The sequence below is a fragment of the Flavobacterium profundi genome (assembly GCF_006491645.1).
Classification (GTDB): domain Bacteria; phylum Bacteroidota; class Bacteroidia; order Flavobacteriales; family Flavobacteriaceae; genus Flavobacterium; species Flavobacterium profundi.
This window is the reverse complement of the sequence record NZ_VDCZ01000006.1, coordinates 115,343-173,013: the sequence shown is the minus strand read 5'-3', so window position 1 is coordinate 173,013 and position 57,671 is coordinate 115,343. Positions and strand designations below refer to the sequence as shown.

The window sequence follows — 57,671 nt, the reverse complement described above, 5'->3', positions numbered from 1 at the left end:
TTTATAACCAATTATAAGAACTAAATTCAAACCAACATGAAAAAAACAATTACTTTATTATTCCTATTTTTAAGTTTTCATTCTCTTCGTGCACAAGAGAATACTAATGAAAATCAAGAAAATCAAGAAACAACAGCAAATAGTTTACAAGCTGCTGAATTAACATTAAGTCAATATAAAAAATTAAAAGAAAAGTTAGAAGATTTAAAAGAAACATTTGAAAAAAGTGACCAAGAGACTATAGGCTATTTAGTTTTCAAATTAAATAATGCTACCTTACATTCAGAAAACGGTACAGATACTGTAGTTGATATTAATAGTATTTATATTTCTTTAAAGGATGGTTATATTAATGATTTGACTGTTTATTATAACAATCAGATATATACTAATAAAAATGCACCCATACCAGTAACTCATTCAAGGTTTACAAAAATTACAGATAAGATTAGTGCTTTAAACGGAACTGATTTTTTTGTTTTTCAAGAAATAATTGAACCTAAAAGATTAAATCAATTTGTTCCAGATGATGTAGACTACTCAACTGAAACCGATCTATCAGAATTAGAGTTAAAAAAAGGAGTTGGTATTAATAATATTTTTGATATTCGTTTGTATTCAGATGCTTTAGCTCTTTTCGGAAATGAAGAAAACGGATTAGTTCAAACCGATTTAAGGTACAAAAACATCTTACATAGAAGAACCTTAATAAATAGTGTTTTTTATCTGCAATATTTTAAAGTAAATATAAATGCTAGTAAATTTGACAGCAAAGATAAATATATCGAGTTTGATAATTTCAATAATTCTGACATACTAAGAAAATCATATTTAAATGCAGAGGTTGCTGTCAATTTATTAAATAGTTGGATAGAATTCAAATCACAAAGTAGAGCTTATTTAGACACTGGTTTTGGAGTAGGTGCTACAAAATTAAGAACAGCTACAGACACCTTAAATGTAAATAACACTAACTTTTTTATTGAAGGAGGGTTAAATTTAAAATCTAGTAGCAATATTGGTTTAGATGTGTATGGCAGAATGACACGATTGTTTAGTCCTGGAACTCAAACATATGCTGAATATTTAAATGGACAATATTTTAATTTCTTAAAGTTTGGATTAGATTTTTATTGGCATCCCTTTGATGATAAGGCTAACCGATTATTTGCAAGAGTAAATTATATAACGCCTACGCAAGATATCGATAAAACAAACGATTTTTTTCAATTTCAAATTGGCTACTCTGTAATGTTATCTGATTTGATTAAATAGTAGTGTTAATTTTTATTTCAAAATCATAAAAACCGGAAAGCAAAAGTTTTTCGGTTTTTTTGTACTACCTATGATTTGACTTTTCTCAAAAGTAATAACACGCTATTTATCTTTATCTGTGGCTCATGTATAAACTTGTTTGTACAAAACAAACAAGTTTGTTTTTTTTATTATATCTGTATCATAAACAACTTTCAACTTTATGACTTTCGACATTATGACTTTCAACTTTATGTCTTTCAACTTTATGACTTTCAACTTTCGATTTTATGACTTTCGATTTTATGACTTTCGACTTTATGACTTTATGACTTTAGACCAACCCCTAAATACCCCCACAATTACCTTACCAAACACTTTAAAAACCTCTTACAAACCTCAATCTGACTGGTTTTGACTGGTTTTGACGTATAATGACTGGTTTTGAAGTATTTTGATGTGTTTAAACCCCTTAAATAGGGTCTTTGTTCGGAGATTGTTCGGAAAACCTTCGGTAAAGTACTATAAAACCGCTACTTTCTACGAACAAAGTCCGTAGAAAATGCGTAGCAAACTACCAAAAAGGATGGTTTTTTGTTGTTTTTAGTTACTTTCTGACTTTTCAGTTGCTAATTCCTAATCCCTATTTCCTAATTCCTAAAAATCAAAAAACAGGTAGAAATACGTATTGGCTATATCAATAATTTTTGCTAAGTTTGAAGGTTAAGATTATAGATGAATGAAATTCAACGAAGATTCGAGGGTAAAAATCCCAGCTTTATTACATTTAATGCGTTTGGGATATCAGTATATTCCTTTGAATGAACAAAATAGAATTGAAAGTAATAATATTTTTTCTTCTATTTTTATTCCTAAGATTTCCGCACTAAATGGAATAACGGAACAAGAAGCGCAACGAATTTTAGATGAAATCAATCTGGAGTTGGATTATGAAGACTTGGGGAAAAAGTTTTACGAGAGATTAACTTCGACTTCTGGAGTTAAATTGATTGATTTTGAAAATTTCAACAATAACGAATTTCATGTTACCACAGAATTAACTTGTAAATCGGGAGACGAGGAGTTTCGTCCTGATATTACGGTTTTAATTAATGGTATGCCTTTAGCTTTTATTGAAGTAAAAAAACCTCATAATCAAGAGGGTGTTATCAAAGAAAGAACTCGAATTAATGAGCGTTTCAAAAATAAACATTTTAGGCGTTTTGCTAATATTACGCAGTTGTTGGTTTTCTCTAACAATATGGAATATGAAGATGGAATAGTAGAACCGATTTTTGGAGCTTTTTACGCTACGCCTGCTTATGAGAACGTTCAATTCAATTATTTTAGAGAAGATTTAGATTATCCAGTGCAACAAAAGTTGAAGGATGTTGACGAAAAAACAGAAAACGAACTTTTGAAAGATAACAACTTGATTGTTATTAAAAATAGTCCAGAATACATTACAAATAAACAACCTAATACACCAACGAATCGAATTTTGACTTCTTTGTTTAGTAAAGAGCGTTTGAAATTTGTTTTACAATACGCCATTGTCTATGTGGAAGAAGAAGTAACTGGAAAAGTTGCTTATCAAAAACATATCATGCGTTATCCTCAGTTGTTTGCCACACAAGCCATTGCAACAAAAATTGGTGCAGGACAAAAAAAAGGGATTATTTGGCACACACAAGGTTCAGGAAAAACGGCTTTAGCGTATTACAATGTTAAACACTTAACGGATTATTACGCTAAGAAACAAGTCATTCCAAAATTCTATTTTATAGTTGACCGATTGGATTTATTAATTCAAGCTTCAAGCGAATTTGCTAATAGAGGTTTGAAAGTAAAACAGGTAAATTCGAAGCAAGATTTTATTGCTGATTTAAAAGTAGTTGGTGCCATTCATAACGATAGCGGAGTTCCTGAAATTACGGTTGTGAATATTCAGAAGTTTTCGGAAGATGCTGTTGCAATTAAGGATATTAGTTATGATATTAACATTCAGCGTGTTTATTTCTTAGACGAAGCGCACAGAAGTTATAATCCTAAAGGTAATTATTTAGCTAATCTAATTAATTCAGACCGTTCTGCTATTATAATCGCTTTAACTGGAACGCCTTTATTAAAAGAAGTTGCTAAAGAATACGATTCTAAAATGTTGTTTGGTAATTATTTTCATAAGTATTACTACAACATGTCGATTGCTGATGGTTATACACTACGTTTGATTCGTGAACAAATTGAAGGCAACTTCAAAATGGAAATGAAAGAAATAATGGATCAAATTAAAGTGTTGCAAGGCGATATTAGCACACGACAGATTTATGCCCATTCAAAATTTGCGCAACCCTTACTAGATTATATTGTTACTGATTTAATTAAATTCAGATGGGAAAAACAAGATACATCTTTAGGTGGAATGATAGTATGTGATTCAGCGAATCAAGCGAAAGAATTGTTTCGATTGTTTGAGGAAAAATTTGGAAAACAAGAAACTGATGCTAGTATTTTAATGGCCGCCGAACCACCTGAAAAATATGGTAATCGCGAGGAACCAAAATTAACTGCTGCTTTAATCTTACATGATGAAAACGACAAAGCCATTCGTAAAGAATTAATATCCACCTATAAAAAAGGAAAGGTTGATTTGTTGTTTGTTTACAACATGTTGCTGACTGGTTTCGATGCCAAACGATTAAAGAAACTGTATTTAGCTCGTGTTATTCAAGACCACAATTTATTACAAACTTTAACTCGTGTTAATCGACCCTATAAAAAATACCAATACGGTTATGTAGTTGATTTTGCTGATATATCCAAAGCTTTTGACCGAACTAACAAAATGTATTTTGATGAATTGCAAGTGCAGTTAGGCGATGAAATGGAATTGTATTCGTATTTGTTTAAATCTGAAGAGGAAATCCAACAGGAAATTCAAGAGATAAAAGAAACGCTTTTCCATTACGATACACAAAACAGAGAATTATTTTCACAACAAATAGCCCAACTTACGGATAAAAATGAGTTGTTGCGCTTGGTTAAAGCTTTACGAACTGCTAAAGAATTGAAAAATATAATTGCAATTAATAATTATGAAGCTTTAGGTGGTATAGCTGATTTTGATATTTGGAATCGCTTGTTGTTAGAAGCACAAAGCCGATTAGATAACTTAAATTTTGTGGAAAGTATTGGTAATGAAGAAGCTTCAGCTAATTTATTAAACACCGCTTTGGAAGATGTGATTTTTCAATTTATCAAAATTGATGAAAGCGAGTTAGTATTAGCCGATGAGTTCAAAAATATATTACGCAAAACAAGGGAATCACTCCAAAATAATTTTGACCAAATCGACCCACAATTTGTAAGTTTGCGTGAAGAACTAGAACGTATTTTCAAAAAGAAAAATCTGAGTGAAGTTACGCAAGCCGACATGATTGAAAACATGCATTTACTTCAAAAAATATATGACCAAGCCAAAGAATTGAATCGTAAAAATGCATTGTTAAAAGCAAAGTATATTAATGACGAAAAATACACTCGTATTCATAAGCGTTTGAGTGAAAAAGGAACACTTAACGCTAAAGAAATGCAATTGCATAAGGCGTTAATGCAAGTAAAAGAGCAAGTAGATACCAAATTAGAAGGACAAGAAGATCTTATGAATAATGAACCTTACTTTAAACGTTATTTATTGCAATTGGTGATTCAGGAATTTAAGAAAAAGGAAAACATTCCGTTGGATTTTTCAACTACTGAAACCATAAATAATTTAATAGTGAACGAATATTTACAACAATACCAATATAGATAGAAAAAATGACGAAGGATATAAATTTTATAACCAAAACTAAATCACTGATTGATAATTTAAAAAATGTTTGTGCAAATTATGGTTTAGGAAATTCTGCTAGTGAATTTGACATAATAACACAGTGCTTTTTGTATAAAACATTAAACGATAAATTTCGTTATGAAGTAAAAAAAATTACACCCGAGCTAAAAAATGAAGAATCTGAAAAAATTATAGAATATTTAAAGACTTTAAATGAAGAAGATTATAAATTTTTATTAGCCTCATTAGATCCAAATGCTCCAAAATTGCAGATTCACCAGCTTATTGAAGTACTGTTTAACAGACAAACAGAAAGTGATTTTGCTTTATTATTCGATGATACATTAGCAGAAATTAGTAATCACAACGCAGAAATTTTTTCTGTAAAATCTTTTTCTGGTGCAAAAGATATATTATTTGATCGTTTGAGCCAAAATATTAAAGATGTATCTCAAAGAGATGCGTTTTGTACTGCTTTAGTTAATAAATTAATTGCAGTTTCATTTGAAGAAATGTTTGATCAGAAATACGATTTCTTTGCAACCATTTTTGAATACTTAATCAAAGATTACAATTCAGATTCAGGTGGAAAGTATGCTGAATATTATACGCCTCATGCGGTAGCTCGCATTATGGCACAAATTATGGTACAAACACCTGTAAAAGGAGTTAAAGTATATGATCCTAGTGCAGGTTCGGGGACACTTTTAATGAGTTTAGCGCACCAAATTGGAGAAGAAAATTGTACCATTTACTCGGAAGATATTTCGCAGAAATCGAGTAATATGTTGCGTTTGAATTTGGTGTTGAATAACTTAACACATTCAATACCGAATATAATTAAAACCAATACCTTAGCACAACCGACTTATTTAGATACTAAGTTTGATTATATAGTCTCGAATCCTCCATTTAAATTGAATTTTTCTGACTTTCATCCCGATTTAGATAAAGATGCATTCAAAAAACGATTCTTTGCAGGTATTCCAAAAATACCAAATAAAGACAAGGATAAAATGGCAATTTATTTATTGTTCATCCAACACATTATGTTTAGTTTGAGTGACACAGGAAAAGCGGCTATTGTGCTGCCTACAGGTTTTGTCACAGCTAAAAATGGTATTGAAAAGAAAATTAGAGAGCGTTTGATTACCAATGGTTGGTTACGAGGTGTGGTAAACATGCCGTCAAATATTTTTGCAACAACCGGAACTAACGTTTCAGTTCTGTTTTTAGATAAAGATGCGGATAGCGAACATATCGTTTTATTAGATGCTTCTAAATTAGGCGAAACAGTGACTGAAGGTAAAAATCAACGTACTGTTTTAAAACCAACGGAAGAACAACTCATCGTTGATACGCTTAATAACAAACTAGCGGTAGAAGATTTATCTGTTGTAGTAACCAAAAAGGAAATTGAGGCTAAAAATTATTCGTTTTCCGCAGGACAATATTTTGAAGTGAAAATTGAGTATGTAGATATAACCGCTGATGAATTTGCTACTAAAATGAAAACTTTTGAAAGTAATTTAGAAAGCTTGTTTGCAGACAGTGAAAAGTTAAAAACGGAAATTCAGAATAATTTGAAAGGGTTGAAGTATGAGTAATTGGCGAAGAGTTGATGAAATTATTACATATTATGGAAAAGGTGTTACTCCAAAATATGTAGATAATAGTTCAATAATTGTGTTGAATCAAAAATGTGTTAGAAATAATAAAATTGACTATTCTTTTGCTCAGTTTATAGATGACAGTAAAGTTTACAATGAAGATAAGATTTTAAAGATAGGTGATATATTAATAAACTCAACTGGTCAAGGTACAGCAGGTAGGGTTGCAATGGTAGAGTATATTCCTGTAGGATTTAGATTAATTGTTGACTCACATATTTTGGTTCTTAGAACAAATAATTTTTTTGAATCAAAATGTTTAAATTATAGCTTATTCTCCATTGAATCTACACTACAAACTTTTATGGATGGTAGTACTGGACAAGGTGAATTTGATAAAATAAGATTATTTAACGTTAATGTAGGTTATCCAAAAGATAATACCATCCAACAAAAAATTGCCAAAGTACTTTCTGATTTAGATGCTAAAATTGAGTTGAACAGCAAAATCAATGCAGAGTTAGAAGCTATGGCTAAGACTTTGTATGAGTATTGGTTTGTGCAGTTTGATTTTCCAGACACTAACGGTAAGCCATATAAGTCTTCCGGAGGTGAAATGGTTTGGAATGAGGAATTGAAAAGAGAGATTCCTGAGGGTTGGAAGGTTAAAGAGTTATCTAAACTGACAGATGTTAGTAATGATTCTTTAAATCCAATGTTAGATCCAACTAAAGAGTTTAGACACTATAGTATTCCAACTTTTGATTCAACAAAAAACTATGGTATTGAAAAAGGTAAAGATATTAGAAGTAATAAATTTAAAGTCACAGAAAGCGATATTTTGGTTTCAAAATTAAATCCTTGGTTCAAAAGAGTCATTTACCCAGAAAACAAAAGTGATTTAATTTGTTCAACAGAGTTTGTGGTTTGGAGAACTTCAAGTTCTGAATCAAAAAATTATTTGTTTATGATAGCGAATGATCCATCATTTACAACTTATTGTACAATATCCGCAACAGGAACATCTAATAGCCATAAGAGAGTAAATCCGACTGTTATGATGCGTTATAGAATTGCTCACAACAAGGATGTGGCAAATTTTTACGGTAAAAAAATAGATTCAATATTAAAAACTTTATTAGTCAAACAAAAAGAAAACCAAGAACTCGCTTCGTTACGAGATTGGTTGTTGCCTATGTTGATGAATGGGCAGGTTACAATGGGTGATGTTGAGGAGCAGTTGGGTATGGTTGAGGAGAGTGGTAATGAATATAAAAGAAATTAGTTATGGAGTTGTTATATTTAAGGATATTTAATACAAATACAGATCATAATTTATCGTTTACCAATAAGGATATAAACTTCAATGGACAGCATACTTTTTTTTTAAATGAAAAGAAAGGTAATTTTGAATATGCTGAAAACAAAACTTATGTGAAAGACTTACATGGGATTAATACTAATGCAACAGGTTTAATCGGAGGGAATGGAGTGGGTAAAACTACTTTTCTTAAATTTCTTCAATACTTAATTGCAAGATTAGAAGGTTTAGAAATAAATCATTCCTATAGCTTTGATACTTGGAATTGGGTTGCTGTAGTTAATAAAGAGGAAGGCTTAAATATTACCTATGGAGGTGAGGACGATAGTTATGATCAAAATAAATTAGTGTTTGATAAGTTTCCAGTAGATAACTTTACTGATAATGTAGATACCAAATTAACAACTTCTATATTTTATTCCCCACATTTAAATTTAGAAGAACCAAATTTTGATAAGCCAGACTATATTGATGTTAGCTCGGATTTTTTAATGTATTTGGAAAGTAGAGACAAAGAAGAAAATGATGACTCTCAAATTATCAATTTTAGAAAAAATGAAACCAAAAGACAAATTGCTTTTATAGAGTTTGCAGATTTGGAAGTGAATAAAAACATTCAATTTTATAATCACTTTAAAAGAGATACAATAAGCGTGACTTTTAACCAATTTGTAAAGAAGTTTGATACTGAACCGAGATATCTTGACATTGATAATTATGAAACATATAAGCAAATAGATAAGCAATTTTTAAGTTATAGTTCGGATTTGAATTATAATTTGAGAAGAAAAAGAAGTGGAACAGATGGCGAATTAGCAAAATTATGGTTTTACAAAAGACTTTTTGAGTTAATTTACTATAATGCGGAATACAGAGGTGAAAAACATATTGATGATAAAAGTTATAGATTAAGCATTATTAAAGATTTTAAAATAACAGAGGATAATATTATTCAAAATTTTGAAAATTTTTTCAGTAATCAATTGTTAATAAACCCTACAAAATTAGCTTTGTTACTTAGTAATCTTAATGATCTTTTAAGCGATGATTTAAAGTATGAAGAAAACGATAAAAGCTTTATATGCTCACTAGATGTCGCAAAAGAACTAATGAGTATTGAAACAGACATTTTTAAGCTTTTACCATATGATTTGCAAATTCCTTTATTCGTTTTTGATTGGAGCGGAATGAGTACTGGAGAAAAAGCATACCTCAATTTATTTTCAAGATTGCATTATGGACTAAATCAATTACATAAAAATTCAAATATTCAAGAATCCAGTAGGGTCTATTTTTTAATTGATGAACCATCTACAGGATTTCATCCACAATGGCAAAAAGAATATCTTGATAAATTATTAACTTTTTTAGAAGCTAGATTTGATGGAGAAAAACATTTAATAATTTCTTCTCACTCACCATTTTTAGCAAGTGATTTACAAAAAGAAGACGTAATTGCCCTTTCAATTAACAGTATTCAAAATAATTCTTTCATTGAAAATACTTTCGCAGCAAATATTCATGAATTGTTAGCTGATAGTTTCTTTTTGCAAGATGGATTCATTGGTGATTTTGCAAAGGAAAAAATCCAAGATTTAATAAGATATTTAACTTTTCATGAAGAATTAGAAGAGTCTGAAAATAACATTAAATTTTCAACTCCTTGGGATAAATATACTGCATACAAATTAATACAAATTATTGGAGAACCTGTTATTAAAGAACGATTACTGTCTTTATATGATTTAAAATTTCGAGAAGAGACCAAGGAGAGTTTAGAAAAACAAATGATAGAATTACAACTCAAACTTTCTAAATTTAAATGAGGAAAATATTAATTGATGATAGCTTAAAATTAAAAGCTAAGTTATATAGTAATAATTTATTCAAATCTAAAGGAACGAGTTTTATAACACCTATTTCAAGTTTAGAGAAATTAAGAGATGAATTAGGTATAAGAAAGCATAAGAATGAGCGCCTTTATGTTCAAAAAATAATTGATAAATATGATACAATTTTAAGAGCAACTCCTTCTGAAATTGAAGTTTTAATTAAGGAGTTTAATCTAATTTGCAATAGTGGAATTTTAAATAAAAAAATAAAACCAAATGACAAGCTCAAATTAAATGAGAAAATTGTTAAAGCAATGCGTTATGATGAAGTAAGAAATTCAGAATTTCATCATATTGTTAATGCTACTGGCATTAAGACTTGTGTATATTGTAATTCACAATTAACAGTTGTAACAAGCTTTTCTTTTTATGATAAAAAAGAAAAAAAAAGAAAGAAAAAGATAATGGCAAAATTTGAATTAGATCATTATTATCCAAAATCAAAATATCCATTTTTAAGTACTTCTTTTTTTAATCTTTATCCAGTATGTGGCAATTGCAATAGAGCAAAGCATGATAATCCTATTGCTTTTGAGCTTTATTCTTCAAACCCAAATGATTTAGAAGTTTTTAATTTTTGGATAGACGATAAATCAATATTAGATTATTGGTTAGACCCAGTTAAAAATCATTCAAATTTGAAAATTGGGCTTGAATGTATAAATGGTGATTATGATTATTTAAATAATTATAATTCGATGTTTGGAATACAGGGTATTTATGATACACAGACAGATTTAGCAGAGGAACTTGTGCATAAAGCTAAAGTGTATTCCAATTCATATAAAAAAAGTTTGGTAGAGAATTTTAAAGATTTGTTTCCTGATAAAATGATTTTAAATCGCATTATTATTGGGAATTATGCAGAATCTTCTGAAATTCATAAAAGACCTATGGCAAAATATACTCAAGATATAGCTAGACAATTAGGATTAATAAAATAGGTAAGTTACATGAAAAATCAAGACCATTATAAATTAAAAGAAAACTTTTTACAAGAATGGCCATTGTCACGTATAAAAAATATAACTCTAGAGGAGTATACTAATTTAGATAAAACCTCATTTTGTTATTGGTTAGAATCAAAGACATACATTTTAGGAAGTTTTTGGGGAGGTTCCTCATATAAGTTTGGAATTTATAAAAAAAAAAAATTACAAAGAGTTATTAAGGGTCAGTATCAGGATGATGGAGAATATGCTTGGTCAAAAAAGTACGGAAATACTAAGGATGAAGTTTTTCAAAAGATAAAGCCTTTAATAATTTCTGTAATTGAAAACGTTCAACGAGACGCTTTAGAAGAAATTGACGCTATTGATTTAGGAGATGCCTATAAGTGGAAAATAGCTTTTTTGTATAGTAATTATAATATAGTTAACATTTTTAAAAGAGAGTCATTACTTACTGCGGCTCAGTCTTTGGGGTATATTGGAAATGGTAAAATTTATTCTGAATTAAATCGATTTTTATTATCAAAGAAAATCAAGGAACAAGATTATTTTGATTACACTAGTGAACTTTGGACAATGTCCTTGATGAATATAGGTTTTAAAGAAATTATTGATAATTTCAAGGAATATCTAGAAAATGCCGAATCTAAAATAGGAGGTTTTATTATAAATTATAATAGAAAAGGAGAAAATTATATTTGGATCAGTGATAATGAAAATGTAATTGGTAGAAATGGATTTTGTCATTATGAATTTATTACGAGAAAAAAAGATAAAAAAATATGGGTTGAAATTCATTTTGAACATAAAAAAGCTAGTGAGAAACTTTTCAAACCTTTATTAGAAGATAAAATAAATAATAAATTTATTTGGAATAGTAAGCATATAAGAAAAGAACTAAGCATTGCTTATTATGAGCCTATTGCTTTTAATGATTTTGAGATAAATCAAAAATTAGAAGCAGCTTTACTTCAACTAGATGATACTTTTGGAGATATAATAAGAAATACAATCAATAATTCTGAATATCAAAATTTAAATTCAGTGAGAAAATCATTAAACCAAATCTTATACGGTCCTCCAGGAACAGGAAAGACCTATAATACCATAAATAAAGCCTTATCTATTATAGAAAACAAATCAGAAGAAGAACTTCAATTAGAAAGTAGAAAAAAAATTAAAGATCGTTTTGACGGTTATTTAAATACAGGACAAATTGTATTCTCTACTTTTCATCAAAGTATGTCTTATGAAGATTTTATTGAAGGAATTAAGCCAATAATTGATGAAGATGAAAATGAAAACAAACAGGTTTTATATGATATTGTAAATGGCATATTTAAACAAATTGTTGAAAGAGCAAAAAAAGAAAAAACAGAAACTAATGAAATAATTGAAGCTTATAGTTTTGATGACGCATGGAATGATTTAGTAGATGAATCAAAAAAACTATTGGAAGAAAATGCTCCTTTACAACTTTCTATACAAACACCACATCTTGGCTTAAAAGTAGTTGAAGTTACTGAAAAAGGGAACTTGAAATTAAAACCTATTTACTCTGAACAATCGAAAGAATATTTAGTTTCCTACGAAAGAACTAAAAAGTTGCAACATGCTTTTCCTGACCTATCTGTAATTAAAAATATAAACAAAGAATTTAGAGCAGTAGTAGGAGGTTTGAATTCTACAGCATATTGGTCTGCTCTTAATTATATCAATTCTAAAATTAGTAATCAATCAAAAGTTACTGATACAAAAATTAAAACTACTAAAGTTCCCCATGTTTTAATCATTGATGAAATAAACCGAGGTAATGTGTCTCAAATCTTTGGAGAGTTAATTACTCTAATTGAAGAGAGCAAACGCTTAGGTAACGACGAAGCTTTAGAAGTTACTTTACCTTATAGTAAAGAGAAGTTTGGGGTACCTCCTAATTTGTATATCATAGGTACTATGAACACTGCTGATAGAAGTGTCGAAGCTTTAGATACCGCATTGCGTCGACGTTTTTGTTTTGAAGAAATGATGCCAAAATCAGAATTATTAAGTCCTTCCGCTATGTATTGTAATCTATTATGGGAATACAAAGAAGTTCCTTGGGAAGATAAAGAGTTCCTAATTAAAGAAGCTGAATTATTTGACTTAATAGGTGTTACAAAGGAATTAAAAGATGAAAGAAAAAAAATATGGGATGAACAAATGGTTGGGCAACAAACAAATGATTTTACTCATTTTGATTTATTTTCTTTTACAGGAATTAATTTAAAAGCAGTATTAGAAACTATTAATAATAGAATCGAAGTACTTTTAGATCGTGACCACACCATAGGGCATTCCTATTTTATAAATGTGATTTCTTTAGAAGATTTAAAAAATACTTTTAAAAACAATATCATTCCCTTATTACAAGAATATTTTTATGGCGATTATGAAAAGATAGGTTTAGTATTAGGAAAAGGATTTTTTGAGAAAATAAAAAAATATGATACTAAAATATTTGCTTCTTTTGAATCACAAAACTATCCTGAAAGTGGAACTATTTTAAGATTGAAAACAATTGATACAGATTTTGATATAATTGAAGCGATAGAAATTCTTTTAAATAAAAAAAAGGAAGAAAAAGTAACTACTAATGAATAGTATTCAAGTTTTTGAGCATAGCTTTCTTCCTATTGAAAAAGGAAAATTGGAACAGCATCATTTTGTGGCTTTATCTAAACTAAATGCATTGCATAATGACAAATACTTTGACCTAAGGCATAATGGTATTAAATTTAAGCAGTATGTTGGTGTTATCCAAATAAACGGTTTAACCATTGAAATTTTACCCAAAATAGACAATGATGGGAAAGATGAAAGTGTTTGGCACAAAGCTTTGATTGAAATGCTTCGGGTAACTCGTAAACTAAAAGTACAACAAGTAGACGAAGCCCATGTTAAAAAACAACAAGTCCATTTGTTAGATATTTATTTTGAATGGTTTTTAAATGAAGTACAACTCCTACTCCATCAAGGATTAATCAAGAAGTACTATAAAGAAACTTCTAACGTAAAAGCTTTAAAAGGAAAATTAGAGTTTGCCAAACACATTAGTCATAATTTAGTTCATAAAGAACGATTTTATACTACGCATCAGGTATATGATAAAGACCATTTGATTCATCAAATTTTAAGACAGGCTTTGGAAATTATAGCTTCTCTTTCTAAAGGAAACTATTTATACAGCTCTTGCAAAACAGTACAATTGAATTTTCCAGAAGTGAAAACCATACAAGCGAATGAGCAGACATTTTCAAAAATACTCAACACAAGAAAAACAGCACCTTATACAACGGCTTTAAAAATTGCACGACTTATTATTTTAAATTATGCGCCTAATGTACAATATGGTAGTGAGAAAATGATAGCCTTACTTTTTGATATGAATGTGCTTTGGGAAGAATATATCTTAGTTCGTTTACAACAAACTAATAAAGGACTTCGTATTTTAGGACAAAGAAGAAAAGTATTTTGGGAAGGCATTGCTTTAAAACCCGATATAGTAATTCAGAAAGATGAAGAAACAACATATATTCTTGATACCAAATGGAAAAACATAGCTTATACTAAACCTTCTACACAAGATTTACGACAAATGTTTGTGTATAATGAGTATTGGAAATCTAAAAAAGCAATGTTATTATACCCGAGTACTGAATATGTTTTTAATGGTTTTAAAGAATTTAATGATAGAGCGCAAAAATGTGGATTGGGTCAGGTTTCAATTTTTAAAGATAATTCAACTGAATTAGACGATACTATTGGTACAACAATACTGGAATGGTTTGAGAAAGATTGAGATTCCTCCTGCGTCGGAATGACAAGATGGTGGATGATGTGTGCAGTTGTTGGTTGGTGGTTAATGGTTGATGGTTGATATTTGTTGGTTGTTGGTTTACAGAACTACTTATCCAATTCCGAAACTTCGTACTTCCAGTTTACTCAATTAGTGGGAATAATGAAATATTCCCGTCTAATTGTGCAAGAAGCAGCTATAAACTTTTCCTTATTTTTGGTAGAAAGTACTTTACTATCAAAAGCACTCCTTTACAACAATTCCTTTAGTTTAATCAGCAGTAGGAAACCCATGAATGCCAAGTCCACAGAAAAAGAAATAGAGCAACAAGCGATAGATAAAAAATTAGACGCTGCTTTACCTTCTGAAGAAGGGAATCCAAAATCGCATGGGGAAATTCTAAAACAGCAAATCATTGATGGGCAAGAAACTTATGATAAAAAACCTATCAGCATCCTTTTAAGTTCCTTAACCGCTGGACTGGAAATAGGTTTTAGTTATTTATTACTTTGCACGCTTTACAGTTTTCTTTTAGGCAAAGTACAAGAAGATACGATTTTTAAGGTCATGTCTTTTGTATATCCCATCGGTTTTATTATGGTCATCTTAGGACAATCGATTCTGTTTACTGAGCAAACTTCGTTATTGACTTTACCCGTATTAAACAAAAAACGAAGCGTTGGCAGTTTATTAAAACTTTGGTCATTGGTTATTCTAGGCAATCTTGTTGGAGGGTGTTTTATGGCTTTTATAATGGTTTGGATAGGGCCTAAACTTGGCATTTTCAATGTTCAGAGTATAGAAGCCATCGCGGTACATGTGAGCCACTACGCTACTTCGGTTATACTGGTAAGTGCTATACTGGCAGGTTGGTTAATGGGGTTACTTTCTTGGTTAATCGCAGCTTCCAGAGATACGTTAAGCCGTATTGCTATCATTTATATGATCACCACCGTATTAGCGTTTGCTGGCTTACACCATAGTATTGTGGGTAATGTGGAAGTGTTTGCAGGATTCATTAGTTCCCCAAAAATAACAGGGATGGATTATGTAGCCTTTGAAAGTGTATCTCTTGTAGGCAATGCATTAGGAGGTGCCGTTTTTGTAGCCTTACTAAAATATCGTGCTTTTGTATATGATGTAAAATAAGGGAGTGCATAAATTCTTAGAAATAAAATATAAAAAATTGAAATATGAAAGCAGTACTACTAGGCGCTACGGGAGCCACAGGAAAGGAAGTTTTAGAGCTTTTGTTACAGGATTCAAATTACGATAAAGTCGATATCTTTGTAAGACGTACAGTTGCGTTACAACACGATAAACTAAACGTGCATGTCATCGATTTTGATGCTCCCGAAACGTGGGGCCATTTGGTTACCGGTGATGTGTTGTATTCTTGTTTGGGGACTACCCTAAAAGCGGCTGGTAGTAAAGAGGCGCAATGGAAAATTGATTACGATTACCAATATGAATTTGCTAAAAGAGCGCAGGAAAATGGTATACCAAATTATGTACTTGTTTCGGCTTCCAATGCGTCGCCCGATTCTTTTTTCTTTTATTCCAAAATGAAAGGGAAACTAGAAGAAGCGGTAAAAGCACTTGGTTTTCCCAAAATAGTTATCATGAGACCGCCAATTTTAGTAAGAGAAAATAGCGAACGAACCATGGAAGTTATCGGAGTGAAAGTACTTCGTTTCTTCAATCGTCTCGGACTTTTACGCTCTCAAAAACCTATGGAAACCAAACGATTAGCGGAAGCTATGATAAAATCCGTACAAACCTTACCACAAGGAGAACATACTATTGAAGAACAGGCTATTTTGGAGGTGTAGGAATAGTGTGTTGGTGGTTGATGGTCAAAAGGGTTTAAGCATTAGGAATGCGAAATTACGAATTGGGAATTAGGAATTAGGAATTAGGAATCGGGAATTAGTCGAAAGTTAACAGTTAACATTTGCTTATGATAGAGATACAAAGTAAAAAAAAGAAACAACAAACAACAAATAACTTATAACCTACAACTTAGAACTTAAAACTGTAAACTTAAAACCTACAACTTACAACCGACAACTAAACTACCCCTTCTCTACTTTACACAAGACTTCAGTTTCAAGATATTTGGCAACAGCTTCTTCTTCATTGGTACCAATGACTTCTAAGTGGTGCAATTTGTCTTTAAGGGTTTGTTGGGCGTTTTGCATGATAAGACCTTTATGCGCTTGTAGTAGCATGCGTTCGTCATTGAAACCGTCACCAAAACAAATAGTTTCAGCAAAACTGCTGTTTTCTAATTCTAGGATTTTGGCAATTGCAAAAGACTTATCCACACGCTTGTCCATGATTTCCAAACAAATCGGTAGACTAAAACTCGTCTCAAATATGGAGCTGTGCAACGCTTTGATTTGGTGGTCCAATTGCAGGAGTTTGTCGTGGTCTTCATCTACAAAAAGGATTTTTATCGCACTGAGGTTGGTTAGCGTGGGGTAATCCACAATTTCATACGGGTAATGCATTTCCTTTTGAAAACTGTTGAGCTTTTGGTTCTCTTTATTGGTATACCAAAACTCCTCTTTGAACAAGACCGTCGTAATCGAAGGATCAATATCAAGAGCTAATAGTTGCGCGACCGCTTCACTAGCAATATCAAAAGTAAATAGTAATTCTTGATTGGGGCCGTGAATGCGTGCTCCATTAGAGGTCACTAAATACAAAGGAATTCCCAAAGCATTGGTCAACTGCATAGCATCGAGATGATGGCGCCCTGTAGCGACAATAAGGATATAGCCTTGTTGGTGTAATTCTTGAAAAATAGCTTGTGTATAAGGAGCAATAAGATGATTGGCATTGAGTAGCGTACCGTCTAAATCGGTTACGATTACTTTTAGATTGGGGTTTTTATTCATGGTGTTGGGTATTCGGGTGCAAAGATAGGGAATTTTGAAGGTAGAATTTAGAATTTAGAAGTTAGAAGTTAGAAGTTAGAATTTAGAAATTGTGAATGTACAATTAGGAATTAGTCGAAAGTTAACAGTTAATAGTTGCTTATAACACTGATACAAAGTGAAAAACAACAAATAGCCTACAACCTACAACTTACAACCTACAACTTACAACCTACAACTTTAAACAGTAAAATGTAAACTTAAAAAACCGTAACAAATAAGTGCTTTTTGCGTCTAATAGGGTATCATCAATCAAAAAAATTAGTAATCATGCGTTATGTTTTAGCATTCTTTTTTCCTTGGCTCAGTTTGATGCTACAAGGAAAACTTCTCTCGGGTATCGTTTGTTTGATCTTACAACTGACCATCATTGGTTGGATTCCTGCGTTTTTATGGGCGGTAACGGCTTTGAATCGTATGTATGCGGATCGAAGAACGAATAAGATTATTCGCGAGATGAGAATTAGTCGTTAGTCTTAAAGTTGTTAGTCTTAAAGTCGAAAGTCGAAAGGGTTAGGAATTGGGAATTTGGAATTAGGAATGAACAATTAGGAATTAGGAAAAACTGGGACTGATAACTAGGTCTGAATACTGAGACTGAAAACTGGAAACCGAGACTGACAACTGACAACTGGAAACTTAATAAATAAAAAAAAGAGACTGAAAACAGTCTCTTTTTTAGTTTGTAACGATTATACATCATAGAAGAATAATTGCTCGACAGGACCAATTTGCCCTTGTTGATTTCTACCATTGTGTAGGCGTGTATGCGCATATAACTTTACACTGTAGGTACAACGCACTAAGGTTACTTGATTGTCAATTTGCAAATTGGCATTGGCATGACCTGTTTTGGTTGGATCAGTGTTATTAGTTAACGGCATGAACGTTCCGTCTGTAATCTCGTCTGCAGTGGTACTGCTGTTTTTTCGTATTGTCATTTTAAAAGATTGCAAATGCGGATGATACACGGTGTATTTCGCATGTACGCTACCGCTTATAGGCGTACAAAGTCCAGTGGCTTCTAATTCGGTAATGGCTAATTTCATAAATGTCGCATTGTTATTCATAATCACCGAATTCAAGGTTTTTCCATTCGCTGGTTGGATGCTTATCGTACCATCCGACAACAACTCTCCTATTTGAAAACGTATCGCTACCTTTTCAATCCCAATTTGATTGGCTGCTGGAACAGGTATTCCCGCTGGAGCATCCGGCACATTGGGTTGTGAAGTTAAAGCAGTGGTATCTAAAGAAAGTAAGGTATCGGTATCGATAATTTTAAACAAACTTAAATCACTTATTGCATAGCCATTGTTTACCAAAGTACGTTCGATTGCATTGGTAGCATCAAACCAACCATTCGCATCAAAATCAGCTCCATTGCTTATTACGGGTAATTCGTCTAAAGTTCCCGTATGCACTTTTTTATCCAATTTTAAGATTTGGCTCGCCGCAAACAATCCTGGTGTAACTCCAATTATTTTAGTAAAGTTACTAGCTGCAGGACTAGCCGCATTGTTAGGAGTTGTAACATCACTAATTAAAAAACGATACTTCAAACGATTTCCTGAAGCAGCTTTCAAAGGAGCCTGACCCGTTAATGCCACTACACTATACAGTACATGTTTCCCTGCTCCAGCATAACCATCTGCATCAAAATCTTGAGCACCTGTTCCATAAGAAGCACTGAAACTGTCACCAAAACCCGTCCATGAACTGTCGAAGGTTTCGTTTTCGTTGATGACATTAATTTTGGAACACAAATTCACACACAAGCAATAATCTACATTTTTACGAGCGTCTTTTTTGGTTTCGTCTACCAAAGTTTCTCCTGCTAAAGTCGTTTTGAAATACACATCTGGTCCACTTTGAAAACGCAAAGGCAAACCTGGATCGGTTTCTACATTAATCCATGGTGATAAAAAAGTCTTTTTAAAAGTAGCTGAGGTATAATCGATTCTAAAATGTCCGTTGGCATCTGTAGTTGCCGTTCCTAAATTATCGTCGGTTAAAAAATCGGCATCCCAAGCTGTAACGGATGCATTGGCAATCGGCCTATTGGTTTCACAATTGCGCAAATGACCACAAATTACCCAAGCATCAAAATATTTCCCTCTAATGTTACACCAAATTTTGTGTGGTATGGTGAAATCCCAATATTCAATTTGGATGGGAATAATCGTAGTAAGATGTAACTGTACTGCTTGACCTGCTTCTGGTTTCTTCACTGCAAAAGGAACCGTATGACAAATAATATCGATATCAAAGGCTGCTTGTTGGTATTCCTCTTCCATTTTAAAAGAGAAATTCCCATTCGCATCGGTAGTAGTTTTAGCGATCAATAGTTCTTCTCTTTGTTTTGCTTCTGCTGCACTCACAATTCGGAAATTATCTTTCCCATTGGTTTCCACATGTGTCTCATTGTTCCTTCTCCATGGCAAGTACAAGCGTACTTCAATGCCTGAAAGTGTTTCGATACAATCTTCACAAATTTGTCCGTGAAGACTTCCCTTAAATAGATAACTCATAATCTTTATTTTTCATGCCTACTCTTTAATTTGGATTTTTGGCTTACTCCTTGATTTGTTTGTGAGACAAAAGTAATGGCAGAAATACAAAGAAAACAGAGGAGATTTGCCCTTTTTAATTTACTAATCTCCTGATTTTTAAAGGGATAAAAAGACGGTTTGATTTTGGAATTATACGGAAGGGAAGGCTATTTTTCCCCTTTTAGGATTAATAGTAGAGTAAAAAGCCCATGGTCGTACATAAAGCGTATTGCTTTTCGTATAGCGTTTCCACTAAGTCAATTACATTTTCCTCTTCTTGACATAGTGAAAAGTAAAAGGTATCTAAAACCGTACTTAAAATAGGGACTTGCTTGCTGTATCCTGAAATGGCTTTAGCACCCGTTACATCGAGAAAGTATTGCGCTCCTTCTTCATCTAAATCGAGACGCATGAGATTGGCAAAATGAATAATTTTACCGGTGAGTTTCCCTTCAAAGAATTCAGCTATTTCTTCTAAAGTGTAATAATAACCGTCTACTATAATTTGATTGCCATCACCTTCAAAAACCAGATATAAAATACCATAGTCTTTAAAATTACGATCTTCATACAATAACAAACTCAAACTTTCCTCTAAGCCTTCCAATGTATCGCAATTTTTGTAAATATTGGTAATTCCGTATTGAAAAGCCAAGTTTTCCAACGCAGGTAAAATTGCCGTTGGATGCGGTTGATCCACATCGGGAACCCCTTCTAAACAATAGATGTATTTTTCTGATGACATGTAGTCGTAACGATTAAAAAAATTAGGCTTGTTGTTCTTGTTTTTTGTAAATGTATTCGGCGATGAAGCAAATGGCGATTAATCCTAGCGCTACTAAAACGCCTAGTTTATTACTTGTAAATTGTTGGACCAACAACACTACTGTCGCCACTGTGCATAAAATGCATCCTACAAGAGCGATGTATTTATTGGCTTTGATTTCTGTTGCTTTGCGATAGGCAACTGCATTTACAATAGCAAAAATAGCTAAAAAGCCTACACTACCTGCGGTAGAAATACTTTCTAAATTGAGCGTATTGGTTAGTACCAATGTAATTATAGCTGTTATTAGCAATCCTATGGGTTGGTTCCATAAGGTACTCGTTAAGTGATGTGGTAATTCATCGTCTTCCGCAATTTCATAACTCACACGCGTGCCTCCATACAAGGAAGCATTAATCGCAGAAAAGGTAGAAATTAATGCTGCAATAGTAATAATGGTAAAGCCTAATTGTCCAATCATAGGTTTGGCTGCTTCAGCTAAGACATAATCTTGTGCAGCTGCAATTTGTTTGAAAGGGAGCGAACCCACCGTTACCAAAGCAATAACAATATACAGCAGTATCACAAAGATTACCGCATAGTAATAGGCTTTGGCCACATTCTTTTCAGGGTTTTCGATGTCTGGAACGGCATTGGCAATCAATTCAAAACCTTCATACGCAACAAAAATAACCATACCACCTGTTAGGAGTTGGAGCGGTGTTTCCCATTGGGATACGGCTAATTGGCTTACATTGGGGTTACCCCAAAGACCATACACTCCTATTCCCACAAATCCGAGAAGAATAATCAACTTTATGACTACCGCAAAAGATTCAATTTTACTGACCACTTTTACGCTATAATAATTAATTAGGGTTGCCAAAATAATAATGGCAGAGGCATCGATATGAAAATCTATAGCAGTTGTACTTGTGATTTTAAATAAGTTGGGAGCATACGACCCAAATGCAGACGCATATAAAGCCAACATAATAATATAACTCACCCACAATAAGTTATTGATACCGCCACTAAAAATAGTGCGACCAAATCCTTTATTGATAAATTTTACCGTACCACCCCGATCGGGATAGACTAAGGAAAGTTTGGCATAACTGTATGAAGTGAGTAACGCCAAGATACCTGCAATTAAAAAAGAAAAAGGAGTACCTCCTTTACTTAAAGATACCGCTAAACCCAAAACCGCAAAGATGCCTCCACCTACCATTCCTCCTATTCCAATAGATATAGCTTCTTTTAAACCTATTTTATCACTCATATTTTTCTTTCATACAAATTCACCACTATAAATATAAAAAAACTTTATGGGCTAACTCCTCTTCTTTCTTTAAATTTGTGTTTTCAAATGATTCGTTTGCTATGATTGATAAGTATTCGCTAGCCTTTATTCCTGATACTCTTATAGTTGAAAAAGTAAAAGAGATGAAAGCACAATTGGCAGCAACCATTGGCTGGTTTCACAGTAAAAATGCTTTGGCACATATTACGGTTGGTGAATTTGAAATAGCTACAACTGCTATTGATTCCATTGCCACACAACTCACACTAATTGCGACAACCCTACAACCTGTAGAAGTAATTTTAGATGGTTTTGGCACCTATCCAAATGGCGCTTTTTTCCTAATGCCAACAGTCGAATCAAAAGCGTTATTACAACCCATTATGAAGACGTTTCATAGTCGCTTGCAAATACCTGCTATGTATAAAAGTAGTGATCCACATCTATCTATCGCTCGAAAATTAAATGCGAACCAAATTGCAGTTGCCAATTCCCTTTGGGAACCAGAACCTCTAATCTTTAGTTGTGAAAGTATTGCTTTACGAAAGTTAGATCCTATAAAAAAACAATTTGAAATTATAGCTACTTTTCCATTTTTAGGTGAAACTACACCTCAATTTATTCAGACTTCTTTATTTTAAAACCTTGAATTTATTCAAAACTCCTATAGATTCCTTTTTTAATTCCTATTTTTGCACTTTCAATTCTATACAACATCATGTCGGATACATTTACACCTGATAATACCAACTTGCTGAAAAAGATTAAAGCTTTCCAAGGCAACCAAAACGAGGAAACCTTTATGTCTGTTTTTAATGAATTACAAGGCGAAAATGCTTTTTTAGTAATTCCTACAACTGAACCTGTACGCGGTGAAAACAAAGATGAAAACGGTTGGAGTACTGTTGAAAAAGGCACTCAAATGACGTTTACTTCTGTTTTTGAGGTAGAGAACCAAATGGTTTTAGGAGCTTTTACATCGCAACAAACTTTGATGACTTGGGCCAAAGACATGAAACCTTTTGTATCTATTCCGGCACGTGATGTTTTAGACATTGCTATGGAAAATGGTATTAGTAAAATTATTATAGATAGCAATCAAGATACCATGTTTGTATTAGGTAGAAGTATTTAACTTTTCTTACAAAAAGAAAGAAACACTTTTTATTTTTTTCGTTTGTTACCATTTTGTTAACCTTGTTTTTTTTCGTCTTAATCTTACAAAATTTGAAAAAAAACAGGTATTTTTACGTATATGGGTGGAACATAAAAACCGTATTTTTGACCATCCATATAATCTAACAAATAAACAGAATGAAAAAAACAGTTACCCAATTGAGTTGGATAATCCTACTAGGGATTAGCCTGTGCGTTTCTTGTAAGCCGAAAGAAGATCAAGAAACTCCTATTGAAGGAGAAGAAGAATTAGTTGTAATGACATCTCCATTACCACAAGATGTGTTACCTTCTTGTGTTGTTGATTCTACTAGCTTTAATTCGTGGTTTGAATCTGGTAAAGCCACTGAAAACGGAATGGTAAATGCTGCAAACAGTGTGACTTTTACCCATCAAAACAATTGTGATTTTTACAAATGGTCGCAACAAATGTTTTTATGGATTACTTCTCCAACAAAAGTATCTGGTAAAAGAGTATTTGAATCTCCAGTATTTTATACCGTTTCAACCTCTTTTGATAGAAACGAAAGAAAATTAATTCCGCATACGCCAGGAATGATATTAAGTGCTATGCCTACTATTGAAAAAAGTGTGAACAACCACAATGACAGTGAAGAAGGTCAGGCAACTGGTGATGCTTTAATGTCTAAAGATAGTGCTATGGTGTATTATATTACGATGGTTAACGATGTATATGCTGAATTTTTATCGGCTGTAAGCGAAGGAAAAATGGGTGGAAAGCAATTTCCAACTACACAAGCGGAATTAGACAGCATTGTAAATTATGCGACTACAAAAGGGATTAAATTACCCGATGCAAATGCTTTAGCTATGGAAATTAAAACGTCTTGGGTGGAAGCCAGTACGATTTCTGAAACAGAATTAGCGAATTATGTAGTGATTGATGCTTATATTCCAACATATGAAAAGACTCCTACCAAATGGACGATTTTAAATAAATCGGTAAAAACAAAGTTAGCGTTATTAGGCGTACATATTGTAGGTAGTGCAGCTGGACATCCAGAAATGATTTGGTCAACTTTTGAACACCAAAACAATGCTCCTTCTTTAAGTTACAGTTATATCGATAAAAACAATCAAGTACAAAAAGTTGCGGCAGACACTTCAGGAAATTGGGTTTTAAATTCAAATCCTAAGGATACGGTGAACATTAATATTTCACATATGAAATTTAATGCAGATAGTATTTATGCTAATTTTAAAACTGCACCAGTAAACAATACCATTAGTCCAAGTAATACTACAAAAACAAAACCTTGGGGTGTTGCCAATGTAGGAGTTCCTAATCCGGAGAATGCTACTGCTGCGGCTTCCAATAGTCAAGTCATTTCTATAAACAATTCGGTATTCAATCAATTACCTGGAAATGATGTTCGTAAAAACTATTATTTAATTGGTTCTACTTGGACAGACAGTGGTTTACCTCCAACAGGTGTTAGTTATTCTGCTACAAATCCAAATAATACTGGAAGTGGTGTTGCTATTGGAACGAGTCAGTTAGCGAATTCTACTATGGAGACCTATGCACAAAATGGAACTGCATATGCTTCAGGTGGTTCTTGTTTTGCTTGCCACTCCAATTATAAAACTCCAACCAATAATCCAAACTCTATAAGTCATGTTTATAGTGATATTTTGGCTTGGAAAAAACAAAGTGGAACAATTACTTCTGAAAAGAAATAATAATTTGAAAAAACCTACGTTATAAAACAACTATAAGTAACGCTAGTTGTTTTATAGTTTTGTTTGTTTTTTGTTTGTATATGCTAGAAAGTCGAGCCGATTACTCTCTTCTTTTTAGCATATCTTTTTTTATGCCATTTGAAAAGAATTGGTAACCTTTTGATTTACATACAATTTAATTGGATTTCTAAAAACTAGCAATTAGTAACGCCACATTCTTTCTTTATCTAATCTAGCTTGTTCTTCTAATTCCTCAGCAGGAATTACTTTTAAGAAAGAAGGATGTTGTTCAATCGCATATTCAATCTTTTCCACTACACTTTCAACCGTATCATTTTCATAATCGATATCTAAAGGAGGTTTAATTACAAAAGATTGTAAAATTCCCTTTTTCTTTATACGCAATCCTTTACGATCAAATGATCTACGAAAACCATCAATTACAATAGGAACTACGATAGGTTTGTGTTGTAAAATAATATGTGCGGTACCTTTACGAACGGGTTTAAAGGATCTAGTAGTCCCTTGCGGAAAGGTTACTACCCAACCATCTGCTAAGGCTATTTTAATATTTTCAGTATCGTTTGGATTGACGTCTCTTTTTACATCTTTGCCTTCTGCACGCCAGGTTCTTTCTACCGTAATTGCTCCTGCGTAGGCTAAAATTTTAGGTAGTAAACCTGCTTGCATGGTTTCTTTGGCCGCTACATAATACATGTTTAGTTTTGGGTTCCATAAATATCCTACATTTTTGATGTTGTCTTCTCTACCTTTTAAGGCTGCATTAAATACATGAAACATAGCAACTACATCGGCAAAATACGTTTGATGATTGGAGATGAATAACACATTGGTATCGGGTAAAGCTCTGATAATTTCAGAACCCTCAATTTGAAGGCTGTTGAAACCTCTATAGCGTTTATGGGTAAAACTTCCTGCAATTCGGATTAACCATTTTTTTAAAAATAAAATATGTCCAAAAGGATTTCTTTTAAATAATCCCATATGTTAGTAGATTTAAAATAAAAATAGGGCTACAAATGTAATAAAACCTATCTTTTTTATATTAAAAAATTAAGAAAACTTAAAAAAATGCTATTCGTTGTTGATGGCATTTTTTACAGCTTCTTTTAACTCACTCATCATCATAGCAGTAGCTCCCCAAACCACATATTTTTCTACCATAAATGCAGGTACTTCAATATCTGTTGCGTAGGAAGTTGTCATTTTTACATTCGTAATTGACTTCTCGTCTAAAAAGGAAAATAAGGGAAATTCTAATACATTCTTAACCTCATCATGATCGGGAATAAAAGTTAATTCTTCATGTGAAATACCCATAAAAGGAGACACTAAAAAATTACTTGGAGGTATGTATACCTTACTAAAAGGTTTAATAATTTGAATTTTATGAGGTGGTATTCCAACTTCCTCGTGGGTTTCTCTTAAAGCAGTATCCGCTAAATCTTTGTCTACTAATTCTACTTTCCCACCTGGAAAACCAATTTGCGAAGAATGCACACCAGGATAGGTATTTCTAACAATTAATGCTAAATGTGTAATACCATTTTTGGGGTAAAACAACATTAATACAGCTGCTTCCCTAGGATTTCTATTTTCATAATTCAACTCCTTTAAAAAAGAAATACGCTCTAATGGAGCCATTTTTGCATGTGCATCTGCGGCTAACAACTTTTCTTTTTCTATTTTTGGAATGTATTTTATAAAGTCCTGAAATAACATATTTGTTTTTATTACGACTTATAAAGTTACTTTATTTTTTTTAATTTAAATACAAAATTCACAAAGAATGTATAGTAAAGAAGAAGCCTTACACTTAAAAAAAATGTTTTGGACCGCTTTTGCAGAAGCCTATCCTAGAAAATGGCTTTTGTATAATACTAAGATTAAAGACTTTAGCTTTAAATTTCATATTGACAATAAAAAAGCACAGGTTTTATTGGAAATTGAGCCCAAAGATGATGACAAAAGAACGATTTATTATGAAAAGGTATATTCTTTAAAAGCCATTCTTATAGAGGATTTTTTAGAAGATGCTATTTTTGAACAGCACTACTATTTAGAAAACGGGAAAGAAGTGAGTCGCATTTGGGTTGAAAAAACAGGTGTTAGTAGCAACAATAAAGCTACTTGGGAGGATACATTTGATTTCTTCTATGAAAAAATGGATGCTTTTGAACGTTTCTTTTATGAATATGAAGATTATTTAAAAGACTTAGAAATTAATACCTAAATCCAAAAGTGTTAACTAGCTGACATTACTATTCGCTTAGACATTCTACATTTGTCTAGAATTTAAAGAGAACTCATATGAAAAAAGGAATCATATTCATTTGTTTATTACTTACGAGCTTACAACTAGTTGCACAACAGCAAAAGATAAATCTAAACAAAGAACATGTAGCGGTAGAAGGTTATGACTTAGTAGCTTATTTTACCGAAAATAAAGCAGTTAAAGGTAACTCCATGTACCAAGCAACAGATCATGGTGCCACCTATTATTTTAGTTCACAGAAAAATAAAGAAGCTTTTGAAAAAAACAGTTCGCAATACAAACCGCAGTATGGAGGTTGGTGTGCCTATGCTATTGGCAAAAGTGGCGAATATGTTGAAGTAGATCCAAAAACTTTTAAGATTATCAATCATAAACTTTACTTATTTTACAATAAGTATTTGACCAATACCTTAAAATTATGGAATAAAGAGGAAGCTACTTTATTGCCTAATGCTGATAAAAATTGGCAAACCCTAGGCAAAAAATAAAACTACTTGTATTTATTTTTTAAGATTATAATGTATATTTAACAAAATTTAGGCAGTATTTACCAAATTTTATACGAATATGAAAAAGATTTTTATTTTATTATTTTTGTTTTCGTTGCAGCACTCATTCACTCAAACTAAAAAAGTTATGGAACCCCAAATTAAAAAAACAGAATCCGAATGGAAAGCCCAACTTTCCGATCAAGAATATGAAGTTTTAAGAAAAAAAGGAACCGAACGTCCTTATACTGGTGAATATTGGGATCATTTTGAAAAAGGTACCTATGTTTGCGCAGCCTGTGAAAATGTATTATTTACTTCCGATACCAAATATGAATCACATTGTGGTTGGCCTTCTTTTGACCAAGCAATTCCCGGTTCTGTTATTTATGAAAAAGACACCAGTTTTGGTATGATTCGCACAGAAGTAATGTGCGCCAAATGTGGAGGTCATTTAGGTCATGTATTTGATGATGGTCCAAAAGAAACTACTGGGCAACGCTATTGTACCAATTCTGTTTCCATAAAGTTTATTCCTAATAAATAATTTATTCTAATACTATATGCTTGTACCTGCTATTCAGAGAAATTTTTTAGAAATTATTACTTTACTGGATCAATTAGATAATCAAAAATATACTTATTGTAATCCCGAATTAAGCGAAGCCACTATTGGAGAACACATTCGTCATATTATTGAATTGTATCAATGTTTGATTGCTGATTATGAATTCGGTACTATAAATTATGATAAAAGAAAACGCAATTTAGCCATCCAAAATTCTATTGAAGAAGCTAAATTAGCTATTGCATCTATTTTAGAAACCATCACTTTACCCAACAAAGAGTTGTTTCTGGAAGATGGTTTGCAAGAAGCTAATTTTAGAGTACAAACCAATTATTTTAGAGAATTACTATACAATTTGGAACACAGCATTCATCATCAAGCTTTAATTAAAGTAGCTGTCTTAAAATACAAGGAAGTTATTTTACCTGAAAACTTTGGAATTGCTAAATCGACTATTGAATATAAATCACAATGTGCACAGTAACCTACGTTCCTTTAGCTTCTGGTTTTTGTATTACTTCAAATAGAGACGAACAAACAGCCAGACCTAAAGCTTTACCGCCTCAAGAATATTTCATAAATGGAAAGCCCCTTACTTTTCCTAAAGATCAAAAAGCGGGTGGAACTTGGTTTGCCCAATCTGCAACCGCTACTTTGGTCTTACTCAATGGTGCAGCCGAAAAACACATCCCGAAAACCCATTATCGAAAAAGTAGAGGTTTAATTGTTTTAGATTTAATGGCTACTGATCATGTAATTTCAGCATGGGAAACCATTTCTTTAGAAGGTATCGAACCTTTTACTATAGTGTTATACGAATTAGGGAATTTGTACGAGTTACAATGGGACGAAGTAACCAAAAAAACACAAGTTTTGGATATTCATCAATCGTATATTTGGTCCTCTTCTACTTTGTATTCTAAAGAGATTAGAGCAGAAAGAGCACATTGGTTTACCCAATTTTTAGCGCATAGTAAACAATTGGATGCCGAAAAATTATTGGCTTTTCATCAATTTACACAATCAGACAATACCGAATTTGGCTTACAGATTAATCGTAATGACTTACTGAAAACAGTAAGTATTACTCAAGTACACACCTACGGACAAAATTTAGAAATGAACTACATTGATTTAATTCACCATGAAACGCATACAGCTAGCCTTACATAAAATTACCCATTGGGAATATTGGCCTTATCAGGTGGTGTATTTACCCATCTATTTTCAGTATTTGTATTATGTAGCCAGAACGCGTTCTTTTTTTTATTTTAATGCTTCAAATCCAACGATACGTAATGGCGGTTTTTTAATGGAATCTAAAAAAGAGATTTACGATCTTATACCTCAACAATATTATCCCAAAACAGTTCTTATAAACGCCCAAGAACCTCTAGATTCTGTTACTGATAAATGCCATCAAGCTGCAATTGTTTTCCCTATGATTGCCAAACCAGATGTAGGTTTACGTGGTACAGCCGTAAAAAAAATTGATACTCTAGAGGCCTTAGAAGCCTATCATAAAAGAGCTAATTTTAATTATTTAATCCAAAATCTAATTCCTTATAAAAAGGAAATTGGTTTGTTTTATGTGCGTTACCCCAATCAAGAAAAAGGAACTATTACAGGTATAGTTGAAAAAGAGTTTTTAATCGTTACAGGAAACGGCCAACATACTATTGAAGAGTTATTGCTTCAAAATCCGCGATATGCTTTTCAAATTCCCGTTTTAAAACAGGAATTACAAGAAAAAATGAATCAGGTTTTGGCTCTTGGAGAACAGTTGAATTTAGTTCCTTATGGCAATCATTGTAGAGGTTCTAAATTTATTGATGCGAGCCATTATATTACACCGCAATTGATAGAAACCTTTAATCAAATTTGTTCAGAAATTGATGGTTTTTATTTTGGACGAATGGACATTATGTTTGAAAGTTACGCCCAATTAGAAAAAGGAGAAAACTTTGAAATTGTTGAAATTAATGGTGCTTTAAGTGAACCTACACATATTTATGATCCCAAACATTCTTTATTCTATGGATGGAAAGAATTGACACGTCATTTTCATTATATGTATGAAATTAGTAAAATAAACAACGAGCATTACAACAATCCCTATTTGACGTTTAAAGAAGGTATAAAAGAGTTTAAAAAACATCATGAATATTATGATGTCATTTTAAAATTTTAATAAAATTCGCCATCCACATAATACCATTTCCCATTCACTTGTTCAAAAGTCGATTTTTCGTGATGTATTTGCGCTTGCAATCGGTTGTCTAAATAATACGCTTTAAACTCCACGATAGTATCATAGGCTATACTAATTTCTAGTTTTATCCAAGTATTGGCTTTGGCCCAAGACAAAATTTCCTTTTTCGAATAATACTTTCTTTGAGAAACTGCAGTTGTTTCTATTAAATAGTCCGCTAGATGCAATACATAAGCGGTGTATCTCGAACGCATGAGCTGTTCAGGAAAAACGGGAATATTGGTTCCTTTAATAAAAGGCTCACAACAGGTTTCAAAAGCTTTTCCCGAACAGCAATAACAAGATTTCATTTTTAATTTCCTTTTAATAAATTGATACTTACTGTTGCATAAGCCGTGTCTGGGAACTTTTTAAAATAAGCTGGATCAGGGAATAAATTAGCTTCAGCAGCTACATTGTGTAACACATCAATTTCTACTATGAATTGGTCTGAAAAACCGTGAGTTGCATCGTAAGCAGTTGCAGCCGTTTTCCCCAGATTTTGAGCAGTTAATTGAGGGGCAATGGTATGCAACTCGATAATTAACAAACCGTATTTATGTACATAAGGTGCCCATTTTTTCAAATGTTGCAATAAGTTATCTTCTACGCTGTTGTTTGGAATACGTTTGCCACGATGCGCAAAAGCTCCTGTAGAAATACTGTTTCTACCTTCTTTAATCGTTTCTGGTTCTTCCCAAATTCGGTTATGATCTAAAAACGTACGTACATTGAGTAAATCTTTTAAATCGATAGCATAATTTTCTTCTAAATCTTTTGCTAACAAATCAGGTCTACCGATATCACCCCAAATTACTTTTGCCCAAATATCGGCTTTAATTAAATTCGCTCTTGTTACTTTTAAAGCTGCTTGGTTGTAATCGGCTCCTACTAAAAATAGTGGATGTTCTTCCAAAAGTTTGCCACGAAGCGTTTGTCTTTCAATCACTTCAAAAATATGTTGCAAAAAAGCACCATTACCACACCCCATATCCAAAATTCCTTTTGGTTGTTCGTTAATCGGTTTATTGAAGATTTCAATGATAATATCGTCAATTACTTTAAAATAGGTTGCATGAGCACCACCACTTCCCCATACATTCATTTCTCTATTTACATGAATTTCATCTTCGTGAGCACCAATATCACGGAGTGCATTGGGGTTACCAAATAATAAGGATTCCATATTTTTAAACATAGGTAAATAAGAAACTGTTACTCCATAAGCTGTAGCTCTTTTAGCAAAAAACAAACCCGTTTCCGTAAATTGATAATTGCCATTTTTTTCGGTAAACCAATTCAAATGTGTAAAAAAGTCGAGAATAACTTTAAATACTTCAGGTTCTCTATGAAACTCTTCCGCTCGAAACGAAGTCTCCATAAAATACTTATGAAACATTCCTGTCATTCCCAAACTAACTACAATTGGCCCCACCAAATATCCTTCAATATGTGCTAAAACTTGTTCTTGTAAAGCCTTTTCTTGAGGATCATTGGAAAACTGAATCGCAAAATTTTGCTGATATTTAGAAAAGATAACTTCTAACTGCGTAATAAAATTAGTTGCAATGCGTACCGAAGTAAAAAGTTGGGTTTCATTAAGTAAACTTACCACATCTTGATACAAAGGAAACAATGAAAAGGCATAGGCCGATTTTTCATTGATTTGAACTGTAACTGTATTTTCAACATTATTTACTTCATATTCTAAAAATCCTTGAGATGCTAAGGTGCGTAAAGCAATATTTAAATAGCCTTCATTTGCTTGAAAAGTTTGAGAAAGTTCGGTAAGACCAACTTTTTTATGTTCTAAAATATAGGCAGTAATGTTTTTTTTGTGCAAGGCAATAGCCACAGGTGCAGTAACTAAACCGTCTAGATGTTGGAAGATCTTCTGACGGTACTCTTTTTTTTCGATCATGATTTGTTTTTGTTGTTTCTCAAATTTAGAAAAATATATACAATAATTACTTTTATGATACATTTTTTAAATTTTATTTATAAAATCAGGTATTTCTACTCGTTTTTATCATATATGAATGCAGTAATTTTACTATCAAATGGCTAAAAATACATTTATGGACACGACAACAAATCCTACAACACCTACTCCTACTGAACCAACAGACACAGTTACAAATCCAGCGTCAGTTGAAAATCCAACCATTCCAACAGTAGTTCCTTCCACTCATGAGAGTTCGACTCCTAAACCAGGAATTTCTAAAAAAGTAATTGATGAATTGAGTACAGAAATTAATAACATGCTTTCATTTGCCAGTTATAATGGCATTATAATTAATACCGAAATCAATAGTTTAATACAAAATAGCAGTGTAGATGATTTAATTAATGCACATAATCTATTAGCCAAAAATATTGCTCCCGCTACTCCAAAATCGATAGCCTATTCTAAAAAATTGTATGAAAAAGAAAAAGACAAATCGTTTTTAAGTAAATTACCCTTAGTTCGAAACTTAATTTTTTTAGCGCTCTTTTTTTTACTAACCTTTATTATCAGTGGTTTATCACCCTTAGTGAATAATGACTCTCTAGACGAAGGTGTATTGAGTAATCATGGCACCTCATTATTAGTGAATTTGGGCTTTTTAGCTTCTGTTTCGGGTTTAGGTGTTGTTTTTTATCTTTTAAAGAGTGTGAGTACCTCTGTTAAACAAGGTACACTCGTTCCAGAAGATACCATTTATTATATTGCGCTTATCATTTTAGGCTTAATTTCGGGATTGATGTCTTCTGAAGTATTGTCGTTATATACAGATAATCCAGACAAAATAAACCTTATTAATAAAAGTGTACTTGCTTTGATAGGTGGGTTTTCTTCTGATGGCATTTTTACGATACTACAAGGCATTATCTCAAAAATGAAATCTTTCTTTACTACTGCTTCAAACAATTGATATAAAAAAAACGCTATTTCTCTACAAGTTTTTGAGAAATAGCGTCTTTCCTATTGAGTTTTAAGAACTAAAATTAGTTTTTAAACTTTTGAATGTAATTGCTGTACAAATCTTTATACTGATAGCCTTTACTGAAACGGTTTTTAGTTAATTTTTCATGCTCAACTAATCCCCAAAGTAAAAATTCTTTTAAAAAGTAGTGCTCTTCTTTAGGGAAGTCAGGTTGGTATTGTGCGATAAATTCTTGCAAAGGTGTTATACTATCTAAAGTCTTTTGGTAATCTGAGTTGGTTACATTATCAAATAACTCAAAACCACTTTCATTAAAAAACCATTCTAAAATATCGGAATACGCATTTTTCTCATTTGGTTTTTCTAATTTTTCAATCTTTGGAAAGTAATTTGGAAACAGCGTTTTAACCGCATCACCAATAAGATATTGTGCCACTGTAGCGGCACCTTCTTGTTCTCCTTCATAAACGAGTTCCACTTTTCCGGTTATCGCAGGAATGATTCCCATAAAATCAGATAAACGAACGGTAGTTTTTTCTTCTCCTGCTAGTAACGCTCTACGCTCTGCAGTTGCCATTAAATTTTCATAAGCCGTAATACTTAAACGAGCTGAAACACCACTTTTACTATCTACAAATTCACTATCTCGGGCTTCAAAAACAATTTGTTCTAAAAGTTCTTTCGCTAATTCAGGAACAAACACCAGTTCTTTTTGATCTGCATCAAATTTTGCTTCTTGTGCGGTGATACTTTTTGCAATATCAATGGTTTCAGGATAATGTGTTAAAATTTGAGAACCAATTCTATCTTTTAAAGGCGTTACGATGCTACCTCTATTCGTATAATCTTCTGGATTGGCTGTAAAAATAAATTGAACGTCTACAGGCAAGCGCAATTTAAAACCTCTAATTTGAATGTCACCTTCTTGTAAAATATTAAATAAAGCAACTTGAATACGGGCTTGTAAATCGGGCAATTCATTAATCACAAAAATACAACGATGTGCTCTTGGAATCATTCCAAAATGAATCACACGTTCGTCTGCATAATTCAATTTTAAATTGGCCGCTTTTATGGGATCTACATCACCTATTAAATCGGCTACCGTTACATCTGGTGTCGCTAATTTTTCATAGAAACGTTCACTACGATGCAGCCACGTAATCGGAGTGTCATCTCCTTTTTCTGCAAGTAGCTCTTTGGCATAACGAGAAATAGGTTGTAAAGGATCATCGTTTATTTCTGAACCCGCAACTACAGGAATATATTCGTCTAATAATTCTACCATTTTGCGTGCTAATCTGGTTTTGGCTTGACCCCGAAGCCCTAATAAGTTAATATTATGCTTCGACAAGATGGCGCGTTCCAATTCTGGAATTACCGTATTTTCATAACCATAAATCCCTTCAAAAGTTGTTTCACCTGCTTTAATTTTAGCACGAAGGTTTTTGCGTAATTCGTCTTTTATGGTTATAGATTGGTACCCCGTCTTTTTTAATTCGCCTACTGTTTTTATTTCTTTCATATATAATTTTATAGCTTATATTTTACTATTATTCCTTTGAAATTCTTAATTCTAAATCTTTTTCTTTTACAAATTGCAAGTATAAATGCAAGTTTGTAATACTTTCAATATTCCAAAATTTATTTTTAAAGTTATCATCTTTATTCAATATAGTACTTTGTATTTTTTCTATAAACCAATTCATTTCATCCTTTACAATTAATTCTGGTTCATTATTCCAAACCCAACCTTCAACTGTTTTATAATTAATAATAAATTGAGGCAAGACATCATTTTCAATATTGGAAAGTATTTCACTAATTATTGGTAAAAAATAACCATCCCATATACTAAAAAAGACAATTCCATTTTCATTTTGTTTCAATTGAATTTCAATAAAATCTCCATATAAATTTGTTTTCCTATTCGGTTTAAAGAATACATCCTTTGAATTAGCATACAATCGTATTTCATCTTCTCCTTCAAAGCCTTCATAAAAATCAAGCTTTATATTTTCTAAATCCATCTATTAAATTTAAAAATGTTCTCGACTGCGCTCGAACTGACAACGGATAACTGTTAACTAACATTTAATTACTAATTCTTATATCAACGAATTCGCTTCTTTCTATTGGTTTCATAATCTTCAAAAATCATTTCGCCTAATCCTTTTAAACCTGTATAAAAGGCTTTCCCTTGGTTGGCTTCTGTAAAATAATTGACAAATTTTTGCAAGTAAGGATCTCTGGCAATCATAAAAGTAGTAATCGGAATGTGTAATTTTCGAGCTTGAGCCGCTTGATTGTAGCATTTTTCTACTATATATTGATCCAAACCGTTACTATTCATGTAGTATTCGCCATTTTTTTCTCTTACACAACTGGGTTTACCATCTGTAATCATGAAAATTTGCTTGTTGGTATTCCTTTTTCTTCGTAAAATATCCATAGCCAATTGCAGACCTGCAACGGTATTGGTATGATAAGGTCCTACTTGTAAATAAGGCAAATCTTTAATTTGAATGGTCCAAGCATCATTCCCAAAAACTAAAATATCTAAAGTATCTTTTGGGTAACGCGTTGTGATAAGTTCGGCCAAAGCCATTGCTACTTTTTTAGCAGGCGTAATGCGATCTTCACCATAAAGTATCATACTATGTGAAATATCAATCATTAATACCGTACTCATTTGTGACTTATGATGCGTATCTTCGACGACTAAATCTTGTTCGGTTAGTTTGAATTCGCCTATACCATTATTAACTTGAGCATTTTTAAGACTTTCGGTTAACGAGATTTGCTCTACGGAATCTCCAAACTGAAATGCTCTTAAGTCTCCTGTATGCTCATCCCCTTTTCCTGATTGCTTGGTTTTATGATTTCCCGAACCTGCTTTATTCAAATTTCCGAAGATTTGTTCCAAGGCATGTTGCCGTATGGCTCTTTCCGTTTTTGCAGTAATAGCTATACCTCCAGAACCATCTGGTTTCACTTCTTCTCTGATGTAACCTTTTTTCTTTAAATCGTCAATAAAATCGTCAATTGTATATTCTGGAGTAGTTAATTGGTATTCCTCATCTAATTGACGCATCCAATCGATGGCTTCGTCAAAATCACCTGAAGTATGCGTAATCAATTCCTTAAAAATAGGAAACAGTTTATCGAATGGGGTTTGGAAAGGAGCTTCATATTTGGTAAACTGAAACCCACTTACATTTACATTACTTTTCATAGTATAAAGATACTTAATCTGATATACTTCTTGAAATAACGTTTATTAATTTTTAGTTAAAGAAGTGGAGTTAAAAAGGAGATTCTTTACAGTAAGTATGCTTTTTTTATTCCGATTGATTGAGTTTCTTTTGTAAATGTTGCAGTACAATTTGATATTTACTAAATTCGATTAATAGTGCATCATCAGCAGTAGTATCAATTAATTCATCAACCATTTCAGTAATGATAACTAATTTATTATTGGCTGTTTTATATTCTTTTACCGCCATAGCATCGATGATATTTTGTACTTCTTTATGAAGAAATTGGAGTTGGTCCTGACTCATTTTTATCTTGATTGAATTTCATTAAAATAGCTTTCTTTTTTTCTTTTAGAGCATTTTTGGCTTCTTTATCTCTGTTTTTTTTATCGTCGGCTTTCTTTTTATGTGCTTTCCGATTGGTTTCATTTCTTCTTCCCATTACAGATAATTTTGTTTGATTTGAATAAAAGTTGCATTGGTTTCCAATAATTGTGCTGCTACTGCTCTCCGTAAAATTTCCAAATCTTCAAAGCGAAGATGCTTTGCCCAATTTTGTTCTGTCAAAACTTCTTTCACTTGTTGTATTCTTTTGGCTGTAGCCAATGCGTCTCTGACAATTAAATTTGAGGTATAATTCGGATTGTTTTTATGTTGAAAGGTAACTTCCTTAGTTTGCCAATTGATTTCAATATAAAACAATTTATCTTTATCATTATTAGGATAAAAATCGGTCCAAAGTGCATACCCAATTCTCCCATTCCTATTATTAACCTTAGCAGCTTCACTTTTCAAACGCCATCTACAATTTGCGGCTCTTCCCCAATGATTCGAAACCCGAAACACTCCTTTTTCTGTAAAAAAATAACTACTTCCTGATTTACTTTTATAACTTGGTGACAAAGAAGCAATTTCATTATCGGTTACTTCTTGAAACTCACAGAAGGTATGTTTGTGAAAATTGTATTGATTGTAAAACGTTTTCAAGGATTATTAGTTTATGTAACAAATGTAACATACTTCAATTTAATATAAAATGTATCTTTACAAAAAATCTGAAATGAAAGAAATTTTAGAACAAGCTTACGGGTATATTTTTGAAGAAGAATTGCTTCATGAAATTGAAAAAGTGGCAACCTATAAAGAATTTAAGGCAGACGATTATTTAATTGAAATTGGCGATTATATTAAATCCATGCCCTTACTTTTAGAAGGCGCTATTAAAATTTTAAGGGAAGATGAAAATGGAGATGAATTGCTGCTTTATTTTTTAGAACGTGGTGATACTTGTGCCATGACTTTAACCTGTTGTATGGGAAAGTCGAAAAGTAAAATTAGGGCTATTGCAGAAAACGATGGTGCTTTATTTATGATTCCTGTTGAAAAAATGGAAGAATGGTTGACAAAATATAAAACATGGCGAAATTTTGTTTTTGAAAGCTATACGATTCGCTTAAACGAAATGCTTGAAGCAATTGACACGCTTGCCTTTATGAATTTGGACGAACGTTTGTATAAATATTTAACCGACAAAGCCAAAGTCATAGGGAATACCGAAATTAATAATACACATCAGCAAATTGCCTATGATATGCATACTTCTCGTGTAGTCATATCTCGATTATTAAAAAGTTTAGAATTGCAAGGAAAAATTAAATTAAACAGAAACAAAATTGAAATTGTAGCACTATAATGGAGTTTTTTGGATATTTAGGCGCATTTTTTATAGGAATAGTTATTGGATTAACAGGCGGCGGTGGATCGATACTAACTGTTCCCTTATTAGTATATGTGATGGGATATAATCCAGTGGTAAGTGCTGCCTATTCTTTATTTGTAGTAGGAACTTCTTCCGCTTTTGGAGCTTATATAAATTACAGAAAACAATTAGTTGCTATTCAAACCGGAATTATTTTTGCGATTCCATCCTTTATAGGTGTATTTGTTACCCGAAAATACATTGTTCCTAATATTCCTAGTGTCATTTTTCATTATGGGGAAACGGTATTAAGTAAAGATACCTTTCTAATGCTTTTATTTGCTTTAATAATGCTATTTGCCGCTTTGTCTATGATTCGAAAAACTAAAGTCAATTTAAAAGAGGTTACAGAAAAGCACGATTACAAAAAAATCATCATTCAGAATTTAAGCATTGGTGTAATTATCGGTTTAGTAGGTGCTGGAGGAGGATTTTTAATTATACCATCTTTGCTAATCATCGCGAAATTACCCATGAAAAAAGCAGTAGGTACTTCTATGTTCATTATTGCTATGAATTCGTTGATTGGATTTTTAGGCGATTTAAAACAAATCGATATTCATTGGAACTTCCTAATTCCTTTTACTTTTATTTCTATGATAGGAATCTTTACAGGTACTTCTATTAGCAAATACATTAATGAAACACAACTTAAAAAAGGTTTTGCCTACTTTGTATTAGTGATGGCATTTGTAATTGCTTTTAAAGAATTAATGTAACTCAGGTTACAACCTTTACCATTTATTATTTGTAAATTTGTCACAATAAATTGAATATATCATGAAAATTGAACAAATATATACAGGATGTATTGCTCATGCAGCATATTATATTGAAAATAATGGCGAAGCTGCCATTTTCGATCCTTTACGCGAAGTAGAACCTTACCTAGAAAGAGCCAAAAAAGACGGTGCTACTATCAAATACATTTTCGAGACACACTTTCATGCCGATTTTGTTTCAGGCCATTTAGATTTAGCTGAAAAAACAGGTGCAAAAATCGTTTACGGGCCAACAGCTAAACCTAATTTTGAAGCTATAATTGCAGCAGATAATCAAGAATTCACCATTGGTAATTACACCATTAAAGCGATTCACACACCTGGTCACACGTTAGAAAGCACGTGTTATTTGGTTTCTGATGAAAATGGTAAAGCACATGGAATTATTACGGGTGATACTTTATTTATTGGAGACGTAGGTAGACCCGATTTAGCTCAAAAATTAGTAGCTGATTTGACACAAGAAAAATTGGCTGAATATCTTTTTAATTCATTGAGAAACAAAATTATGCCATTAAGCGATGATTTGATTGTGTATCCAAATCATGGAGCAGGAAGTGCTTGTGGTAAAAATATGAGTAAAGAAACTACGGACACTTTGGGGAACCAAAAAAAGACCAACTATGCTCTAAGAGTAGATATGACATTAGAAGAATTTAAGCAGGAATTGTTAGAGGGTTTATTACCACCGCCAGCCTATTTCCCTCAAAATGTAATGATGAATATTGAAGGGTATGAAAGTCTTGATCAAGTAAAAGAAAAAGCGAATAAACCGCTGACTCCAAAAGAATTTGAAACTATTGCGAATCAAACAGAAGCCGTAATTTTAGATGTAAGAAATGAGTATGATTTTATAAAGGAGCATGTTCCAAATTCTATTTTTATTGGTTTACATGGCCAATTTGCTCCTTGGGTGGGTGCCTTAATTCGAGACGTTAAACAACCAATCTTACTTATTACTCCAGAAGGAAAAGAAGAAGAAACGGTTACACGACTTTCTAGAGTAGGTTTTGATAATACTCTTGGATATTTAGAGGGTGGTTTAGAAGCTTGGAAAAAAGCAGGTTATGAAACCGATACTGTTACTTCAGTAACTCCAGAAGAGTTTGCTTCAAAATTTGACAATGCAACAGTTATTGATGCTAGAAAACCTGGAGAATTTACTGCGGAACATGTTGAAAACGCAAAAAATATTCCTTTAGATTTTATTAATGAGCATCTAGCTGAAATCCCAAAAGAAGAACCCTTTTATGTACATTGTGCTGGTGGGTATCGCTCTGTAATTTGGGCTTCCATTATGAAATCACGCGGGTATCACAACATGATTAATGTAGAAAAAGGAATGGCTGGAATAAGGAATACAGAAATACCATTGACGAATTATGTATGTCCGTCCACTTTAAAATAACAATTTTTCATAAAAAATGTCAGGCTATTACCTGACATTTTTTATGAAAAATTTAATTCCAAATTATATTTAGAGTGTTTTAATTTAAATACATTTGCCTAAAATTAAATGACAAAATTATAAATGAAGAAAACTTTAGTATTACTAGCAACCGCTTTTGCATTCGTATCATGTAATAAAGCATTAGAGAATCAATATGAAATTACAGGTACGGTGAAAGGTATTGAGAATGGTAAAAAAATATTTATAGAATCAGTTGACGAAACTGGCAGACCTATTCCTAAAGATACCGCTATCGTTAACGACAACAAATTTGTATTCAAAGGTGACGTAACAGGTATGGACATTGCATTTATTAAATTGGAAGAAGGCATGCAAACCTTACCTTTTATTTTTGAAGAAGGAAAAATTGAAATTGAATTCAACAAAGATAGCATTCAAAAATCAAAAATTGGTGGAACTTTTAATAACGAAAAATTTCAAGAATTTAATGACAAAGTGAGTAAAGTTGGTGAAAAAATAAGCCAATTTAAGAAAGATAATGACGAAAAAATGAAAGCTGCTCAAGCATCACAAGATACGGTTGTAATCAATCAAGTGATGAAAGAGTTTAAAGTAATTCAAGAGGAGACACAAAAGAACATGAAAGAAACGTATGTGAATTTTGTGAAGTCTAACCCTAAAGCCTATGTTTCAGCATTATTATTAGAGAATATGCTGTTAAGTAATGCATTAACTATTGAAGAAGTAAAAGAAAACTATGAAAAGTTAGATCCTTCTTTAACAGAAACCAAACCGGTTAAGAATATTAAAAAAACATTAGATGCAGCAACTGCAATAACAATAGGTAAAACTGCTCCTGATTTTAGTGGTCCTTCACCAGAAGGAAAAACAATATCTTTAAAAGAATCATTAGGAAAAGTTACTATTATTGATTTTTGGGCTTCATGGTGTAAACCTTGCCGTCAAGAAAACCCTAATGTTGTAGCGCTATATAATGAATTACATGAAAAAGGTTTAAATATCATTGGAGTTTCTTTAGATAAAAATGCTGAAAATTGGAAAAAAGCAATTGCCGATGATGGTTTAGTTTGGAATCATGTTTCAAATTTAAAGTTTTGGCAAGATCCAATTGCAGAACAATACAATGTAAAAAGTATTCCTGCTACATTTATCTTAGATGAAAAAGGGAATATTGTAGCAAAAGATTTAAGAGGAGACGAATTAAGGTCAAAAATTTATGAATTATTGCATTTACAAATGCCTCCTGCTCCAACAAAAACAGAAAAAAATACAGCTGAAAGAGAAGAAATGAAAATAATAACTGAAGATAAAGCTTCAAAAAACAACGTAGAAAAGAAATAATTCTACCTTTTTAAATTACATTTATAAAAAATCTCCCTAAGGAGATTTTTTTATACTTTTCATTTACAAATAGTTATAAAATTATTAAAAAAATAGCTGTTTTTTTGTTTGCGAATATAAAAAACAATAGTATATTTGCCATCGCTAAGTCAAAATAGCGACAGGCTGGGGAGATACTCAAGCGGCCAACGAGGGCAGACTGTAAATCTGCTGGGAAACCTTCGCAGGTTCGAATCCTGCTCTCCCCACAAAAAAAAGCATCAATTTCTTGATGCTTTTTTTATTTTATACTATTCAGTTTTTATTCCAATATAAAACTTATGGTCACATTGGCATTAATTTCAATTTCTCCAATAGCCAATGTCTCATTAGCCGCATCCATTTCTAATCCTTTAGCCATAACATTACGATACATGGGCTGTGGATAACTTGGTGCTGTTGTATCAGAAATTGAAATTGCTTTACCAATTTTTTGGTTTAAAACACTTACATAATCTTCTGCTTTCATTTTAGCATCCATAACTGCCTTTTTTCTAGCTTCTGTTTCAAACTGCTTCATTTTAGAAGATTTAAACTCCACACCTTGTATTTGATTAATTCCACTATTCACTAAATCCATCATTACACTTTCATATTTAGAAAGATCTTTCAAGTGAATTTTAATCGTTTGACTAACAACATAATTGTTCTTTTTGGTTTGATAATCATAATTCTTATACAAAGAAACTTGCTGTGTTTGAAAATCCGAAGCTGGAATTCCTTTAGATTTAATAGTTTTAAGTACTAAATCCACAGTTTCGTCATTCTTTTTCTTTACTTCCTTTGCATCCGTACCCGTATACTCTACTCCAACAGTTATTACAGCTTCATCAGGAGTTACTTTTATTTTTCCTTCACCAGATACAGTTACTTGCGAAATAGGTGTTAATTTGTTTTCTTGTGCTTGATTCATCATAGTCGTACCTACTAATAGTAGTGTTAAAATTGCTTTTTTCATATTATTTTTTTTATTTGTTTATTCAAAAGACATGCCAAATTAAAGTTTATTTGTCTTATTCATGTAGAATAAAATAATGATGGGAATCATTAACAATACAACATTTTTTGTATTTGTTTCAAAAAGAGAAGGTTCCCTAATTAAAGTAATTAAATACCCTCCTATAGCACCTCCAAAATGAGCTGTGTGACCAATATTATCCTTTTTGGCTTTCATTCCATAAATAGAATATAACAAATAAACTATTCCAAAAATATAACTAGGAATAAAACCATAAAATTTCATTTCTTGATTAATATCTAATAAAATTGAAGCATAAATAACCCCCATTACCGCTCCTGAAGCACCAATAGCTCGATAGGAATAATCATTTTTATGCATATACAATGTAAGCAAGCTCCCTGCTACCATACTTCCAAAATAAATATAGAGGAAATAAATATTCCCCAATCTATCAATTACAATAGGTGCAAAAAAGTACAAGGTAAGCATATTGAATATCAAATGAGCAAAATCAAGATGTAGAAATCCAGAAGTAATCATTCTTAATTGCTCTCCTGCTCTAATCCTACCTACATGAAATTCATATTTTCTAAAAAAATCATAATCATTAAAACCTTTAAAGCTTACTAAAGCGGTTATCCCCATGATAACAAGTAAGAGTATATCCATTATTTTTTATTTTCTGTAAATTTAATAATACTTTAGGTATTTCCTTATTATTTTAAAAAAGTATATTTGTAAAAAATTTAATATGCAGTTACTCGTATATATTTTATTATACCCATTATTATATTTCATTTCAATTTTACCTTTTAAGCTATTCTACCTATTTTCAGATTGCATCTGTTTTTTTGTCTATAGAATTATTGGTTACAGAAAAAAAATGGTGAGACAAAATATTGCCATGACTTTACCTCATTTATCAGAAAAAGAAAGATTAGATATTGAAAAAAAATTCTATTCACACATGTGCGATATGTTTTTGGAAATGATAAAAACCATGTCTATTTCTAAAGAAGAAATTAAAAAAAGGTTTAAAATTATCAATCTTGACGTTTATAAAGAATTGGAAAAAAAAGAGAAAAGTATTGTACTTCTTTGTTCTCATTATGCGAGTTACGAATGGGTAATTTCAATGAATTACTATATCACTTATACAGGATATGGTATATATAAAAAAATAGCCAATAAGTATTTTGACAAGTTGGTACGCGATATTCGTTCTAAATTCAAAGCAGAGTTAATTACTACTAAAGATACCATCAAAATTATTGAAGAAAATCAAAGAAAAGGGATTTTAGGCATTTATGGTTTTGCAAGTGACCAATCTCCCAAATCCTACATTAAATCACATTGGTATCGTTTTATGGGAATCGAAACACCCATTCATGTGGGAGCCGAACTTTTAGCCAAACGTTTAGATATGAATGTGGTTTTTCTTAAGACTAAAAAAGTAAAACGAGGACACTATGAAGCTACTTTAGAAATAATGACAGAAGACGCAAGAGCTATTCCAAATTATGAAATTTCTGAAGCCTTCATTCGAAAAGTTGAAGAACAAATTTACGAAGCTCCACAGTATTATCTTTGGACACACAATCGTTGGAAACATAAAAAAAATCAAGCATGAAATTAGTTTTTGCATCAAATAATAAAAATAAAATTGCAGAAATTCAACAATTAATGCCATTAGGAATTACTATTTTGAGTTTGGAAGAAATTGGTTGCTTTGTAGATATTCCTGAAACCGCTTTAACTATTGAAGGTAATGCTATCTTAAAAGCGAACTACGTTACCGAACATTTTGGTTACGATTGTTTTGCAGATGATACTGGTTTAGAAGTAGAAGTTCTAAATGGCGAACCTGGAGTATATTCTGCAAGGTATGCTGGTGAACAAAAAAATGCAGATGATAACATGAATAAACTATTAGGCGCTTTAGAAAATCATACGAATAGAAAAGCCCAATTTAAAACCGTAATTGCATTAAACCTTCATAAAGAACAACAACTTTTCACAGGAATTGCTACAGGAGAAATTATTCATGAGAAAAAAGGAGAAAAAGGATTTGGTTATGATCCTATTTTTAAGCCTAATGAATTAGATAAAACATTTGCTGAACTAAGTATGGAAGAAAAAAGCAAATACAGTCATAGAGCTAAAGCTGTAAACCAATTACTTACTTTTTTACAAAAGCACTTCCAGTAGGCAAACTCCAATTCATTTTAAAACAAAGGATTCTGGCAGCAATAATAAAAAGACTAGAGAGGAGATAAATTAAATCCATATCCAACTTACAAGACAATAAAACAAAAAATAAAACACCTCCTAAAATACTTAAGGTTGCATAAATTTCCTTTCGAAATAAAACAGGAATTTCGTTACACAAAATATCTCTTATTACACCACCAAAAGTAGCTGTGAGTGTACCCAAAGCAATACAAATAATGGGGTGTAATTCTTTCTCAATGCCTTTTTCTATACCAATTAAAGTAAATACACCAAATCCTATGGTATCAAATAAAAAAAGTGAAATTCGTAACTTTTCCAAATAAATATTAAAAAGAATTGAAAGTACCGTTCCAATAAAGATAATGATTATGTATTTGAGATCTAACATCCAGCCAACTGGTGTATTCCCAATTAAAATATCTCGTAAAGTTCCTCCTCCTAAAGCCGTTACAAAAGCAATACAAAAAACCCCAAACAAATCAAGTTTTTTATAAATAGCTGTTAATGCACCAGAAATAGCAAACACAAGAGTACCAATACTATCTATATATTCAACCATTATTCTTTTCTTACAAAAGTATCTATTTAATTCATAATGGATAAACATTTTGGTTGTCGAAAGTTATTTTTTTTAGATTAACACTAAAAACAAAATTACAATTAATTGAAAATCAATTACAAACAAATTAGTTTATCCAATTAATTAAAACTACCTTTGCACCCAATTTAAAATATTTTATGAATAAATTTGAACAATTAGGTCTAAACGAATCGCTTCTGCTCGCGATTAAAGACCTTGGATTTGAGAATCCATCGGAAGTACAGGAAAAAGCGATTCCCCTATTATTGGAAAAAGACACCGACATTGTAGCGCTAGCCCAAACAGGAACGGGTAAAACAGCTGCATTTGGTTTTCCACTTATTCAAAAAATTGATGCTGAAAACAGGGATACTCAGGCATTAATTTTATCGCCTACGAGAGAGTTATGTTTACAAATTACAAACGAGATTAAACTTTACTCTAAATACATTAAAGGATTAAATACAGTTGCCATTTATGGTGGTGCTAGTATTACAGAACAAGCCAATCAAATTAGAAGAGGTGCGCAAATTATTGTAGCTACTCCTGGAAGAATGCAAGACATGATCAACCGTAATATGGTTAATATTAAAAACATTAATTATTGCGTATTGGATGAAGCAGATGAAATGCTAAACATGGGATTTTATGAAGACATTACGGCTATTTTATCAGACACTCCAAAAGAAAAAAGCACATGGTTGTTTTCAGCAACGATGCCACAAGAAGTAGCACGAATTGCCAAAGAGTTTATGAGAAAGCCGCTAGAAATTACGGTGGGACATAAAAATTCTGGAAATGAAAATGTATCTCATGAATTTTATTTAGTAAGTGCTCGTGATCGTTATGCTGCTTTAAAACGTTTAGCAGATGCAAATCCAGATATCTTTTCAGTTGTTTTTTGTAGAACCAAAAGAGATACACAAGCGGTTGCCGAAAAACTTATCGAGGATGGCTATAGTGCTGCAGCACTTCATGGAGATTTATCACAAGCACAACGTGATGGTGTAATGAAATCATTCCGTGGTAGACAAATTCAAATGTTAGTTGCAACGGATGTAGCGGCTCGTGGAATTGACGTAGACGATGTAACTCACGTAATTAACTATCAATTACCTGATGAAGTTGAAACATACACACATCGTTCAGGTAGAACAGGTCGTGCTGGAAAATCAGGTACTTCATTAGTAATTATCACTAAAAGCGAATTGCGTAAGATTACACAAATTGAACGCATCATAAAAATGAAATTTGAAGAAAAACCAATTCCATCAGGTATTGAAATTTGCCAAATTCAATTATTTCATTTAGCAAATCGCATTAAAGATGTAGAAGTAGATCATGAAATTGACGCCTACTTACCTGCAATCGAAGAAGTTTTAAAAGACATTCCAAAAGAAGAATTAATTAAGAAAATGGTTTCTGTAGAATTTAATCGTTTCATTAATTACTACAAAAAATCTAGAGATTTAGCTTCTGATGGTGGTACAAGACGTGAATCTGGTACAATACCTACAGACGGTGCTGTTCGTTTCTTCATTAATATTGGTTCTAGAGATAATTTCGACTGGATGACGTTAAAAGATTTCTTAAAAGAGACGTTAGATTTAGGCCGAGATGATGTTTTCAAAGTAGATGTAAAAGAAGGATTTTCATTCTTTAACACAGATGCTTCTTTGGCTCCAAAAGTAATGGATGTATTAAATGCCTTTAGTTTACAAGGTCGAAAAATCAATGTTGAAATTTCTAAAAACGAAGGAGGAAGCAACTCTAGAAGAAGAGATCACAACGGACGTGGTGGAGACAAACGATCTGGTGGTGGCTTTAGAGGAGACAGAAACTCTAGAGATGACAGAAATTCAAGAGATGATAGACGTTCTGGAGGAAATGATAGAAAACCTAGAAGAGACAGTAAATTTGAAGGAAGAAAATCTGGTGATAACGAAAGAAGAGGAAGAAGAAACGAAGGAGATTCATCAAATTTCTTTGAAAAAGCAAAACGTTCTAGAAGAAGCTAAGCATCAGATTCGTTAATTTTCTGATAAATAAATTATAAAGACTGTAAATTATCTCTTTTTGATTCGTATTTTTGAATCAATATTTAGCCCATGAGATACTTTACAGTCTTTTTACTTATACTACTGACCCAGACCGCTATAGGCCAGACAGACACCTTAACCACCTCTATTCAAGGTACTGTTGTTCATAGTCAAACCAAATTACCTATGAATAATGTACATGTTATTAATACAACCAAAGTAAGTGGTACTATAACTGATGGAAATGGTTTTTTTGAAATTGTTGCCAAAGCAAATGACACCCTACTTTTTTCCTATTTAGGTTTTGAAACCATAAAAGTAAAAGTAACACACGACTGGGTAAAAAATAAAACCTCAAAAATATCATTAACTGAAAAAGCATATGCTTTAGAAGAAGTGGTAATTTCAAAATACAACTTAACCGGTTATGTTGAAGTGGATACTAAATTAATACCCGTTTCTGAAAGCGATTATCGTTATAGTATTTCGGGATTAGATGCTGGCTATGAAGCGGGAAGCAAATCTCCAAGTGCTGTAACCAAAGTATTAGGAGCAATATTCAATCCAGCTGATTTCTTATACAATGCCTTTGGCAAACGCCCCAAACAGATGCGAAAACTAAAGGAAATGAAAAAAGACGACACCGTGAGAGAACTATTATCTACAAAATTTGACAGAGAAACCTTAGCTGCTTTATTAGAAATTGACAAAGATGACATTCCTTTAATTCTTCAAAACTGTAATTACTCGCAGTATTTTATAAAAACTGCAAATGATTTACAAATTTTGGAAGCTATTAGTTCTTGTTATGAAGAATACAAAATTCTAAAAAAGAATAAATAAAAAAAGCATTTGTATATAAAAAAATCAACGTTTATAACGTTGATTTTTTTTTACACCAATAGGTATTTTTTTAAAAACAAAATATCAATTATTAAATTCACAATTAATACATTCTTATTTTAGCGCATTTATATTGTAAATTTAACATTATAAAACACCTATAAATAATATTTTTACAAATTAATGTCAAATATTTTTAAAATTTAACAAAATATATATTTTATATGTATGCATAGTAAATTATTTTTTTATACTTTAGTAAAATAATTACTGATTTTTTACGAAAATCATAATTTAAAACAAACAAATTACTAATTCTAAAATCTAAACTATGTTAAAAAAATTACACTACACCTTATTGCTTATAGTAATATTGTGTTCTACTGTGCTACATGCGCAAGAGAAAAGCACAATCTCCTCTCCTATTTCATCGGATGAAATTACAACCTTCATGAACATTTATGAATACAAACTAAATCATTCATTTGATATTGCCACTTCATTACTAAATGCAGCGCAACAAACTACTATTTCCGAAGAAAGGATGGCAACCATTTTAACAGCACAATTCAATGGAGACGACATGCAACTTACAACTACTGAAAAAGAGGAATTTGAGAAAATTAAAGCAATCATGGAAAAAGATAGAATGATCAACCAAGTTGCTTTAGATTCATTTATTACTAAAAATAAAATGAAACTCAGTCGCTATGAGGAGATTGAAAATTACTTTCATAATAATGATTCTTTTCAAAATAAAGTAGCACAACTGTACAATCAAAAAACAAACTAAACTAACCTCTAGCAATCATGAAAAAAACTATATACTCATTCTTGGGTGTGCTTTTTATTGTACTAAACACACTAGCACAACCTTTACCTAATAGATACCAACAAGATGTTTTCAGTTCTTTCCAAGTAACTAAAGATGTTGTTTTTAGCACTAATATTCCCACTGTAAAATCGTTTAATCTTTTTGGAAATCGTTTAGCCTATGAAGATACTTACGGCGATGTAAAAACTACTTTGCGAATGAATATTTACAGACCCTCAAACGATACTTTAACCAAACGACCTGTTATCATCTTTGCTTTTGGTGGTGGTTTCGTAAATGGAAGTCGCACAGAAGCAAGTATGGTTAAATTATGTGAATCATTTGCAAAAAGAGGTTATGTAACAGCAACTATAGATTATCGCTTAGGCATGAATATCGGAGACAGAGAGCTCTCAAAAAGAGCCGTTTACAGAGCCTTACAAGATGGTAGATCGGCAGTTCGTTTTTTTAGAAAAAATGCAGCAGTATATGGTGTTGATTCGAATCAAATATATATTTCTGGACATAGTGCAGGTGCTTTCTTAGCCTATCAAGCGGTTTATTTGGATAAAGACTCAGAGAGGCCTGCATCTACCAGAAATTATTTTGGAAGAGCTGATTTAGGAGGACTAGATGCTATTGGAGACAATAAAACATATGCAGACGGTTCATTCGTTAGTGGAAAAGCGAATGGTGTTATGGGATTCGCAGGTGCATTAGGAGACCTTAGCTACATTGAAAACAGTTCTGATATTCCTGGTGTGTATTTTCATAGTTCAAACGATAGTACTGTTCCTTATAATAGTGGCGAACCTTTTTCTTACATTAGTTGGTTACCTGGCTTTAACTTACCAACAGTTTACGGAAGTAATCAAATGAACAATCGTGCTAATGCGGTAAATGCAAATCATGCTTTCTATTCTTACACGAATCGCGGACACAACGTACATTATAACGGGTCAAGTTTATATTCAGATATTGTACCAAACGGCTCACAATATTTCTACCACACTTTTTTAAAACCCAATGGAATTACATTAGATGGTTACAGTTCGATATGCAGTACTTGTTTAACTCAAAATTATACTGCTGTCGGTAATGCTTTTTATTATGACTGGCAAGTTACTGGAGGAACTATAAACTATAGCAACCCATTAAACAACACAATTACAGTCACTTGGAATCGATCAGCAATCAACAAATCTATTACATTGACTCCTTATAGTAGGGCTTTAGCAAGAGGAACTACAATTAATTTAGAAGTTTCTATCAATTCCAGAAGAATAGATTCAAGTGAATTAAAAACTGTAATCGTGTCTAATAGCATACTTGTAGCACCAAATCCATTTAGAGACAACCTTACAGTTACTATTACAAATGATTTTCAAGGGGAAATAGACATTCTTATTTATGATGTTACAGGACGTATCATCAAACAGAAAAAGATTCTAAAAAATGAACCAACTTTAATTGAAAATTTAGGAGATGTTTTTCAAAATTCAGGTTTGTACTTTATGCAGATTAATAATAATAGAGACCAACCAACTATTCACAGAATATATAAACAATAATTATATATAGTTACCATTTGATTAATAAAGGCTTGTTATTTTTAACAAGCCTTTTAGTTTCTATACATCATTTTCATAAAATCGACTTTCAACAAATGCAATATCTTTAATTGATTTTCTTGTCCAATCCAATCGCTTTTCAATGATTTCTTCTTCCGATAATTGCCATTGAACGTTTGAATTTCGAAGCCTATTCGTAAGGTCCTGAATAATAATAGCTGCGGAAACAGAAATATTTAGACTTTCAGTAAAACCAACCATCGGTATCTTTAAAAAACCATCAGCATGTTGCAAAACCTCTTCTGATAACCCCTCTTTTTCAGTTCCAAAAAACAAGGCTGCTGGTTTTGTAATATCAAATTCATGCAAAAAACATGATTCATTATGTGGTGTAGTAGCTATAATTTGATATCCTCTTTGTCGCAACGTTTTCATGCACGACATATTACTACTAAATTCATGAATATCGACCCATTTTTCAGCACCTAAAGCAATTTGTTTATCAATGGTTTTACTATATTTTTGCTCAATTACATTCAGTTCTTGAATACCAAAGACTTCACAACTTCTCATAACCGCACTTGTATTATGCATTTGATAAACATCTTCTACAGCAACAGTAAAATGGCGGGTTCTATTGGCTAAAATTTCTATAAAACGTTGTTTTCGATTTTCAGAAATAAACCCTTCTAAATATTCTAATAAGGCTACATTTTTCATTGAGGCCAAATTTAGCAAAGCCAAGGGTAAATTAAAAATTATATCAACTTATAATTATTGTTTTTTAATTTCTGTCCATATAGCCAATTGATGAGAATTCGCTATAAGTTCATTTGGAAATTCAATTACTAAAGAAAGTACTTCTTCTGTTTCTTTATCAATCGAATTCGAATTTGGAAAGAATAAGTAATCTAAAAAAGATATAGTATCTCTATTTTTCACACCTGCGAATAATGAAACTTCCTCTGAAACATAACTCAAAGGTTCAGAATCTTTTGGAGTGATAATTACACTTCCTAATAAATAATCTTCATTTAAAATGGTTTCTTCCATTACTTTTTCTTTTAGGATAGGACCGTAAAAATAAATTCTTCCTTTATTGGCTTTAGCTTGAATTACAAATTCTTGATTATTCACATTTGTAATATTAAACTCTAAGTAAAAATGGTTTGTCTCATAAATGGAGTTTCCTAAAAAATTCTGTACATCTGCTGCTAAAACTATATTTTGATAATCTGAAGTATACGAACTATAACTATTTGTGATTTTTGGAGTTGTAAAAGGGATATAATTTGTATCATTCTCACCAGAACTGATTAATAAAGTACCTAAAATAACAAATACAACTAACTCGAGAAACAATTTTATTTTTTTCATGAATGCTATTATTGTGTGGTTAATACAAAATCACTTACGAGATAAATAAACATTTGGTTTTTAAAAGTGGTCATTTTTTTAGTATATTAGCAATAACTTAAAAAATTCTATGGAACAAGAACAATTACTTAAAGAATTACTTAGTAAAAGTGATCGATCATTTACCTTGTTATATGACAATTATTCAAAAAGTTTGTATGCTGTCATTTTCAATTTAATAAAAAACAGAGAAGAAGCCGAAGATGTGCTTCAAGAAGCTTTTGTTAAAATTTGGAATAACATTGATTCTTATAATGAATCAAAAGGAAGATTATACACTTGGATGCTAAACATTACACGCAACACTACCATTGATAAATTGAGATCTAAAGGCTATAATAATAGTCAAAAAAACCATTCTGCAGATAACTTCGTATATATGCTTGAAGACAATTCAAAGACAGTCAACAAGATAGATGCTATTGGAATTAGTAGGTTTATAAAGAAATTAAAACCGAAGTGTATTCAAATTATTGAATTGCTATTTTTTCAAGGTTATACACAACAAGAAGCATCTGAAGAATTAGAAATACCTTTAGGAACCGTAAAAACGCAAAACAGAAATTGCATGAACGAATTAAGAACAATGATCAATGAATAGTAGAGAATTAATAGAATCTGGTACATTAGAACTCTTTGTTTTTGGAAAACTAACAGAAGAAGAAAACAAAAATGTAATAGATATGGCTAAAAAACACCCTGAAGTTCAGGAAGAAATTTTAGCAATTGAAAACGCTGTTATTAACCTTTCGCAAAGCGTAGCTCCACATTTATCTGCCACTAATTATGAAAAAATTAGACAAAAAATATTAGGCAAAAAAGGAGTTGTTGCAATTGATAGAAAACCATCATGGTCTAGCTATGTGGGTTGGGCTGCAGCCGCTATATTTGTAATTGGATTTGGTTTCCAATATCTTAAATGGAATGAATCGCAAACAACTATTGAACAATTAGGTACTGAAAAAAGTAATATGCAAAGATTGATTGTCGATTTAGAATTGGAAAAACAAGAAGCTGAAAAAGTATTAGCTATTGTTAGAGACAACAATAATATTCAGGTGGCTTTAGGTGGTCAGGAAGTGGCACCAAATGCCTTTGCAAAAGCGTATTATAACAAAGAAACCAAAGAAGTGTATATTGATGCTTCAGGCTTACCTTCTCCACCAGAAGGAAAAGTATATCAGGTTTGGGGTTTAAAACTAGATCCTTTAACACCTAAGAGTATTGGTTTATTGGATAATTTTGTCGCAAATTCTACAAAATTATTTAAAGTAGACAAAGCCGAAGATGCTGAAGCATTTGGAATTACTTTAGAACCTGCTGGAGGAAGCGAAAGTCCTACCCTAGAACAATTGTACACTTTAGGAAAAGTATAAAAAACAATCCAAAACAAGAAAGCGCCTTCAGGGCGCTTTTTTTATAACTATTAAAAACAAAATCTTACTTTTTACAGAAAAAAGTTATAAAAAATAATAAACAGATAACTCATAACTTACAACTTATAACTATTTTTGCACTTTGTTAAAAACAACACAACTACAACATGTCACATTTATCTGAATTAAATGCTATCTCTCCTATTGATGGAAGATATAGAAACAAAACCCAAAATTTAGCTCCCTATTTTTCTGAAGAAGCACTTATTAGATACCGAGTACTTATCGAAGTCGAGTATTTTATCGCTTTATGTGAATTACCGTTGCCTCAATTAGCCAATGTAGATGCAAAAATATTTCCTTCTTTACGAGAAATGTATACCCAATTTACTACAGAAGATGCGTTGTGGATTAAAGAAACGGAAAAAACAACCAACCATGATGTAAAAGCGGTTGAATACTTCATTAAAAGTAAGTTTGATACTTTAGGGTTAGAAAAATTTAAAGAATTCATCCATTTTGGATTGACTTCTCAAGATATCAACAATACAGCTATTCCTCTTTCGACTAAAGAAGCTTTTGAAAATGTATATTTACCTAGCTTAATTGCTGTAATTCAAAAACTAAAAGAATTAAGTATGGAATGGGCAAACGTACCCATGTTAGCCAGAACACACGGTCAACCGGCTTCACCTACTCGATTAGGAAAAGAAATTTTGGTTTTTGTGGAACGTTTGGAAGAACAAATGCGATTGCTTTTCAACGTACCTTTTGCAGCCAAATTTGGAGGTGCAACAGGAAATTACAACGCGCATAAAATTGCGTATCCTACAATCGATTGGAAACAATTTGGAACCGATTTTGTAGAAAACAGTTTGGGTCTACACCATTCCTTTCCAACCACACAAATTGAGCATTACGATCATTTTGCTGCTTTTTTTGATGCCTTAAAAAGAATCAATACTATTTTAATTGATTTGGATAGAGACATTTGGACCTATGTTTCTATGGATTATTTCAAACAAAAAATCAAAGCAGGAGAAATTGGTTCTTCCGCTATGCCACATAAAGTAAACCCTATCGATTTTGAAAATAGTGAAGGAAATTTAGGAATTGCTAATGCTATTTTTGAACATCTTTCCGCTAAATTACCGATTTCAAGATTACAACGCGATTTAACAGATAGTACTGTTTTGCGTAATGTAGGTGTCCCTTTTGGACACACCATTATTGCTTTTGAAGCTACTTTAAAAGGGTTAAATAAATTATTGCTTAACGAAGTTAAGTTTGAAGAAGATTTAGAAAAAAACTGGGCCGTTGTAGCCGAAGCGATTCAGACCATTTTAAGACGTGAAGCCTATCCTAATCCTTACGAAGCCTTAAAAGAATTAACGCGTACCAATTCGGTAATCAATAAAGAAGCCATTCACCGATTTATTGAAACTTTGAATGTTTCAGATACTATTAAAAACGAACTGAAACAAATTACACCAAGTAATTATTTAGGAATTTAAAACTAAATTCTTGATTCGCTTTAAATATAAATTCCTCAATTGTAAAATCGATTGAGGTTTTTTTATTCCTATTCTTTCAAAAAATGACAAAAACGAATTAATAAAAACAAACCTCTTTCCTTTCTAAACAAATCAAATTACTGTAATTTTGTATCAATTTTAAAAGAAAAAAATGAAAGCAAATCATACACTAGAATATATCCATGAAGTACTAAAAAACTGTCCAAAAGATTGGATTCAACTCACCACACATCGTTTAGATATTTATACAGAAGAACAAGCTAAAATCCAATTTTTAGACCAATTTGAAAATTTATTTAATACGAAGAATGCCACAACAGCAGCTTTAAGCAAATTACCAACCGCATACGACTACATTCGATTAGGACATCCTCTTTCTTGCGTTTTGGAATGGGGAATCGCAAAACTACATAACCTTAAACCAGAACAAGTCATTAGTTTTTCTTCGAAAATTGTTCCAATATTAGCCATTTTGAGAAAAAATGCATTGGAAAACAGAAACACTAAAATAGTATATACCGATGAATTACCTGAATCTTTTACTACACAAATCATCAAAGAAGTGTATGGATATCAATTTGAAACACAAAAAATTGATAGTCTTGCCTCGCTCTCAAAATACAATGGAACCACTGTTTTTGTAAACCAACAAGAAGACATTCCAACTATAGATTTTAATTCAACTATAGATTTTTATATTTCAAATATTTCTGATTTAGGAAGTATCTTAGTGGTAAATGGAAAAGAAAACGATACATATATATCTGAAATTCAACACGTACGCCGAAGAGAAACAATAGCTATGACACCTTCCAATTGTTTCACAGCCTTACATCTATTAGTAAAAAATACAGATTTTTCAGCTCCTAAATATGCTGTTGAAAACCACAAATCTGCAGTACTAAAATCAATTACTACCATTACAGGAACTTCTTCAACACCTCTTGTAGGTTCAAGTGGTTTATCTATACAATATGCCATTATGATGGGATTAATTCATGATGCAATGGAAAATCACAAAGGAAAAGCCATTAAATTTATTGTACCGCCCAATTGTTATGGTGGCACCAATGATCAAGCCAGACGTGTAGCTGCTTGTCTTGATATCGTTGAAATAGTTGACTTACCCGTAGATGGTGACAATGACATGGTAAATAGTATTGATCGTATTTTAGATGCTGTAGCTAAAGAAGCTGCCATTCCTTATATTATCGCTGAAATTCCAACCAATCCTAGAGTAGAAGTTCCAAATTTACTCGAACTAAAAGCCGTTTTAAGCAAAAAAAGACACACCTCTAATGGCGATACGGCTATTGATCCAGTGTTTATATTAGACCAAACGTTTTGTCCTAATGTACTATTCTTAGGAGAAGGACAAATATTATCTTCAGTAAGAGCCATTTCATATGCTAGTGGTTCGAAATTTCCAAGCGGCGGAAAATGCACGGCAGGTTATGTGGTGGGTAATGCCAAAGTAGATGCTTTAATGGACAAAATTAATCTCCATCTAACGCTTTGCGATAATGAAGCGACTCCACTTCAATACAAACTATTAGCAGAACAATTGCCTTCAATGAATCAAAGAATTGAAGAGGCTTATAAAAATACTCGCGAATTTGTAACTTTTATTCACGAAACTTTACCAACAGCAAAAATCAATTTTGTTTCAGAAGCATTAGCCAATCAAGGGTTCACTCCTTCTGTCTTTTCGCTTGATTTGCCTACAAAAGGTGCAACTCCTGAAGCCAGAGAAACCTATAAAAGAGCACTAAATCACCGATTAATTGATTTGATGATTACTAAAATTCCAAATGAAAGTAAATATTGTGTCAGTTATGGCCAATTGAAAGGCTGTTATTGGACTATTCCAGCAACCTCCACTCAAGGTACGACAAAAGAAGGAGACAAAGATTATATTGCTCGTGTGGCTCTTTCTCCAAATATGGATTTAGAACTACATAAAAAAGTGTTTTTAGAATTTGTACGTACGCTTTAATAAAATCTCACTATTTTTAACTATAGTA

General features: G+C 32.0%; 54 protein-coding genes and 1 tRNA gene. 36 read left to right on the top strand and 19 right to left on the bottom strand.

The features are described 5' to 3' along the window. Positions 1-36: 36 nt before the first annotated feature. The 10 genes from FHG05_RS09810 (at position 37) to FHG05_RS09765 (ending at position 16,529) form a co-directional block, all read left to right on the top strand. Entirely contained in the window at positions 37-1,275 is a 1,239-nt protein-coding gene (locus FHG05_RS09810) for a hypothetical protein (RefSeq protein ID WP_140997839.1), read from the top strand. A gap of 718 nt (positions 1,276-1,993) precedes the next feature. Further along, positions 1,994-5,068: a type I restriction endonuclease gene (locus tag FHG05_RS09805; protein WP_140997838.1), complete on the top strand. Its 3,075-nt coding sequence runs from the start codon at positions 1,994-1,996 to the stop codon at positions 5,066-5,068. A gap of 5 nt (positions 5,069-5,073) precedes the next feature. After that, entirely contained in the window at positions 5,074-6,696 is a 1,623-nt protein-coding gene (locus FHG05_RS09800) for an HsdM family class I SAM-dependent methyltransferase (protein ID WP_140997837.1), read from the top strand. Beyond that, positions 6,689-7,984 (top strand): restriction endonuclease subunit S, encoded by a 1,296-nt coding sequence (locus FHG05_RS18405; protein ID WP_181369161.1) that lies wholly within the window; start codon positions 6,689-6,691, stop codon positions 7,982-7,984. Before FHG05_RS09800 ends, FHG05_RS18405 begins: the two co-directional genes overlap by 8 nt. Positions 7,985-7,986: 2 nt before the next feature. Further along, positions 7,987-9,846, top strand: a complete 1,860-nt coding sequence (locus tag FHG05_RS09790) for an ATP-binding protein (RefSeq protein WP_140997836.1) — start codon at positions 7,987-7,989, stop codon at positions 9,844-9,846. Beyond that, a complete protein-coding gene (locus FHG05_RS09785) occupies positions 9,843-10,856 on the top strand; it encodes an HNH endonuclease (protein WP_140997835.1) in 1,014 nt (337 codons plus the stop codon). Before FHG05_RS09790 ends, FHG05_RS09785 begins: the two co-directional genes overlap by 4 nt. A gap of 9 nt (positions 10,857-10,865) precedes the next feature. Next, positions 10,866-13,502: an McrB family protein gene (locus FHG05_RS18540; RefSeq protein ID WP_232338077.1), complete on the top strand. Its 2,637-nt coding sequence runs from the start codon at positions 10,866-10,868 to the stop codon at positions 13,500-13,502. Beyond that, positions 13,495-14,700, top strand: a complete 1,206-nt coding sequence (locus tag FHG05_RS09775) for an McrC family protein (RefSeq protein ID WP_140997834.1) — start codon at positions 13,495-13,497, stop codon at positions 14,698-14,700. Before FHG05_RS18540 ends, FHG05_RS09775 begins: the two co-directional genes overlap by 8 nt. Before the next feature lie 159 nt (positions 14,701-14,859). Further along, positions 14,860-15,846, top strand: coding sequence for a formate/nitrite transporter family protein (locus FHG05_RS09770; RefSeq protein WP_317130142.1), 987 nt, complete (start codon positions 14,860-14,862; stop codon positions 15,844-15,846). Between the two features lie 44 nt (positions 15,847-15,890). Continuing rightward, positions 15,891-16,529, top strand: coding sequence for an NAD(P)H-binding protein (locus FHG05_RS09765; RefSeq protein WP_140997833.1), 639 nt, complete (start codon positions 15,891-15,893; stop codon positions 16,527-16,529). A gap of 243 nt (positions 16,530-16,772) precedes the next feature. Here the strand turns inward: FHG05_RS09765 and FHG05_RS09760 are convergent, their stop codons facing one another. After that, positions 16,773-17,600, bottom strand: a complete 828-nt coding sequence (locus FHG05_RS09760) for a Cof-type HAD-IIB family hydrolase (protein ID WP_140997832.1) — start codon at positions 17,598-17,600, stop codon at positions 16,773-16,775. 309 nt (positions 17,601-17,909) lie between these two features. Between FHG05_RS09760 and FHG05_RS09755 the strand changes: the two genes are divergently transcribed. Then, on the top strand, positions 17,910-18,113 hold the full coding sequence (locus FHG05_RS09755; RefSeq protein ID WP_140997831.1) for a YqaE/Pmp3 family membrane protein: 204 nt from the start codon (positions 17,910-17,912) through the stop codon (positions 18,111-18,113). 218 nt (positions 18,114-18,331) lie between these two features. Here the strand turns inward: FHG05_RS09755 and FHG05_RS09750 are convergent, their stop codons facing one another. From FHG05_RS09750 to FHG05_RS09740, 3 genes are all read right to left on the bottom strand, one after another. Then, positions 18,332-20,170: a transthyretin-like family protein gene (locus FHG05_RS09750; protein ID WP_140997830.1), complete on the bottom strand. Its 1,839-nt coding sequence runs from the start codon at positions 20,168-20,170 to the stop codon at positions 18,332-18,334. A gap of 208 nt (positions 20,171-20,378) precedes the next feature. Next, entirely contained in the window at positions 20,379-20,936 is a 558-nt protein-coding gene (locus tag FHG05_RS09745) for a DUF6642 family protein (protein WP_140997829.1), read from the bottom strand. 22 nt (positions 20,937-20,958) lie between these two features. Further along, positions 20,959-22,239, bottom strand: a complete 1,281-nt coding sequence (locus tag FHG05_RS09740) for an APC family permease (RefSeq protein ID WP_140997828.1) — start codon at positions 22,237-22,239, stop codon at positions 20,959-20,961. Positions 22,240-22,340: 101 nt separating this feature from the next. Between FHG05_RS09740 and FHG05_RS09735 the strand changes: the two genes are divergently transcribed. The 3 genes from FHG05_RS09735 to FHG05_RS09725 all read left to right on the top strand — a co-directional run bounded on the left by FHG05_RS09735 (position 22,341) and on the right by FHG05_RS09725 (position 25,140). After that, positions 22,341-22,901 carry a 2'-5' RNA ligase family protein gene (locus FHG05_RS09735; protein ID WP_140997827.1) on the top strand — a complete coding sequence of 187 codons (561 nt, stop codon included), beginning with the start codon at positions 22,341-22,343 and terminating at the stop codon, positions 22,899-22,901. 77 nt (positions 22,902-22,978) lie between these two features. Then, positions 22,979-23,395 carry an SseB family protein gene (locus FHG05_RS09730; protein WP_140997826.1) on the top strand — a complete coding sequence of 139 codons (417 nt, stop codon included), beginning with the start codon at positions 22,979-22,981 and terminating at the stop codon, positions 23,393-23,395. A 179-nt stretch (positions 23,396-23,574) separates the two neighbouring features. Next, positions 23,575-25,140, top strand: a complete 1,566-nt coding sequence (locus FHG05_RS09725; protein WP_140997825.1) for a hypothetical protein — start codon at positions 23,575-23,577, stop codon at positions 25,138-25,140. A 201-nt stretch (positions 25,141-25,341) separates the two neighbouring features. On the opposite strand, the gene FHG05_RS09720 is transcribed toward FHG05_RS09725, so the two are convergent. Then, positions 25,342-26,145 (bottom strand): lysophospholipid acyltransferase family protein, encoded by an 804-nt coding sequence (locus FHG05_RS09720; RefSeq protein ID WP_140997824.1) that lies wholly within the window; start codon positions 26,143-26,145, stop codon positions 25,342-25,344. A gap of 90 nt (positions 26,146-26,235) precedes the next feature. Beyond that, positions 26,236-26,883, bottom strand: coding sequence for an NUDIX hydrolase (locus FHG05_RS09715; RefSeq protein ID WP_140997823.1), 648 nt, complete (start codon positions 26,881-26,883; stop codon positions 26,236-26,238). A 67-nt stretch (positions 26,884-26,950) separates the two neighbouring features. Between FHG05_RS09715 and FHG05_RS09710 the strand changes: the two genes are divergently transcribed. The 6 genes from FHG05_RS09710 (at position 26,951) to FHG05_RS09685 (ending at position 30,683) form a co-directional block, all read left to right on the top strand. Next, positions 26,951-27,394, top strand: coding sequence for a DUF4268 domain-containing protein (locus FHG05_RS09710; RefSeq protein ID WP_140997822.1), 444 nt, complete (start codon positions 26,951-26,953; stop codon positions 27,392-27,394). 77 nt (positions 27,395-27,471) lie between these two features. Further along, complete coding sequence (locus FHG05_RS09705) at positions 27,472-27,924, top strand: YHS domain-containing (seleno)protein (protein WP_140997821.1); 453 nt, start codon at positions 27,472-27,474, stop codon at positions 27,922-27,924. A 148-nt stretch (positions 27,925-28,072) separates the two neighbouring features. Next, positions 28,073-28,471 carry a peptide-methionine (R)-S-oxide reductase MsrB gene (msrB, locus tag FHG05_RS09700; protein WP_232338076.1) on the top strand — a complete coding sequence of 133 codons (399 nt, stop codon included), beginning with the start codon at positions 28,073-28,075 and terminating at the stop codon, positions 28,469-28,471. A 16-nt stretch (positions 28,472-28,487) separates the two neighbouring features. After that, positions 28,488-28,976 (top strand): DinB family protein, encoded by a 489-nt coding sequence (locus FHG05_RS09695; protein WP_140997819.1) that lies wholly within the window; start codon positions 28,488-28,490, stop codon positions 28,974-28,976. Then, a complete protein-coding gene (locus tag FHG05_RS09690) occupies positions 28,964-29,665 on the top strand; it encodes an NRDE family protein (RefSeq protein ID WP_140997818.1) in 702 nt (233 codons plus the stop codon). The genes FHG05_RS09695 and FHG05_RS09690 overlap by 13 nt, the downstream gene beginning before the upstream one ends. After that, the gene (locus FHG05_RS09685) at positions 29,637-30,683 is read left to right on the top strand and encodes a D-alanine--D-alanine ligase (RefSeq protein ID WP_140997817.1); all 1,047 of its coding nucleotides are present in this window, start codon (positions 29,637-29,639) and stop codon (positions 30,681-30,683) included. Before FHG05_RS09690 ends, FHG05_RS09685 begins: the two co-directional genes overlap by 29 nt. On the opposite strand, the gene FHG05_RS09680 is transcribed toward FHG05_RS09685, so the two are convergent. Both FHG05_RS09680 and FHG05_RS09675 read right to left on the bottom strand, forming a co-directional pair. Beyond that, positions 30,680-31,054: a YchJ family protein gene (locus FHG05_RS09680; RefSeq protein ID WP_140997816.1), complete on the bottom strand. Its 375-nt coding sequence runs from the start codon at positions 31,052-31,054 to the stop codon at positions 30,680-30,682. The two genes, FHG05_RS09685 and FHG05_RS09680, sit on opposite strands and share 4 nt — an antisense overlap. Positions 31,055-31,056: 2 nt before the next feature. Then, complete coding sequence (locus FHG05_RS09675) at positions 31,057-32,664, bottom strand: class I SAM-dependent methyltransferase (RefSeq protein ID WP_140997815.1); 1,608 nt, start codon at positions 32,662-32,664, stop codon at positions 31,057-31,059. Positions 32,665-32,821: 157 nt separating this feature from the next. On the opposite strand from FHG05_RS09675, the gene FHG05_RS09670 reads away from it, so the two are divergent. Beyond that, a complete protein-coding gene (locus FHG05_RS09670) occupies positions 32,822-33,658 on the top strand; it encodes a hypothetical protein (RefSeq protein ID WP_140997814.1) in 837 nt (278 codons plus the stop codon). Between the two features lie 73 nt (positions 33,659-33,731). Here the strand turns inward: FHG05_RS09670 and FHG05_RS09665 are convergent, their stop codons facing one another. The 6 genes from FHG05_RS09665 to FHG05_RS09645 all read right to left on the bottom strand — a co-directional run bounded on the left by FHG05_RS09665 (position 33,732) and on the right by FHG05_RS09645 (position 37,914). Next, on the bottom strand, positions 33,732-35,195 hold the full coding sequence (locus tag FHG05_RS09665) for a sigma 54-interacting transcriptional regulator (RefSeq protein WP_140997813.1): 1,464 nt from the start codon (positions 35,193-35,195) through the stop codon (positions 33,732-33,734). 28 nt (positions 35,196-35,223) lie between these two features. Then, positions 35,224-35,700, bottom strand: coding sequence for a hypothetical protein (locus FHG05_RS09660; protein WP_140997812.1), 477 nt, complete (start codon positions 35,698-35,700; stop codon positions 35,224-35,226). An 83-nt stretch (positions 35,701-35,783) separates the two neighbouring features. Further along, positions 35,784-36,905 carry a vWA domain-containing protein gene (locus FHG05_RS09655; protein WP_140997811.1) on the bottom strand — a complete coding sequence of 374 codons (1,122 nt, stop codon included), beginning with the start codon at positions 36,903-36,905 and terminating at the stop codon, positions 35,784-35,786. A 106-nt stretch (positions 36,906-37,011) separates the two neighbouring features. Then, positions 37,012-37,233 (bottom strand): hypothetical protein, encoded by a 222-nt coding sequence (locus FHG05_RS09650; RefSeq protein ID WP_140997810.1) that lies wholly within the window; start codon positions 37,231-37,233, stop codon positions 37,012-37,014. Further along, positions 37,202-37,369: a hypothetical protein gene (locus tag FHG05_RS18400; protein ID WP_157504229.1), complete on the bottom strand. Its 168-nt coding sequence runs from the start codon at positions 37,367-37,369 to the stop codon at positions 37,202-37,204. Before FHG05_RS18400 ends, FHG05_RS09650 begins: the two co-directional genes overlap by 32 nt. Then, positions 37,369-37,914, bottom strand: coding sequence for a hypothetical protein (locus tag FHG05_RS09645; RefSeq protein WP_140997809.1), 546 nt, complete (start codon positions 37,912-37,914; stop codon positions 37,369-37,371). Before FHG05_RS09645 ends, FHG05_RS18400 begins: the two co-directional genes overlap by 1 nt. Positions 37,915-37,987: 73 nt before the next feature. Between FHG05_RS09645 and FHG05_RS09640 the strand changes: the two genes are divergently transcribed. From FHG05_RS09640 to FHG05_RS09620, 5 genes are all read left to right on the top strand, one after another. Continuing rightward, positions 37,988-38,620 carry a Crp/Fnr family transcriptional regulator gene (locus FHG05_RS09640; protein ID WP_140997808.1) on the top strand — a complete coding sequence of 211 codons (633 nt, stop codon included), beginning with the start codon at positions 37,988-37,990 and terminating at the stop codon, positions 38,618-38,620. After that, entirely contained in the window at positions 38,620-39,405 is a 786-nt protein-coding gene (locus FHG05_RS09635) for a sulfite exporter TauE/SafE family protein (RefSeq protein ID WP_140997807.1), read from the top strand. The genes FHG05_RS09640 and FHG05_RS09635 overlap by 1 nt, the downstream gene beginning before the upstream one ends. A 61-nt stretch (positions 39,406-39,466) precedes the next feature. Further along, a complete protein-coding gene (locus FHG05_RS09630; protein ID WP_140997806.1) occupies positions 39,467-40,876 on the top strand; it encodes an MBL fold metallo-hydrolase in 1,410 nt (469 codons plus the stop codon). Positions 40,877-40,999: 123 nt separating this feature from the next. Continuing rightward, positions 41,000-42,241, top strand: a complete 1,242-nt coding sequence (locus tag FHG05_RS09625; protein ID WP_140997805.1) for a TlpA disulfide reductase family protein — start codon at positions 41,000-41,002, stop codon at positions 42,239-42,241. Positions 42,242-42,408: 167 nt separating this feature from the next. Then, positions 42,409-42,489 (top strand) — tRNA-Tyr (locus FHG05_RS09620). A 53-nt stretch (positions 42,490-42,542) separates the two neighbouring features. Here FHG05_RS09620 and FHG05_RS09615 read toward each other — a convergent pair. Both FHG05_RS09615 and FHG05_RS09610 read right to left on the bottom strand, forming a co-directional pair. Next, complete coding sequence (locus FHG05_RS09615) at positions 42,543-43,238, bottom strand: SIMPL domain-containing protein (RefSeq protein ID WP_140997804.1); 696 nt, start codon at positions 43,236-43,238, stop codon at positions 42,543-42,545. Positions 43,239-43,277: 39 nt separating this feature from the next. Then, positions 43,278-43,910, bottom strand: a complete 633-nt coding sequence (locus FHG05_RS09610) for a rhomboid family intramembrane serine protease (RefSeq protein WP_140997803.1) — start codon at positions 43,908-43,910, stop codon at positions 43,278-43,280. Between the two features lie 82 nt (positions 43,911-43,992). Here FHG05_RS09610 and FHG05_RS09605 point away from each other — a divergent pair, with 82 nt between their 5' ends. Both FHG05_RS09605 and FHG05_RS09600 read left to right on the top strand, forming a co-directional pair. Continuing rightward, complete coding sequence (locus FHG05_RS09605; RefSeq protein ID WP_140997802.1) at positions 43,993-44,871, top strand: lysophospholipid acyltransferase family protein; 879 nt, start codon at positions 43,993-43,995, stop codon at positions 44,869-44,871. Next, on the top strand, positions 44,868-45,449 hold the full coding sequence (locus tag FHG05_RS09600) for a non-canonical purine NTP diphosphatase (protein WP_140997801.1): 582 nt from the start codon (positions 44,868-44,870) through the stop codon (positions 45,447-45,449). Before FHG05_RS09605 ends, FHG05_RS09600 begins: the two co-directional genes overlap by 4 nt. Here FHG05_RS09600 and FHG05_RS09595 read toward each other — a convergent pair. Further along, the gene (locus tag FHG05_RS09595) at positions 45,421-46,032 is read right to left on the bottom strand and encodes a trimeric intracellular cation channel family protein (RefSeq protein WP_140997800.1); all 612 of its coding nucleotides are present in this window, start codon (positions 46,030-46,032) and stop codon (positions 45,421-45,423) included. The genes FHG05_RS09600 and FHG05_RS09595 overlap by 29 nt on opposite strands. A gap of 179 nt (positions 46,033-46,211) precedes the next feature. Here FHG05_RS09595 and FHG05_RS09590 point away from each other — a divergent pair, with 179 nt between their 5' ends. From FHG05_RS09590 to FHG05_RS09575, 4 genes are all read left to right on the top strand, one after another. Beyond that, positions 46,212-48,071, top strand: coding sequence for a DEAD/DEAH box helicase (locus FHG05_RS09590; RefSeq protein ID WP_140997799.1), 1,860 nt, complete (start codon positions 46,212-46,214; stop codon positions 48,069-48,071). Positions 48,072-48,161: 90 nt separating this feature from the next. Continuing rightward, the gene (locus tag FHG05_RS09585) at positions 48,162-48,935 is read left to right on the top strand and encodes a carboxypeptidase-like regulatory domain-containing protein (RefSeq protein ID WP_140997798.1); all 774 of its coding nucleotides are present in this window, start codon (positions 48,162-48,164) and stop codon (positions 48,933-48,935) included. A gap of 331 nt (positions 48,936-49,266) precedes the next feature. Further along, a complete protein-coding gene (locus FHG05_RS09580) occupies positions 49,267-49,728 on the top strand; it encodes a hypothetical protein (RefSeq protein ID WP_140997797.1) in 462 nt (153 codons plus the stop codon). A gap of 17 nt (positions 49,729-49,745) precedes the next feature. Then, positions 49,746-51,320: a carboxylesterase family protein gene (locus FHG05_RS09575; RefSeq protein WP_140997796.1), complete on the top strand. Its 1,575-nt coding sequence runs from the start codon at positions 49,746-49,748 to the stop codon at positions 51,318-51,320. 60 nt (positions 51,321-51,380) lie between these two features. On the opposite strand, the gene FHG05_RS09570 is transcribed toward FHG05_RS09575, so the two are convergent. Together FHG05_RS09570 and FHG05_RS09565 are read right to left on the bottom strand one after the other, a co-directional pair. Continuing rightward, on the bottom strand, positions 51,381-52,040 hold the full coding sequence (locus FHG05_RS09570; RefSeq protein ID WP_140997795.1) for a TrmH family RNA methyltransferase: 660 nt from the start codon (positions 52,038-52,040) through the stop codon (positions 51,381-51,383). Between the two features lie 54 nt (positions 52,041-52,094). After that, complete coding sequence (locus tag FHG05_RS09565; protein ID WP_140997794.1) at positions 52,095-52,697, bottom strand: hypothetical protein; 603 nt, start codon at positions 52,695-52,697, stop codon at positions 52,095-52,097. A 109-nt stretch (positions 52,698-52,806) separates the two neighbouring features. On the opposite strand from FHG05_RS09565, the gene FHG05_RS09560 reads away from it, so the two are divergent. The 4 genes from FHG05_RS09560 to FHG05_RS09545 all read left to right on the top strand — a co-directional run bounded on the left by FHG05_RS09560 (position 52,807) and on the right by FHG05_RS09545 (position 57,643). Further along, entirely contained in the window at positions 52,807-53,337 is a 531-nt protein-coding gene (locus FHG05_RS09560) for an RNA polymerase sigma factor (RefSeq protein WP_140997793.1), read from the top strand. After that, the gene (locus FHG05_RS09555; protein WP_140997792.1) at positions 53,330-54,112 is read left to right on the top strand and encodes an anti-sigma factor; all 783 of its coding nucleotides are present in this window, start codon (positions 53,330-53,332) and stop codon (positions 54,110-54,112) included. Before FHG05_RS09560 ends, FHG05_RS09555 begins: the two co-directional genes overlap by 8 nt. Before the next feature lie 167 nt (positions 54,113-54,279). Beyond that, positions 54,280-55,626, top strand: a complete 1,347-nt coding sequence (gene purB, locus FHG05_RS09550) for an adenylosuccinate lyase (RefSeq protein ID WP_140997791.1) — start codon at positions 54,280-54,282, stop codon at positions 55,624-55,626. Positions 55,627-55,798: 172 nt separating this feature from the next. Next, on the top strand, positions 55,799-57,643 hold the full coding sequence (locus tag FHG05_RS09545) for a PLP-dependent aminotransferase family protein (RefSeq protein ID WP_140997790.1): 1,845 nt from the start codon (positions 55,799-55,801) through the stop codon (positions 57,641-57,643). Positions 57,644-57,671: the final 28 nt, after the last annotated feature.

Bases quoted from the DNA above. Each gene is read 5' to 3' on its own strand.
- FHG05_RS09810 (WP_140997839.1), top strand. From the start codon at position 37: ATGAAAAAAACAATTACTTTATTATTCCTATTTTTAAGTTTTCATTCT.
- FHG05_RS09805 (WP_140997838.1), top strand. From the start codon at position 1,994: ATGAAATTCAACGAAGATTCGAGGGTAAAAATCCCAGCTTTATTACAT.
- FHG05_RS09800 (WP_140997837.1), top strand. From the start codon at position 5,074: ATGACGAAGGATATAAATTTTATAACCAAAACTAAATCACTGATTGAT.
- FHG05_RS18405 (WP_181369161.1), top strand. From the start codon at position 6,689: ATGAGTAATTGGCGAAGAGTTGATGAAATTATTACATATTATGGAAAA.
- FHG05_RS09790 (WP_140997836.1), top strand. From the start codon at position 7,987: ATGGAGTTGTTATATTTAAGGATATTTAATACAAATACAGATCATAAT.
- FHG05_RS09785 (WP_140997835.1), top strand. From the start codon at position 9,843: ATGAGGAAAATATTAATTGATGATAGCTTAAAATTAAAAGCTAAGTTA.
- FHG05_RS18540 (WP_232338077.1), top strand. From the start codon at position 10,866: ATGAAAAATCAAGACCATTATAAATTAAAAGAAAACTTTTTACAAGAA.
- FHG05_RS09775 (WP_140997834.1), top strand. From the start codon at position 13,495: ATGAATAGTATTCAAGTTTTTGAGCATAGCTTTCTTCCTATTGAAAAA.
- FHG05_RS09770 (WP_317130142.1), top strand. From the start codon at position 14,860: ATGAAATATTCCCGTCTAATTGTGCAAGAAGCAGCTATAAACTTTTCC.
- FHG05_RS09765 (WP_140997833.1), top strand. From the start codon at position 15,891: ATGAAAGCAGTACTACTAGGCGCTACGGGAGCCACAGGAAAGGAAGTT.
- FHG05_RS09760 (WP_140997832.1), bottom strand. From the start codon at position 17,600: ATGAATAAAAACCCCAATCTAAAAGTAATCGTAACCGATTTAGACGGT.
- FHG05_RS09755 (WP_140997831.1), top strand. From the start codon at position 17,910: ATGCGTTATGTTTTAGCATTCTTTTTTCCTTGGCTCAGTTTGATGCTA.
- FHG05_RS09750 (WP_140997830.1), bottom strand. From the start codon at position 20,170: ATGAGTTATCTATTTAAGGGAAGTCTTCACGGACAAATTTGTGAAGAT.
- FHG05_RS09745 (WP_140997829.1), bottom strand. From the start codon at position 20,936: ATGTCATCAGAAAAATACATCTATTGTTTAGAAGGGGTTCCCGATGTG.
- FHG05_RS09740 (WP_140997828.1), bottom strand. From the start codon at position 22,239: ATGAGTGATAAAATAGGTTTAAAAGAAGCTATATCTATTGGAATAGGA.
- FHG05_RS09735 (WP_140997827.1), top strand. From the start codon at position 22,341: ATGATTGATAAGTATTCGCTAGCCTTTATTCCTGATACTCTTATAGTT.
- FHG05_RS09730 (WP_140997826.1), top strand. From the start codon at position 22,979: ATGTCGGATACATTTACACCTGATAATACCAACTTGCTGAAAAAGATT.
- FHG05_RS09725 (WP_140997825.1), top strand. From the start codon at position 23,575: ATGAAAAAAACAGTTACCCAATTGAGTTGGATAATCCTACTAGGGATT.
- FHG05_RS09720 (WP_140997824.1), bottom strand. From the start codon at position 26,145: ATGGGATTATTTAAAAGAAATCCTTTTGGACATATTTTATTTTTAAAA.
- FHG05_RS09715 (WP_140997823.1), bottom strand. From the start codon at position 26,883: ATGTTATTTCAGGACTTTATAAAATACATTCCAAAAATAGAAAAAGAA.
- FHG05_RS09710 (WP_140997822.1), top strand. From the start codon at position 26,951: ATGTATAGTAAAGAAGAAGCCTTACACTTAAAAAAAATGTTTTGGACC.
- FHG05_RS09705 (WP_140997821.1), top strand. From the start codon at position 27,472: ATGAAAAAAGGAATCATATTCATTTGTTTATTACTTACGAGCTTACAA.
- msrB (WP_232338076.1), top strand. From the start codon at position 28,073: ATGGAACCCCAAATTAAAAAAACAGAATCCGAATGGAAAGCCCAACTT.
- FHG05_RS09695 (WP_140997819.1), top strand. From the start codon at position 28,488: ATGCTTGTACCTGCTATTCAGAGAAATTTTTTAGAAATTATTACTTTA.
- FHG05_RS09690 (WP_140997818.1), top strand. From the start codon at position 28,964: ATGTGCACAGTAACCTACGTTCCTTTAGCTTCTGGTTTTTGTATTACT.
- FHG05_RS09685 (WP_140997817.1), top strand. From the start codon at position 29,637: ATGAAACGCATACAGCTAGCCTTACATAAAATTACCCATTGGGAATAT.
- FHG05_RS09680 (WP_140997816.1), bottom strand. From the start codon at position 31,054: ATGAAATCTTGTTATTGCTGTTCGGGAAAAGCTTTTGAAACCTGTTGT.
- FHG05_RS09675 (WP_140997815.1), bottom strand. From the start codon at position 32,664: ATGATCGAAAAAAAAGAGTACCGTCAGAAGATCTTCCAACATCTAGAC.
- FHG05_RS09670 (WP_140997814.1), top strand. From the start codon at position 32,822: ATGGACACGACAACAAATCCTACAACACCTACTCCTACTGAACCAACA.
- FHG05_RS09665 (WP_140997813.1), bottom strand. From the start codon at position 35,195: ATGAAAGAAATAAAAACAGTAGGCGAATTAAAAAAGACGGGGTACCAA.
- FHG05_RS09660 (WP_140997812.1), bottom strand. From the start codon at position 35,700: ATGGATTTAGAAAATATAAAGCTTGATTTTTATGAAGGCTTTGAAGGA.
- FHG05_RS09655 (WP_140997811.1), bottom strand. From the start codon at position 36,905: ATGAAAAGTAATGTAAATGTAAGTGGGTTTCAGTTTACCAAATATGAA.
- FHG05_RS09650 (WP_140997810.1), bottom strand. From the start codon at position 37,233: ATGAGTCAGGACCAACTCCAATTTCTTCATAAAGAAGTACAAAATATC.
- FHG05_RS18400 (WP_157504229.1), bottom strand. From the start codon at position 37,369: ATGGGAAGAAGAAATGAAACCAATCGGAAAGCACATAAAAAGAAAGCC.
- FHG05_RS09640 (WP_140997808.1), top strand. From the start codon at position 37,988: ATGAAAGAAATTTTAGAACAAGCTTACGGGTATATTTTTGAAGAAGAA.
- FHG05_RS09635 (WP_140997807.1), top strand. From the start codon at position 38,620: ATGGAGTTTTTTGGATATTTAGGCGCATTTTTTATAGGAATAGTTATT.
- FHG05_RS09630 (WP_140997806.1), top strand. From the start codon at position 39,467: ATGAAAATTGAACAAATATATACAGGATGTATTGCTCATGCAGCATAT.
- FHG05_RS09625 (WP_140997805.1), top strand. From the start codon at position 41,000: ATGAAGAAAACTTTAGTATTACTAGCAACCGCTTTTGCATTCGTATCA.
- FHG05_RS09615 (WP_140997804.1), bottom strand. From the start codon at position 43,238: ATGAAAAAAGCAATTTTAACACTACTATTAGTAGGTACGACTATGATG.
- FHG05_RS09610 (WP_140997803.1), bottom strand. From the start codon at position 43,910: ATGGATATACTCTTACTTGTTATCATGGGGATAACCGCTTTAGTAAGC.
- FHG05_RS09605 (WP_140997802.1), top strand. From the start codon at position 43,993: ATGCAGTTACTCGTATATATTTTATTATACCCATTATTATATTTCATT.
- FHG05_RS09600 (WP_140997801.1), top strand. From the start codon at position 44,868: ATGAAATTAGTTTTTGCATCAAATAATAAAAATAAAATTGCAGAAATT.
- FHG05_RS09595 (WP_140997800.1), bottom strand. From the start codon at position 46,032: ATGGTTGAATATATAGATAGTATTGGTACTCTTGTGTTTGCTATTTCT.
- FHG05_RS09590 (WP_140997799.1), top strand. From the start codon at position 46,212: ATGAATAAATTTGAACAATTAGGTCTAAACGAATCGCTTCTGCTCGCG.
- FHG05_RS09585 (WP_140997798.1), top strand. From the start codon at position 48,162: ATGAGATACTTTACAGTCTTTTTACTTATACTACTGACCCAGACCGCT.
- FHG05_RS09580 (WP_140997797.1), top strand. From the start codon at position 49,267: ATGTTAAAAAAATTACACTACACCTTATTGCTTATAGTAATATTGTGT.
- FHG05_RS09575 (WP_140997796.1), top strand. From the start codon at position 49,746: ATGAAAAAAACTATATACTCATTCTTGGGTGTGCTTTTTATTGTACTA.
- FHG05_RS09570 (WP_140997795.1), bottom strand. From the start codon at position 52,040: ATGAAAAATGTAGCCTTATTAGAATATTTAGAAGGGTTTATTTCTGAA.
- FHG05_RS09565 (WP_140997794.1), bottom strand. From the start codon at position 52,697: ATGAAAAAAATAAAATTGTTTCTCGAGTTAGTTGTATTTGTTATTTTA.
- FHG05_RS09560 (WP_140997793.1), top strand. From the start codon at position 52,807: ATGGAACAAGAACAATTACTTAAAGAATTACTTAGTAAAAGTGATCGA.
- FHG05_RS09555 (WP_140997792.1), top strand. From the start codon at position 53,330: ATGAATAGTAGAGAATTAATAGAATCTGGTACATTAGAACTCTTTGTT.
- purB (WP_140997791.1), top strand. From the start codon at position 54,280: ATGTCACATTTATCTGAATTAAATGCTATCTCTCCTATTGATGGAAGA.
- FHG05_RS09545 (WP_140997790.1), top strand. From the start codon at position 55,799: ATGAAAGCAAATCATACACTAGAATATATCCATGAAGTACTAAAAAAC.